This window comes from Brachybacterium tyrofermentans, assembly GCF_014897585.1.
Taxonomy (GTDB): Bacteria; Actinomycetota; Actinomycetes; order Actinomycetales; family Dermabacteraceae; genus Brachybacterium; species Brachybacterium tyrofermentans.
Window position 1 is genome coordinate 57,672 of the sequence record NZ_JABUXW010000001.1, and the last position, 57,671, is coordinate 115,342.

General features: G+C 70.3%; 44 protein-coding genes (2 of these 44 cut by a window edge). 22 read left to right on the top strand and 22 right to left on the bottom strand.

Going from position 1 to position 57,671, the window contains the following annotated elements; translation table 11 throughout:
- A protein-coding gene (locus tag INT49_RS00230) for an MFS transporter (protein WP_193115729.1) crosses the window boundary here: on the bottom strand, positions 1-761 show its 5' portion. 451 nt of this gene lie to the left of the window's left edge; 761 of the gene's 1,212 nt are visible here — the first part of the coding sequence; it begins with the start codon at positions 759-761; the stop codon falls past the left edge of the window.
- A 209-nt stretch (positions 762-970) separates the two neighbouring features.
- On the opposite strand from INT49_RS00230, the gene INT49_RS00235 reads away from it, so the two are divergent.
- A complete protein-coding gene (locus INT49_RS00235) occupies positions 971-1,432 on the top strand; it encodes a MarR family winged helix-turn-helix transcriptional regulator (RefSeq protein WP_193115730.1) in 462 nt (153 codons plus the stop codon).
- Between the two features lie 61 nt (positions 1,433-1,493).
- Here INT49_RS00235 and INT49_RS00240 read toward each other — a convergent pair whose 3' ends face one another.
- On the bottom strand, positions 1,494-2,306 hold the full coding sequence (locus INT49_RS00240; RefSeq protein ID WP_193115731.1) for an alpha/beta hydrolase: 813 nt from the start codon (positions 2,304-2,306) through the stop codon (positions 1,494-1,496).
- 59 nt (positions 2,307-2,365) lie between these two features.
- A complete protein-coding gene (locus INT49_RS00245) occupies positions 2,366-3,673 on the bottom strand; it encodes an MFS transporter (RefSeq protein WP_319021453.1) in 1,308 nt (435 codons plus the stop codon).
- A gap of 242 nt (positions 3,674-3,915) precedes the next feature.
- On the opposite strand from INT49_RS00245, the gene INT49_RS00250 reads away from it, so the two are divergent.
- From INT49_RS00250 to INT49_RS00260, 3 genes are all read left to right on the top strand, one after another.
- Positions 3,916-5,847 carry a solute carrier family 23 protein gene (locus tag INT49_RS00250; RefSeq protein ID WP_193115732.1) on the top strand — a complete coding sequence of 644 codons (1,932 nt, stop codon included), beginning with the start codon at positions 3,916-3,918 and terminating at the stop codon, positions 5,845-5,847.
- 517 nt (positions 5,848-6,364) lie between these two features.
- The gene (locus tag INT49_RS00255; RefSeq protein WP_193115733.1) at positions 6,365-6,802 is read left to right on the top strand and encodes an OsmC family peroxiredoxin; all 438 of its coding nucleotides are present in this window, start codon (positions 6,365-6,367) and stop codon (positions 6,800-6,802) included.
- An 88-nt stretch (positions 6,803-6,890) separates the two neighbouring features.
- Positions 6,891-7,820 carry a hypothetical protein gene (locus tag INT49_RS00260; protein ID WP_193115734.1) on the top strand — a complete coding sequence of 310 codons (930 nt, stop codon included), beginning with the start codon at positions 6,891-6,893 and terminating at the stop codon, positions 7,818-7,820.
- Between the two features lie 20 nt (positions 7,821-7,840).
- Here the strand turns inward: INT49_RS00260 and INT49_RS00265 are convergent, their stop codons facing one another.
- Positions 7,841-9,427 (bottom strand): solute symporter family protein, encoded by a 1,587-nt coding sequence (locus INT49_RS00265; RefSeq protein WP_193115735.1) that lies wholly within the window; start codon positions 9,425-9,427, stop codon positions 7,841-7,843.
- Positions 9,427-9,801 carry a DUF485 domain-containing protein gene (locus INT49_RS00270; protein ID WP_319021454.1) on the bottom strand — a complete coding sequence of 125 codons (375 nt, stop codon included), beginning with the start codon at positions 9,799-9,801 and terminating at the stop codon, positions 9,427-9,429. The genes INT49_RS00265 and INT49_RS00270 overlap by 1 nt, the downstream gene beginning before the upstream one ends.
- A 210-nt stretch (positions 9,802-10,011) precedes the next feature.
- On the opposite strand from INT49_RS00270, the gene INT49_RS00275 reads away from it, so the two are divergent.
- Both INT49_RS00275 and INT49_RS00280 read left to right on the top strand, forming a co-directional pair.
- The gene (locus INT49_RS00275) at positions 10,012-12,630 is read left to right on the top strand and encodes an excinuclease ABC subunit UvrA (protein ID WP_193115737.1); all 2,619 of its coding nucleotides are present in this window, start codon (positions 10,012-10,014) and stop codon (positions 12,628-12,630) included.
- Positions 12,631-12,806: 176 nt separating this feature from the next.
- On the top strand, positions 12,807-14,543 hold the full coding sequence (locus tag INT49_RS00280) for an HNH endonuclease signature motif containing protein (RefSeq protein ID WP_193115738.1): 1,737 nt from the start codon (positions 12,807-12,809) through the stop codon (positions 14,541-14,543).
- A gap of 60 nt (positions 14,544-14,603) precedes the next feature.
- Here INT49_RS00280 and dnaB read toward each other — a convergent pair whose 3' ends face one another.
- A complete protein-coding gene (gene dnaB, locus INT49_RS00285; RefSeq protein ID WP_193115739.1) occupies positions 14,604-15,983 on the bottom strand; it encodes a replicative DNA helicase in 1,380 nt (459 codons plus the stop codon).
- A 139-nt stretch (positions 15,984-16,122) separates the two neighbouring features.
- On the opposite strand from dnaB, the gene INT49_RS00290 reads away from it, so the two are divergent.
- From INT49_RS00290 to INT49_RS00300, 3 genes are all read left to right on the top strand, one after another.
- Complete coding sequence (locus INT49_RS00290) at positions 16,123-16,518, top strand: VOC family protein (RefSeq protein WP_193115740.1); 396 nt, start codon at positions 16,123-16,125, stop codon at positions 16,516-16,518.
- 150 nt (positions 16,519-16,668) lie between these two features.
- Positions 16,669-17,139, top strand: coding sequence for a hypothetical protein (locus INT49_RS00295; protein WP_193115741.1), 471 nt, complete (start codon positions 16,669-16,671; stop codon positions 17,137-17,139).
- Positions 17,136-17,501 carry a helix-turn-helix transcriptional regulator gene (locus INT49_RS00300; protein WP_193115742.1) on the top strand — a complete coding sequence of 122 codons (366 nt, stop codon included), beginning with the start codon at positions 17,136-17,138 and terminating at the stop codon, positions 17,499-17,501. Before INT49_RS00295 ends, INT49_RS00300 begins: the two co-directional genes overlap by 4 nt.
- A gap of 66 nt (positions 17,502-17,567) precedes the next feature.
- Here the strand turns inward: INT49_RS00300 and INT49_RS00305 are convergent, their stop codons facing one another.
- Together INT49_RS00305 and INT49_RS00310 are read right to left on the bottom strand one after the other, a co-directional pair.
- Entirely contained in the window at positions 17,568-18,077 is a 510-nt protein-coding gene (locus tag INT49_RS00305; protein WP_193115743.1) for a mycothiol transferase, read from the bottom strand.
- Between the two features lie 67 nt (positions 18,078-18,144).
- Positions 18,145-18,492: a GNAT family N-acetyltransferase gene (locus tag INT49_RS00310; RefSeq protein WP_193115744.1), complete on the bottom strand. Its 348-nt coding sequence runs from the start codon at positions 18,490-18,492 to the stop codon at positions 18,145-18,147.
- Positions 18,493-18,601: 109 nt separating this feature from the next.
- Between INT49_RS00310 and INT49_RS00315 the strand changes: the two genes are divergently transcribed.
- Positions 18,602-20,185, top strand: a complete 1,584-nt coding sequence (locus INT49_RS00315) for a pyridoxal phosphate-dependent decarboxylase family protein (RefSeq protein ID WP_319021455.1) — start codon at positions 18,602-18,604, stop codon at positions 20,183-20,185.
- A 6-nt stretch (positions 20,186-20,191) separates the two neighbouring features.
- On the opposite strand, the gene INT49_RS00320 is transcribed toward INT49_RS00315, so the two are convergent.
- Positions 20,192-21,967: a hypothetical protein gene (locus tag INT49_RS00320; protein WP_193115745.1), complete on the bottom strand. Its 1,776-nt coding sequence runs from the start codon at positions 21,965-21,967 to the stop codon at positions 20,192-20,194.
- Between the two features lie 149 nt (positions 21,968-22,116).
- On the opposite strand from INT49_RS00320, the gene INT49_RS00325 reads away from it, so the two are divergent.
- The 5 genes from INT49_RS00325 (at position 22,117) to INT49_RS00345 (ending at position 27,885) form a co-directional block, all read left to right on the top strand.
- The gene (locus INT49_RS00325; RefSeq protein WP_319021456.1) at positions 22,117-23,055 is read left to right on the top strand and encodes a hypothetical protein; all 939 of its coding nucleotides are present in this window, start codon (positions 22,117-22,119) and stop codon (positions 23,053-23,055) included.
- Between the two features lies 1 nt (position 23,056).
- Positions 23,057-23,842, top strand: coding sequence for a ferritin-like domain-containing protein (locus INT49_RS00330; protein ID WP_193115746.1), 786 nt, complete (start codon positions 23,057-23,059; stop codon positions 23,840-23,842).
- Positions 23,843-23,962: 120 nt separating this feature from the next.
- Positions 23,963-25,147, top strand: coding sequence for a DUF1611 domain-containing protein (locus tag INT49_RS00335; RefSeq protein WP_193115747.1), 1,185 nt, complete (start codon positions 23,963-23,965; stop codon positions 25,145-25,147).
- Entirely contained in the window at positions 25,137-26,939 is a 1,803-nt protein-coding gene (locus INT49_RS00340; RefSeq protein WP_193115748.1) for an ABC transporter transmembrane domain-containing protein, read from the top strand. Before INT49_RS00335 ends, INT49_RS00340 begins: the two co-directional genes overlap by 11 nt.
- Before the next feature lie 106 nt (positions 26,940-27,045).
- Positions 27,046-27,885: an alpha/beta fold hydrolase gene (locus INT49_RS00345; protein WP_193115749.1), complete on the top strand. Its 840-nt coding sequence runs from the start codon at positions 27,046-27,048 to the stop codon at positions 27,883-27,885.
- Between the two features lie 86 nt (positions 27,886-27,971).
- Here the strand turns inward: INT49_RS00345 and INT49_RS00350 are convergent, their stop codons facing one another.
- From INT49_RS00350 to INT49_RS00360, 3 genes are all read right to left on the bottom strand, one after another.
- Positions 27,972-28,562: a hypothetical protein gene (locus INT49_RS00350; RefSeq protein WP_193115750.1), complete on the bottom strand. Its 591-nt coding sequence runs from the start codon at positions 28,560-28,562 to the stop codon at positions 27,972-27,974.
- A gap of 114 nt (positions 28,563-28,676) precedes the next feature.
- Positions 28,677-29,393 (bottom strand): response regulator transcription factor, encoded by a 717-nt coding sequence (locus tag INT49_RS00355; RefSeq protein WP_193115751.1) that lies wholly within the window; start codon positions 29,391-29,393, stop codon positions 28,677-28,679.
- Positions 29,390-30,955: a sensor histidine kinase gene (locus INT49_RS00360; RefSeq protein WP_193115752.1), complete on the bottom strand. Its 1,566-nt coding sequence runs from the start codon at positions 30,953-30,955 to the stop codon at positions 29,390-29,392. Before INT49_RS00360 ends, INT49_RS00355 begins: the two co-directional genes overlap by 4 nt.
- 176 nt (positions 30,956-31,131) lie before the next feature.
- On the opposite strand from INT49_RS00360, the gene INT49_RS00365 reads away from it, so the two are divergent.
- The 4 genes from INT49_RS00365 (at position 31,132) to INT49_RS00380 (ending at position 36,121) form a co-directional block, all read left to right on the top strand.
- Positions 31,132-32,328: a glycosyltransferase gene (locus tag INT49_RS00365; RefSeq protein ID WP_226849559.1), complete on the top strand. Its 1,197-nt coding sequence runs from the start codon at positions 31,132-31,134 to the stop codon at positions 32,326-32,328.
- 107 nt (positions 32,329-32,435) lie between these two features.
- Positions 32,436-33,530, top strand: a complete 1,095-nt coding sequence (locus INT49_RS00370; protein ID WP_319021457.1) for a glycosyltransferase — start codon at positions 32,436-32,438, stop codon at positions 33,528-33,530.
- Positions 33,527-35,035 carry a lipopolysaccharide biosynthesis protein gene (locus INT49_RS00375; protein ID WP_193115754.1) on the top strand — a complete coding sequence of 503 codons (1,509 nt, stop codon included), beginning with the start codon at positions 33,527-33,529 and terminating at the stop codon, positions 35,033-35,035. The genes INT49_RS00370 and INT49_RS00375 overlap by 4 nt, the downstream gene beginning before the upstream one ends.
- A 3-nt stretch (positions 35,036-35,038) precedes the next feature.
- The gene (locus INT49_RS00380) at positions 35,039-36,121 is read left to right on the top strand and encodes an acyltransferase family protein (RefSeq protein WP_193115755.1); all 1,083 of its coding nucleotides are present in this window, start codon (positions 35,039-35,041) and stop codon (positions 36,119-36,121) included.
- Here INT49_RS00380 and INT49_RS00385 read toward each other — a convergent pair.
- From INT49_RS00385 to INT49_RS00410, 6 genes are all read right to left on the bottom strand, one after another.
- On the bottom strand, positions 36,106-37,461 hold the full coding sequence (locus tag INT49_RS00385; RefSeq protein ID WP_193115756.1) for a polysaccharide biosynthesis tyrosine autokinase: 1,356 nt from the start codon (positions 37,459-37,461) through the stop codon (positions 36,106-36,108). The two genes, INT49_RS00380 and INT49_RS00385, sit on opposite strands and share 16 nt — an antisense overlap.
- 42 nt (positions 37,462-37,503) lie before the next feature.
- Complete coding sequence (locus tag INT49_RS00390; protein WP_193115757.1) at positions 37,504-38,793, bottom strand: hypothetical protein; 1,290 nt, start codon at positions 38,791-38,793, stop codon at positions 37,504-37,506.
- Positions 38,794-38,804: 11 nt separating this feature from the next.
- Positions 38,805-43,913: a PKD domain-containing protein gene (locus INT49_RS00395; RefSeq protein ID WP_226849560.1), complete on the bottom strand. Its 5,109-nt coding sequence runs from the start codon at positions 43,911-43,913 to the stop codon at positions 38,805-38,807.
- Positions 43,914-43,960: 47 nt separating this feature from the next.
- Positions 43,961-44,728 carry a hypothetical protein gene (locus tag INT49_RS00400; protein WP_226849561.1) on the bottom strand — a complete coding sequence of 256 codons (768 nt, stop codon included), beginning with the start codon at positions 44,726-44,728 and terminating at the stop codon, positions 43,961-43,963.
- A gap of 119 nt (positions 44,729-44,847) precedes the next feature.
- Positions 44,848-45,525, bottom strand: coding sequence for an arsenate reductase/protein-tyrosine-phosphatase family protein (locus tag INT49_RS00405; protein WP_226849562.1), 678 nt, complete (start codon positions 45,523-45,525; stop codon positions 44,848-44,850).
- Positions 45,486-46,208: a CDP-alcohol phosphatidyltransferase family protein gene (locus INT49_RS00410; protein WP_193115759.1), complete on the bottom strand. Its 723-nt coding sequence runs from the start codon at positions 46,206-46,208 to the stop codon at positions 45,486-45,488. The genes INT49_RS00405 and INT49_RS00410 overlap by 40 nt, the downstream gene beginning before the upstream one ends.
- Before the next feature lie 204 nt (positions 46,209-46,412).
- On the opposite strand from INT49_RS00410, the gene INT49_RS00415 reads away from it, so the two are divergent.
- Together INT49_RS00415 and INT49_RS00420 are read left to right on the top strand one after the other, a co-directional pair.
- On the top strand, positions 46,413-48,299 hold the full coding sequence (locus INT49_RS00415; protein WP_193115760.1) for a glycosyltransferase family 2 protein: 1,887 nt from the start codon (positions 46,413-46,415) through the stop codon (positions 48,297-48,299).
- Positions 48,300-48,369: 70 nt separating this feature from the next.
- A complete protein-coding gene (locus INT49_RS00420) occupies positions 48,370-49,701 on the top strand; it encodes a phenylacetate--CoA ligase family protein (RefSeq protein ID WP_193115761.1) in 1,332 nt (443 codons plus the stop codon).
- A gap of 61 nt (positions 49,702-49,762) precedes the next feature.
- Here the strand turns inward: INT49_RS00420 and INT49_RS00425 are convergent, their stop codons facing one another.
- Both INT49_RS00425 and INT49_RS00430 read right to left on the bottom strand, forming a co-directional pair.
- Positions 49,763-50,737 (bottom strand): glycosyltransferase family 2 protein, encoded by a 975-nt coding sequence (locus INT49_RS00425; protein WP_193115762.1) that lies wholly within the window; start codon positions 50,735-50,737, stop codon positions 49,763-49,765.
- 210 nt (positions 50,738-50,947) lie between these two features.
- Positions 50,948-54,385, bottom strand: a complete 3,438-nt coding sequence (locus tag INT49_RS00430) for an efflux RND transporter permease subunit (RefSeq protein ID WP_193115763.1) — start codon at positions 54,383-54,385, stop codon at positions 50,948-50,950.
- A 329-nt stretch (positions 54,386-54,714) separates the two neighbouring features.
- On the opposite strand from INT49_RS00430, the gene INT49_RS00435 reads away from it, so the two are divergent.
- The gene (locus INT49_RS00435) at positions 54,715-56,019 is read left to right on the top strand and encodes an MATE family efflux transporter (protein ID WP_193115891.1); all 1,305 of its coding nucleotides are present in this window, start codon (positions 54,715-54,717) and stop codon (positions 56,017-56,019) included.
- Between the two features lie 39 nt (positions 56,020-56,058).
- Here INT49_RS00435 and INT49_RS00440 read toward each other — a convergent pair whose 3' ends face one another.
- Positions 56,059-57,147, bottom strand: coding sequence for a hypothetical protein (locus INT49_RS00440; RefSeq protein ID WP_193115764.1), 1,089 nt, complete (start codon positions 57,145-57,147; stop codon positions 56,059-56,061).
- Positions 57,148-57,204: 57 nt separating this feature from the next.
- Positions 57,205-57,671, bottom strand: partial view of a PHP domain-containing protein gene (locus INT49_RS00445; RefSeq protein ID WP_193115765.1) — the 3' portion only. Its footprint extends 385 nt past the window's final position; only the last 467 of its 852 coding nucleotides appear in the window; its start codon lies off the right edge, out of view; it ends in the stop codon at positions 57,205-57,207.

Sequence of the window (57,671 nt, forward strand, 5' to 3'; positions counted from 1 at the left end):
AGGTTGCCGGCGAACATGCCCAGGCCGAAGAGGATCAGCAGGCCCGGCACCCAGCTCGAGGCGAAGCCGGAGACCCCGGTCAGGGTGAAGGCGATGTAGGTGAAGGCACCGAACATGCCGCCGAAGCCGAGCACGGTGACGCCGAGCGAGAACCACACCTGCCGGTCGCGGAAGGCCGTGACCTCGTGGCGGAGCCCGGGGGCGTCCTTGTCGACGGGGCGGTCCGGCAGCAGCACGAGCATGCCGATCAGCGCGAGGACACCGATCACGGTGATGGCCCAGAAGGTGGAGCGCCAGCCGAGCTGCTGGCCGAGCAGGGTGCCCAGCGGGACGCCGAGCACGTTGGCCGTGGTGAGCCCACCGAACATGAGGGCGATCGCTCCGGCCTGCTTCGACCGCTCGACGAGGGACGCGGCGACGACCGCCCCGATCCCGAAGAAGGCGCCGTGGGTGAGGGCGGAGAGGATCCGCCCCAGCAGGAGCAGCTCGTAGCTGGGGGCGAGCGCGGAGACGAGGTTGCCGGCGATGAACAGGATCATGAGCCCGGACAGGACGTGCTTGCGGTTCAGGCGGTTCACGAGCGCGGTGAGGCCCAGGGCGCCGACGGCCACGGAGAGCGCGTAGCCGGAGATGAGCATGCCGGCGGCGGCCTCGCTGACCTGGAGGTCCTGGGCGACCTCGGGCAGCAGGCCGGCGATGACGAATTCGGTGAGGCCGATCCCGAAGCCTCCGAGGGCGAGGGCGAGCAGTGCGAGGGGCATCGCGATCCTTTCGTGGTGGCCGGGCGGCGGGCCATGTGGCGCGCAGCATCCGGAGGAGACTCAACGTCGCGCACGCCGTCATGCCGCGCATGCAACTATGTGATGACGAGAGGACAGTAGTTGCATGCGCGGGCTATTGCAAGAGCGTCTATCCTGAAGGGGTCGTTCTACCGCTCCCCCACCAGACTGCTCACACCTCAGGAGGCCCCATGGGCATCGCCGATGACTCCCTCGAGATCCGCGCCCGGGGCTGGCGCACGCTCGCCTCGCTGCACGGCCTGATCGAGACCCGCTTGGAGAAGGCGCTCGGCGAGAGGCACACCCTGTCGGTCGTCGAGTTCACCGTGCTGGACGCCCTCAGCCGTCAGCACGGCTGGCACATGCGGATGAGCCAGCTCGCGAGAGCCGCAGCACTCTCCGCCAGCGCGGCGACGCGCCTGGTCAACCGCCTGGAGGATCGCGGCCTGCTGGCCCGGGTGCTGTGCGCGGACGACCGCCGCGGCATCTACACCGAGCTCACCCCTGCGGGCGTCGCCCTGCTGGACGAGGCTCGCCCCACCTACGACCGCATCCTCGAGGAGACCCTCCAGGAGGCTCGCGACATCCCGGAGCTCTCACCCCTGGTCGAGGCGCTCGACCGCCTGCCGAGGAGCGTTCCCGCCGGCGCGTGACCCGTGAGGACTCCGCCACGGGGCCCGAACAGGTCGCTCAGGCCATGGCTCAGGCTGTCGCTCAGACGGCCGCGCGGAGACCCAGACCAGCGCGGACGGCCTCGATCTGCGAGCGGCGCGCGGCCTGCCCGGTCGGGCCCGAGGCGAGCACTGCGGGGTCATGGCCGGCCCCGGCCACCTCGAGGTACTCGACCTCGCCGCCGGCCGCGGCGATCCCCTCGTGCAACCGGCGGGAGTCCGTGACGAACGGATCCTGGCTGCCGGTGACCAGGTGCACCGGCGGCAGGGTGCCGAGGTCGCCCAGCAGGGGGCTGATGCGCGGGTTGTCCGCCGGGACCGTGCCGGCGTAGAGGCGCGCCGCGGTGCCGTGGTCGCTCTCCTCGTCCACCTGGACGGTGAGGTCAGCCCAGGGGGACTCGAGCAGCAGCAGGGCGGGGACGTCGCCCCCGGAGTGGGCGAGGGTCTGGGCGACGGCGAGCGCGAGGCCGCCGCCGGCGCTGTCCCCGGAGAGCACCCAGCGTCCGGGACGCAGCAGGCTCTCCTCGGCCATCGCGTCGAGGGCGTGCAGGACGTCCTCGATGGCGGCCGGGAACGGATGCCGCGGGGGCATCCGGTAATGGACCATCGCGGTGGCCGCGCCGCTGCGCCGACCGACCTCCTCGATCCAGCCCCAGTGGTTCGGGCTCTCGCCGCGCACATAGCCGCCCCCGTGCAGGTGGACGATGGTGGCGGTTGCTGCGAGGGGCGCATCGATCCAGGTCACCGGGACATGCCGCGGCCGCCGACGCTCCACGCGAGCAGAGGTCGCGATGGCGCGGGACGGGAGGGACGGTCGCTGGGACGCCAGGATGCGCAGCGTGCTGACGATGCTCATGACGGCATCTTCCCACGAATCGTCGTGCGGCTCGTCGCGTCACGCGGTGCCGGGCGAGGTCAGGCGGCGATCTCGTCGTCGACCATCCGCGGCAGCGCCGCCCGATAGCCCGCGATGGCGAGGACTATGCCGGTCAGGGCGAGGAAGAGCAGCACGGCCGGCACCGAGCCGGTCGTGTCCAGCAGGGCGCCGGCGGCGATCGGGCCGATCGCCGCGAACACATAGCCCAGGGGCTGAGCCATCCCGGCCAGCCGGGCGGTCACCCGGGCGGATCGGGTGCGGGCGGGCAGCAGGGCGATCGCGGTGGGGAAGGCGAAGCCGCCGATCCCCAGCACGCACGCCCACAGCAGCGGGCTCGCGGCCGGCGCCAGCCAGAAGCCGAGGTAGCCGATCGTGGTGAGCACGCCGAAACCCGCGACCAGCCAGGGGAGCTGACGGAAGCGGGCGATGACGGTGGGCATGACGAGCCCGCCCACGATCCCCCAGCCGGAGATCACCGCGATGATCAGCCCCGCCCGCGTGGGCGTGAGGCCGGAGGCGGTGAGGATCTGGGGCAGCATCCCGAACTGGGTGTAGGCGTTCGTGGACTGCACCCCGAACATGACGGTCAGCGCGATCGCCGTCGGCGAGCGCAGCAGCGAGCCGGGCAGGTCGCCGCTCGGCGGGGCGGGCGGGAAGTCGTGCCCGGTGCGCGTGAGCGCAACGGCCCAGACCACCACGGGGACGACGGCGACCATCCCCCAGAACTGGAGCGAGTCGCGCCACCCGTCGGCCGCACCGCCTGCCAGCGGCACGGCGAACGCGGCCCCCGCGGAGCCGCCGATCGCGAGGGTCACGCTGTACAGCGTCATCAGGCCCACGGTGCGCAGCCCGCCGTGCTGCTTGATCCAGGCGGGCACCACCACGTTGCCGAGCGCCGGCCCGATGAGCACCAGCAGCGACAGGGCGAGGAACATGCCGAAGCTGCTGGCGGCGGGCCGCAGCAGGAGCCCGAGCGCCACCAGCACGAAGGAGGCGACGATGGTGCCGGTCAGGCCCAGCCGGCGGGAGATCGGGACGGCCAGGAAGCCGAAGACGCCGAAGGCGATGCAGGGCAGGGCGGTGAGCAGGCCCGAGGCGATCGCGCCCTGACCGAACGCGCCGACGATGTCCTCCATGAGCGGCCCGATGCTGGTCGCCCCGGGACGCAGGTTCACGGCGATGACGCCGACGGCCAGCACCGCGAGCACACCGCCGACAGCGGCGGCACGGGCGGGCGCAGCAGGGGCTGGGGTCGACGGCTGGTTCGAGGGCTGGGCCGACGGCGGCGTCGAGGGCGGAGTCGAGGGCGGGGTCGACGACGGGGTCGACGACGGGGAGGTGCTCACGCCTCCCTTCTACACCGCGACGCGCAGAAGGGCCATCTGTTGCCCCTGATGTCACGCGTCACGCCCGTCCGGCCGCCGGTTCCGCAGAGCGCGTGGGGTGCCTCTCGTTCGGGGGCGTCCAGCGGCCGAGGCGTGATCCTGGGCGGCCTCGAGAACCCTCCGGGCCCTACCCTGATGCGCGGGGCCTCCCCTGCTCTCCCGGCTCCCCCTCCCTTCACCCGCTGGATCCCCAAGGACGGCCCATGACCACCGCCTCACCCGCGCTCGAGACGCCCCGCACGCATCCCGTGGACCAGGTGCCTCCTCCTGCCCGGCTCGGCGTGCTGTCCCTCCAGCACGTGCTGGCCTTCTACGCCGGCGCGGTCATCGTGCCGCTGCTGATCGCCTCGGGCCTGGGCCTGACGGCGGAGCAGACCATCCACCTGATCAACGCGGACCTGTTCACCTGCGGCATCGCGACGCTGATCCAGTCGGTGGGCTTCTGGAAGGTGGGCGTGCGCCTGCCGATCATCCAGGGCGTGACCACCACCGCGGTGAGCCCGATCATCGCGATCGGCCTGGCCGCGACCGGTGGTGAGGGCGGCGTCGAGGGTCTGCCGATGATCTACGGCTCGATCATCGTGGCGGGCCTGTTCACCTTCCTGGTGGCCCCGTACTTCGCGAAGATCCTGCGGTTCTTCCCGCCGGTGGTGATCGGCACCGTGCTGACCACGATGGGCATCACGCTGCTGGGCGTCTCCGCCGGGGACATCACCAACTACGCCGAGGGCGTCCCGGCCGGCCGCGACATCGCCTACGCCCTGGGCACGCTGGGGATCATCGTGCTGGTGCAGCGGTTCTTCCGCGGCTTCCTCGGCACGATCGCGGTGCTGCTGGGCCTCGTGATCGGCACCGCCGTCGCGGTGATCCTGGGCGACACCTCCTTCGGCGGCGTCACCGAGGCCTCCGCCTTCGGCGTCACCACACCGTTCTACTTCGGCATCCCCACCTTCTCGCTCACCGCGATCGTCTCGATGATCATCGTCATGCTGATCACCATGGTCGAGACCACCGGCGACGTCTTCGCCGCGGGCGAGATCGTCGGCAAGCGGATCCGGCCCAAGAACATCTCCGAGGCGATCCGGGCCGACGGTCTCTCCACGCTGCTGGGCGGCGTGCTGAACTCCTTCCCGTACACCTGCTTCGCCCAGAACATCGGCCTGGTGCGCCTGACCCGGGTGAAGTCCCGCTGGGTGGTGGCCGGGGCCGGCGTGATCATGATCGTGCTCGGTGTGCTGCCCAAGGCCGGCGCCGTCGTGGAGGCGATCCCCTCCCCCGTGCTGGGCGGCGCCTCCCTCGCCCTCTTCGCCTCGGTGGCGCTCGTGGGCGTCCAGACCCTGTCCAAGGTCGATCTCACCGACAACCGCAACTCGGTCATCGTGGGCACCTCGCTGGGCCTGGCGATGCTGGTCAGCTTCAAGCCCGACATCGCGGGCGTGTTCCCCGCCTGGGCACAGGTGTTCGTCTCCTCGGGCGTGACCGTCGGCGCAATCACCGCGATCGTGCTCAACGTGCTCTTCTTCCACATCGGCGGCCAGCAGGGCTCCAAGGTCACCACCACCGCCGCCGGCGAGCGCATCGGCATCTCCGAGGTCAACGACATGGCTCGCGAGACCTTCGTGAGCACCTTCGGGTCGCTGTTCAACGGGGCGACCTGGCCGCTCGAGCAGGCCTGGGAGTCGCGCCCCTTCGCCGACGCCCCCGCTCTGCGCGCGGCCATCGAGGACGAGGTGCTCTCCGCGGACCGCGCCGAGCAGGACTCCCTGGTGGCGAGCTACCCCGACATGGCCACCCTGGTGACCGCCGACGAGGAGCAGGCCGGCGTGATCAGCCAGGACGTGGGCTCCTTCGCGCTGGAGAACCTGTCGGACGAGGACATCCTGGCGGTGCGCGACCTCTCCGCCCGCTATTCCGAGAAGTTCGACATGCCCTTCGTGGCGTTCCTGGGCCGCACCGACACCTTCGCGAAGGTGATCGCCGACGGGGTGCGCCGCCTGGACCATTCCCTCGAGCACGAGCGCCGCGTGGCGCTGACCGAGGTCGCCGAGATCGCCGGGGACCGCTTCGTGATCATGATGGCCGACGCCAACCCCATCGGCTCGGCCTGGATCCGCAAGTTCGAGTCCCTGCAGTAACCCCCGCCCACGCCCGCACCCCGCACCCCGCACCCCCGCGAATTTCCCTACCCAACCCGCGCCCCCGCACCTTTCCCCCACCCAACCCGCGCCCCCGCACCTTTCCCCCACCCAACCCGCACCCCCGCACCTTTCCCCCACCCAACCCGCACCCATTCCTCACCGTGAGCGAGGCAAAGTTGGGGGAATCGCCCGGCTATTCACCCCTCTTTGCCTCGCTGGTCGCCGATCCGCTCTGATCGCCGACCCCTGCTGGTCGCTGCTCCTCGCTGATCGCCGACCCCCGATCGCAGCTGAAGGCTGAGGGCTGGCGGCTCACAGCTCACAGCTCACAGCTCACGGCTCACGGCTCACGGCTCACGGCTCACGGCTCACGGCTCACGGCTCACGGCTCACGGCTCACGGCTCACGGCTCACGGGACCATCGGCCCCTCCCGTCGGCCGTTGGGCGGGGCTACGGTGGACAGCGAGCGCCCTTCGCGACAGCGCAGGGCGACCGCCGATCGAAGGAGTCACCATGCCCCGCACCGTCACCTCCACCGCCTCCACCGCCTGGAAGGGCGATCTGATCTCGGGCTCCGGGACCACCACCCTGGAGACCTCCGAGCTCGGCACCTTCGACCTGAGCTGGAAGGCTCGCGCCGAGGAGTCCGCGCAGGGAACCACCTCCCCCGAGGAGCTGCTGGGCGCCGCGCACGCCGCCTGCTACTCGATGCAGTTCTCCAACATGCTGGCCGAGAACGGCACCCCGCCCACCTCGGTCGACACCTCCGCCGACGTCAGCTTCAACATCGGCGAGGGCGGCATCACCGGCATCGCGCTGAGCGTCACGGCGTCGATCGACGGGATCGAGGACGCCGACTTCCAGCGTCTCGCCGACGAGGCCAAGTCCTCCTGCCCGGTCTCCAAGGCTCTGACCGGCGTGGACATCACCCTCACCGCCACCCTGGGCTGATATCGCCGCGCTGGGCTGACCGCCCCTGCGCCGCCCCCTGCGCCGCCCCCGCCCGGCTGATCCCCTCCGGGCGCGGTACGGTCGAGGGATGAAGCCGATCCCCCGTCATTGGGCGTCCGTCCGCGAGACCCGGACCCTCGCGGACGGACGCGAGCTCGACCTCACCGTCCACGGCTCCTCGGACGAGTCACCGCAGGTCGCCGAACACGACGCCCGCGACCGCCTGGAGCGCCTCGTGGCCTCCGGCGGTCCGGGGCGCCGGAACGACCCCGACCGCGAGTACTATCCCGACCGTCGGCTTCCCGAGGAGCTGCTGGAGGAGCTCCACGGGCCGGACGGCGAGCTGATCGCCGCGATCACCCGCAATCGGTACGGCGCCGCCGTGCTGAACACGGACGCCGTGCTGATCACCGACATCGACCTCGTCAAACCCTCCGAGCTGGACCGCGCGCAGGATCCGAGCGGCAGCTTCCTCTCGCGCCTGTTCGGCAGCGCCCCGGTGCCGCTGACCGAGGAAGAGGCCGATCCGGATGCCTTCGGTCTGCCGGGCCTCCACCGGCGCGGAGAGAGCCATGCCCGCTCGCTGGCGCTGATCGAGACCTTCCGCGCGCAGCATCCGGAGCTCGGCGTGCGCACCTACCGCACCCGCAACGGCTTCCGGCTCCTGGTCACGGGCAGCGGCCTCGCACCACGCAGCGACCGTGCCCGGGAGTTCATGGAGCAGGTGTGGAGCGACAAGCTCTACATGATCCTGTGCCGCGTCCACGACACCTACCGGGCCCGCCTGACCCCGAAGCCCTGGCGGATCGACGTGGACCGCTTCGAATCCCTCGGCACCCGTCGGGCGGATGACCAGGAGCATCAGGACTGGGTGGCGCGGTATCGCGCGGCGTCCCAGGATGTCGCCGTGTGCCGCCTGCTGGACGTATCCGGCCCGGCGCCGCCGGCCGTGGAGCAGCAGATCATCGACCTCCACGACCGGGCGACCCGCCCGGAGTCGGGGCTGCGCCTGGCCTGAGCAGCACGCAGCACCCGAACTCAGTGCTCGATGGTCGCCTTCTCGGAGCCGGCCCCGGTCATGGAGCGCACCTCCATCTCGGCCTGCTTGAGCTCGTTGCTCTCCGAGGAGGTCACCGAGCCCAGCCAGCCGAGGAAGAAGCCCAGCGGCACCGAGATGAGCGCGGGGTTCGTGAGCGGGAACCAGGCGAAGTCCGCACCCGGGATCATCGCCGTCTCGCTGCCGGAGACCACCGGCGAGAACGCGATGAGGAACAGGGCGCTGAACAGGCCGCCGTAGATGCTCCACAGGGAGCCGCGGGTGTTGAACCGCTTCCAGTACAGCGAGTACAGGATCGAGGGCAGGTTCGCGCTCGCGGCGATCGCGAAGGCGAGCGAGACCAGGAACGCCACGTTCTGCTCGGCGGCGAGGATGCCGCCGAGGATGGAGATCGCACCGATCACCACGGCGGTGCGTCGGGCGACGGCGACCTCCTTCTTCGGGTCGGCCTCGCCATGCTTGATGACACCGTTGTAGATGTCGTGCGCGAACGAGGCCGAGGCGGTGATCGTCAGCCCAGCCACCACCGCGAGGATGGTCGCGAAGGCGACCGCGGAGATGATGGCCATCAGCACGGTGCCGCCCACGGCATAGGCGAGCGCCGGTGCCGCGGAGTTCGAGCCACCCGGGAGATCGCCGATGACGTCGACGCCCACCATGTACGCGGCGGCGAAGCCGAGCACCAGGGTGCACAGGTAGAAGAAGCCGATCAGGGCGATCGCCCAGACCACCGAGCGCCGCGCCTCCTTCGCGGTGGGCACCGTGTAGAAGCGCATCAGCACGTGCGGGAGGCCGGCCGCGCCGAACACGAGCGCGATCGCGAGGGAGATGAAGCCGAGCTTCGAGGTGCCGGAGCCACCGTAGTTGAGCATCGGCTCGAGGATCGCCGTGCCGTCCGGGTGCGACTCGACGGCGTTGCCGAGCACCGCGGAGAGGTTGAAGCCGTTCAGGGCCAGGATCCACACCGTGGTGATGCCGACCGCGGTGATCAGCAGCACCGCCTTGATGATCTGCACCCAGGTGGTGCCCTTCATGCCGCCGATCATCACGTAGGCGATCATCACGAAGCCGACCACGGCGATCACGATCGACTGACCCACCTTGCCCTCGATGCCGATGAGCAGGGACACCAGGGCCCCGGCGCCGGCCATCTGGGCGAGCAGGTAGAAGAAGGTGACGGCGAGGGTGGAGGTCGCCGCGGCGGTGCGCACGGGGCGCTGGCGCATGCGGAAGCTCAGCACGTCCGCCATCGTGTACTTGCCGGTGTTGCGCAGCGGCTCGGCGACCAGCAGCAGAGCCACCAGCCAGGCCACGAGGAAGCCGACGGAGTACAGCAGGCCGTCGTAGCCGTACAGGGCCACGGAGCCCACGATGCCGAGGAACGACGCCGCCGAGAGATAGTCGCCGGCGATGGCGATGCCGTTCTGACGACCGGAGAAGCTGCGGCCGCCGTGGTAGAAGTCGCTGGCCTTGGTGGTGGTCTTGGAGACCTTGATGACGACCACCAGGGTCACCACCACGAAGACCAGGAAGATCGCGATGTTCAGGACCGGATTGCCGAATTCCATCAGTGGGTCCCCTCGAGCTCGTCACGGATCCGGCTGGAGACCGGATCGAGGTTCTTGTTCGCGTGGCGGATGTACAGCCAGGTGATCAGGAAGGTCATGACGAACTGGCTCAGACCCAGGATGATCCCGAGGTTCAGGTTGCCGATCACCTGGATCGACATGAAGCCCTCGGCGTAGGTCGACAGCAGCACGTACGCCAGGTACCAGACCAGGAAGGCGATGGTCATCGGGATCGCGAAGCCGCGGAAGCTGCGCCGCAGGCCGATGAACTCCTCGGACTGCTGGACCGCGAGGAACTGCTCGGGGGTGGGCTCGGGGGCGGGGCCGACGGGACCCGGGGCGGGTCCGGAAGATCCCTGGGGTGGGGAGGTCACGGGCACAACTCCTTCGTTCTGCTCTGGGCCCGGGCGGGGAGGGTCAGATCGGGTCAGATCGGATCAGGGGTTCCCGGGCTCCCGCAGACCGTAGCAGTCGTGATGGCCACCACAGGCATATTCGCCCCGACCCCGGGGCGGCGGCAGACCTCCTGGTCGGGCACCCGACGCGTCGGGCCCTGCCCACCTCGTTCTTGCTACGTTGTCGAGATGGCCACCCCCGCACTCCCCCCGTTCGGTGCCGATGACGGCTTCGTGCATGTGCGCGGCGCGCGCCTGCACAATCTGCGCGATGTCGCCGTCGATCTGCCCCGCGGCCGCCTCGTCGCGTTCACCGGCGTCTCCGGTTCCGGGAAATCGTCGCTCGCCTTCGGCACGATCCATGGCGAGTCCCAGCGCCGCTACCTCGAATCGGTCGCGCCCTTCGCCCGTCGGCTGATCGGCAGCGCCGTGGACCCGCGCGTGGAGTCCGTGACCGGGATGCCGCCCACGGTCGCCCTCGAACAGCGCTCCACCGTCGGCGGAGCCCGCTCCACCGTCGGCACCACCACGAACCTCTCCAACGCGATCCGCCTGCTGTACTCGCGAGCCGGGGAGCATCCGGCCGACATCCTCGAGCAGGGCCACGCATCACCCAGCGGCCTCCCCAGCGGGCGCCTGACCTCGGACTTCTTCTCGCCAAACACGCCCGACGGCGCGTGCCCGCGCTGCCACGGGGCGGGCGTGCTGCGGGAGCCGACCCAGTCCTCGATGGTCCCCGACGACTCGCTCTCGATCGCCGACGGCGCGATCGCCGCCTGGCCCGGGGCGTGGCTGGGCAAGAACTTCCGCGACATCCTCGCCACGCTCGGCGTCGACATCCACGCCCCCTGGCGCGAGCTGCCGGAGGCGACCCGCGACTGGATCCTCCACACCGAGGAGCAGCCGGTCGTGACCGTCGAACCGGTGCGGGAGCCCGGCCAGGCCCACGGCACCTACCGCGGCCAGTGGCGCAGCGTCGAGCGGTACCTGCGCGACACCGTCTCCCACTCCGCCGCGGAGTCCACGCGCCGACGGGCGCTGACGCACTTCGAGATGTCGGTCTGCCCTCTGTGCGAGGGGCACCGCCTGGGGCCCGACGCCCTGCGCGTCACCTACGTCGGCCTGCCGATCTGGCAGCTCACGCAGCAGCCCTTGGATGAGCTCCTGACCAGCTTGAGCACACGGTTCGAGGCGCTGCCGGAGGTCGAGGGCACCCCCGAGGACGAGGCGGAGCGGATCCTCCTGCCCACCGTGCTGCCGGTGCTGCGCACCATCGTGGGCCTCGGGCTCGGGCACCTGGCGCTGGATCGTCCGGCACGCACCCTCTCCACCGGCGAGCTGCAGCGGCTGCGGCTCGCGGCGCAGCTGCGCTCGGGCCTGTTCGGCGTCGCCTATGTGCTCGACGAGCCGTCGGCCGGACTGCACCCGAGCGAGAAGGACGTGCTGCGCCATCTGCTGGACTCCTTCCTCGCCGAGGGCAACTCGGTGCTGCTGGTCGAGCACGACATGACGCTGGTGGCCGACGCCGACTGGGTGATCGATGTGGGCCCCGGGGCGGGGACCGACGGCGGCGAGGTGCTGTACTCCGGCGTGGTCGAGGGCCTCTCCGAGGCGGAGGATTCCGTGACCGCGCGCTACCTCGACCCGGGACCTCTGGCACTGCGAGGTCCCGGGGAGGTGCGCACCGCTCGCGGACTGCTCGAGATCGACGCCCTGACCGCCCGCACCCTGCGCGATGTCGACCTGCGCCTCCCGCTCGGCACGTTCACCGCGGTCACGGGCGTCTCCGGCGCCGGCAAGTCCACCCTGGTCACGCACTGCCTGGGCACGATCCTCGGCGAGCGCGTGCGCACCACGGTGGCCGACGAGCCCGACCCGTCGGCCGACGCCGGCACCGCGGACGATCTCGGGGCCGCTCTCGGGGCGGGTCCTGGTGCAGGTCTTGGTGCCGGACCGGGTCAGGATGGGGCCGGTGAGCAGGTGCGCCACGGCGACGTCCGCGGCGCCGAGGGCATCGACCGCCTGGTGCACATCACACAGAAGCCCATCGGTCGCACGCCGCGCTCGTGCCTGGCGACCTACACGGGCTTCTTCGACCGGGTGCGTCGGCTCTTCGCGGACACCCCGGAGGCCCGTCGGCGCGGCTGGGGCGTGGGCCGCTTCTCGTACAACGTCGCGGAGGGGCGCTGCCCTGAGTGCAGCGGCACGGGCCAGATCGAGGTGGAGCTGGTGTTCCTGCCCGGCTCGTACGCCACCTGCCCGCTCTGCCACGGCCGCCGCTACGCCGACGAGACGCTCGAGGTGCGCTGGGAGGGCCTGACCATCGCCGAGGTGCTCGAGCTGTCCGTCGCCCGAGCCCGCGAGGTGTTCGCCGGTGATCCCCGCATCACGCGGGCCCTGGATGCCCTCGCCGCGATCGGGCTCGGCTATCTCACCCTCGGCCAGAGCGCCACGGAGCTCTCCGGCGGCGAGGCGCAGCGGATCAAGCTGGCCACCGAACTGCAGCGCACCGTGCGCGGGCACAGCGTGTACCTGCTGGACGAACCCACCTCGGGCCTGCATCCGGCAGACGTGGATCTGCTGGTGAGCGAGCTGAACCGGCTCGTCGACGGCGGGCAGAGCGTGGTGGTGGTCGAGCACGACCAGCGCGTGATCGCCCAGAGCGACCACGTGATCGACATGGGGCCCGGCGCCGGGGACAAGGGCGGGTGGATCATCGCCCAGGGCGCCCCGACGGAGATCCTCGAGGCCACCGACAGCGCGACCGGCGCCGAGCTGCGGAAGGTCGCGCGCCCCGAGCGCTCCTGACTCGACGCACCACGCACCACGCACCACGCACCACGCACCACGCACCACGCACCACGCACCAGCGGAGCCCATCACGGCACCCCGTCTCCGTACCCTGTGGGCGGTGCGGCTCGTCTGTCACACCCCTCTGGTGGACTGGCATCGACGATCAGAGTCGACGTCCCTTGGAGAGTGCCATGACCACCAGCCCGCCGTCCCAGCGACCCCGAAGCCCCCGTGGGCCGGAAGGGTCCGACAGTCCCGAGAGCTTCGAGGTCCCGTCAAGCTCTCCCGCCCCTCCAGCGCCTGGGTCCGAGCCCGAGCCCGGATCCGAGCTTGAGTCCGCACCCGCTGCTCCCGCCCGGCTCACGCGCACCGATGCCGAAGAGCTCGGGACCCGGATCCAGCAGCAGGCGGCGGTGATCGCCGAGGCCACGTGCGAGCTGCTCCTCATGGTCGGCGAGTTCGACGCCCGCGACGGGCTCGGCTGGTTCGGAGGCCTGAAGTCCACGGCGCACTGGCTGTCCTGGTCCTGCTCGATGTCGCCGGGAACCGCCCGCGAGCACGTCCGCGTGGCCCGCGCGCTGCCGACGATGCCGCTGACCGTCGCCGAGTTCCGCGCCGGGCGCCTCTCCTACTCGAAGGTCCGCGAGATCACCCGCGTCGTCGACCGCATCGACGAGGCGCTCCTCGTGGACTTCGCGCGCTCCATGACGGCGTCGCAGCTCGCCAGCACCATCGCCTCCTTCCGTGCGGTCGATGGCAGCCGGCTCGGCCAGGACGCCGTGCGCCAGGCCCGCTGGCAGGTCCGCGACGACGGGATGGTCGAGATCCGCGCACTGCTCCCCGCCGAGATGGGCGCCGAGGTGGTCACCGCTCTCAACCTCGCACTGGACCGCGACGGGACCCAGCCGCAGGCCGTCGATCCCGGAGCCGTCGATCCCAGGGTCGGTGTGTCCGGGGCCGATGAGTCCGGGGCCGATGCACCGTCGCTGGACGGCTCCGGGAACCGTGTCACCCCGCGGGCCGTCTCCCGTGCGGATCAACTCTCGGAGGCGGAGGCCACGCAGAGCGCCGCCGAGGTCACCACGGACCCGACCCTTGATCAGCGCAAGGCCGATGCCGTGCTGCAGCTCGCCCGCACCTTCCTCGATGCGGAGCCCGATGATCGCTCCGGCGAGGACCGCCACCTGGTGGTCGTCCAGGTCAGCGCCGAGTCACTCATCCAGAACGTTCCCGCGGGAACGTTTGCCGGCGAGAGAACCACCGCCGACGCACCGTCACCGGACGTTCCCGCGGGAACGCCTGAGCTCTGCAGGGCGCTCGGGGCGGGACCACTGGAGGCACGTACCGCCGAACGGCTCGCCTGCACCGGTAAGGTCGCGATCACGATCACCGATACCGGGGGCGAGATCCTCCATCTGGGCAGGTCACGGCGCTTGGCATCGCGGGCTCAGCGTCGCGCGCTGCGCCTGCGGGACACGACCTGCAGCTTTCCAGGCTGCCACCAGTCCCAGCACCTCGACGCCCACCATGTGGTCCCGTGGTCCGAAGGCGGACCCACCGATATCGACGGTCTGGCGCTGCTGTGCCGCCGTCATCACGTGATAGTCCATGAAGGGGGCCTGCGGTTGATGCCCCGAGACCCCGCCGCCGAAACCCTGGGCCAGCGCTTCACCGTGGTCGACGCCGACGGTCGCCCCGTCCAGGCACGCTGGCCCGCCATGCTCGAGCACCTTTCGATCCGGCGTAGCCCCGCCACGACCAGCACGTCCGAGGCTCCCAGCACCAGCACCAGCACCAACACCAACACCAACACCAACGGCATCCGACCGGACCCGGAGCGCATCGCCGCGACCACCGGAGGGGAAGGCTTCCGCCTCGCGGACTGCGTGGCCGCCCTCTGCGACAACGCCGTGGAGCTCGCCGCCTGACGAGCCACCCGCAACGTCGCCGGACGATTCAGGAGGTCAGCAGGTCAGCAGGTCAGCAGGTCAGCCGCTGAAGCCGCCCCCGCCGTGCGCCATGTCCTTGAAGCGGGAGTAGTGGCCCTCGAAGGCGACAGGGATCGTCTTGGTGGCGCCGTTACGGTGCTTGGCGATGATGAGGTCCGCTTCGCCGGCGCGGGCGGACTCCTTCTCGTAGTAGTCCTCGCGGTGGATCAGGAGGATGAGGTCGGCGTCCTGCTCGATCGAGCCCGACTCACGCAGGTCGCTCATCATCGGGGTCTTGTCGGTGCGCTGCTCGCTGCCACGGTTCAGCTGCGAGATCGCGATGACCGGCACCTGGATCTCCTTGGCCAGCAGCTTCAGCGCACGCGAGAACTCCGAGACCTCCTGCTGACGGGACTCGACCTTCTTGCCCGAGCTCATCAGCTGCAGGTAGTCGATGACTACGAGCGAGAGGTCGTGCTTCTGCTTCAGACGACGGCACTTCGCACGGATCTCCATCAGCGACATGTTCGCCGAGTCGTCCATGAACAGCGGGGCATCGGCGATGCGGCTCATGGCGCGCGCCATCGCCTGCCAGTCGCGGTCGTCCATCGAGCCGTCACGCATGCGGTTCATCGGCACCTGCGCCTCGGCGCTGAGCAGACGCATCGTGATCTCGGTCTTGTCCATCTCCAGAGAGAAGATGACGCTGGCCTTGCCGTTGTGGATCGAGGCCGAGCGCAGCACGTCCATGCCGAGGGTCGTCTTACCCATGGCGGGACGGCCGGCGAAGATGATCATCTGGCCGCCGTGGAGTCCCTGGGTGAGCTCGTCGAACTCCGCGAAGCCGGTGGGAACGCCGGTGACCTGGCCGCCGCGGTTCTGGGTGGCCTCGATCGTGTTGAGGGTCTCGTCGATGACCTCGCCCAGCGGCAGGAAGTCCTCCGAGGCGCCGCGCTCGGTGACCGCGTACACCTGCGCCTGCGCCTCGTTGATGGCCTCGTCGACCTCGCCGCCGTCGGCCGCGTAGCCGAGCTGGACGATGCGGGTCCCGGCCTCCACCAGACGACGGAGCTGCGCGCGCTCGACGACGATCTCGGCGTAGAACCCGGCGTTCGCCGCGGTGGGGACCATGTCGATGAGGTCGGCGAGGTAGGCACCGCCGCCCACCCGCGCGAGCTCGCCGCGCTTGGAGAGCTCATCGGAGACGGTGACCAGGTCAGCGGGCTCCCCGCGGCCGTACAAGTCGATGATCGCCTCGAAGACCATCTCGTGCGCGGGGCGGTAGAAGTCATTGCCCTGCAGGGTCTCCACGACGTCGGCGATCGCGTCCTTGGACAGCATCATGCCGCCCAGCACGCCGCGCTCCGCCGGGAGATCCTGGGGCGGGGTGCGCTCCAGGGCGCGATCGGGTCCAGCTTCGAAGGCCTCGGTAGATGTCACCGCTCCAGTGTAGGAACCTCGGCTGACCGTCGGGACGTGATCCTTGTCCGGGCTGGGGACGACGGGACGATGTGGAGGAGAGAACGGACCGGCGGGACGGCGCCGCTCCATTGTCGGACCGAGTCCCTAGAGTGGCGCGATGCCTCAGAACTCGCCCCCGACCGCCATCGCCCCGCTCGCCTCCGTCTCGATCGACTGCCCCCGGCCGGATGATCTGGCCCCCTTCTACTGCGCGCTGCTCGGCCTCACCGAGGCCTTCGCCGCCGAGGACCGCAGCGTGGTGTGCCTCGCCGGCGCGGGTCCGATGATCACGCTGATGCGGGCCGACGAGTACGTCGCTCCGCAGTGGCCGCACGGTCCGCAGCGTGCGCAGATGCACCTGGACCTGGCCGCCGACGACCTCGAGATCGCGGTCGACGCGGCACGCCGGATCGGGGCGCAGGAGGCCGATGTGCAGCCCGACCCGTCGGCCTGGCGGGTGATGCTCGACCCCGTCGGGCACCCGTTCTGCCTGAGCGCGGTGCGGCCGGACTGATCCTCGGTGCTGGCTCCGGCTCCAGCTCCAGCTCCAGCTCCAGCTCCAGCTCCGCCGAGACCTTGACACGACGCGGTGTACCAGAGGTACAGTTCCCATATTCGTTGCACCAGTGGTACACAGCCGCTGGGCACTCTGGAGGGACACCTCATGACCGCCTCATCCGCGTCGCCCCGAGCCGGGATCCCGTCCAGCGCTTCCCGCGCCCACGCCAGCCTGTTCCTCTACGCCCTCGCCGTGCTCGTGGCCACGGCGGTCGTACATCTGCTCATTGTGCTGGCAGGCAACCGCATCACGGTGCTGACCACGCTCCCGCTGGTCGTGATCGCCCTGGGCTACGCGATCTACCTGGTGATCTACGGCCGCTCGCTGGGCAGGGTCCGCTATGGGCGCCTGGTCGCACACGCCCTCACCTACGCGATCGTCAACACCGGCTATCTGCTGCACGCCTATGCGCTGATCGCGTCGGCCGCGCCCGCCATCCAGGGAGACGGCTATCTCGCCCTGGACGCCGGGTGGTTCGGGGCCACCTTCGGCATGGCCGGGTTCTGGGGGCTCGGGCTGATCGCGCACGGCCTGGCCGCGCTGCGCGAACGCGGCTTCGAGGCGCCGCGCGCATGACCGAGCACCCTGCCCCCGCCCTGCAGGCGGCCACCTCCCCGGAGGACGTCGAATGGGCCGACGAGCTGGCCCGGTCGTGGGTCGAGGTCTACAAGAAATCGGCGACCACGCTCACCCTGCTGCGGATCATCCGCGACCACGGCCCGATCCCCGCCGCGGATATCGCGCCTCGCTTCGCGACGGCGACCGGATGGACGATCACCGATCGCGGCCTCTACCGCACGCTGCGGCGCCTCGCCGACTCGGGAGTGCTCAGCCTGGAGAAGGTCGATGTGGCCCGGACCGGGGCGAAGCGGCAGGATTTCGCACTCACCCCCGTGGGCCGGGAGTATCTCGGGCGCATCGAGGGCGAGCTGGTCTGAGCAGGCGGACAGGCAGGAGAGCACTCAGGCAGGTGGGCGCCTGGCGGATGGGCTCAGAGGATGGGCTCAGTCGCCCACCGGCATGCCGAGCGCGTAGGCGGCCTGGGCGAGGTGCTGGATGGCGTCGTCGACGACGCTGATCAGGCGGGCGCCGCGCGTGACCGGCGGATCCCACTCCTCGTCGATCACGTCGTCCAGCTCGGCCTCGGTGAGTCGATCGAGGTAGGTGACCACCGCGTCGAGGGTCGCCTCGAGGTACTCCAGCAGCAGGTCCGCGTCGTCGACGAGGATGCGTCGGGCCTGCTCCGGCGTGTGGCCGTAGCCGACGCCGTCCCCCTCGGTGCCGAGGTCGAAGCGCTCGGCGAAGCCGCGGGCGGTCCACAGCTCGTCCTCGCCGGTGAGGCCGGCGAGCTGCACGTCGATCTCGCGGCCGGAGTGCCACAGCAGCCAGGCCACGGAGTTGTCGTGGCCGCCGGGTCGGGCGTTGAGCGTCACGGGGTTGAGGTCCGGGCGCAGCCGCTCGGCGGCGTCGCGGGGGCGGGAGGTGAGGTCACGGAGGAGATCGAGAGCGTCCATGGGGCCGACGCTACGCCGTCGGGCCGACCGGCGGGAGCCCAGCGCGGGAGCCGGGGCGCGGGGCAGGTCAGTCGTCGACGATGACTCCGCCGGCCTGCTCGGGGTGCCGCTGCAGCCAGCTCTCGATGAACGGGCAGATCACGAGCACACCCAGGCCGCTCGCGCGGGCTTCCGCCAGTGTGGTGCGCACCAGGACCGAGGCCACGCCCTCGCCGCGATGCGCGGGGTCGGTGACGGTGTGGATCAGCTCGATGCGCGAGCGGGTGCGCTCGTAGATCATGATGCCGACGACAGCGCCGCTGCGCACCGCCTCATAGCGACCGGCGACGGTGTTGTCGCGCACGTCGATGCTCTCATCGGGACCGTGGCTGTGGTCCTCGGGGTCCGGGGTGTCGTCGTCGGCGTCGATCACCATGGCGCGGCGGCTCCTTCCAGCAGGTGCTCCCACGGTACGGCAGGGAGGCCCGCGTGGACAGGACTCGTTCCGTCCCGTCCGGGATCGCCGACGTGCGACCATGCAGGACGTGACTGACGAATCCGCCGACCATCTGCCCGCCCGCATCGACGCCGCAGCCTCCGCCTCCGCCTCCGCTGCCGCGGCTGCTGCGGCCGGCGGATCAGGCTGGTCCGGTGAGAACGCCGAGGGGAACACCCGCAGACGCACCGGTGACCAGGCAGCCCAGGTGGATCAGGCCGAGCGCACCGCGTTCTCCCGCGCCTCCGACGCCCTGCAGCGCCACCGCGAGCCCTCCGAGATCTGGGGCGACGAGCGCGAGGCCGTGAACATCGCCCTGCACTGGGCGGCCGCCCGCACCACCGTCGCCTCCGACCCCAAGACCACCGCCCGCAGCGCCGCCGAGCTGCACGAGGCGGCGGGCGAGACGATCACCGCCGGCGGCATCGGGGCGCGGCGCGCCATGGACCTGTTCGACGAGGTGCTGCTGCCGGCCACGCGCGCCTCCGAGGATCCGATGAACCTCGCCTACATCCCGGCCGCGCCCACGCGGGCCGCCGTCGCCTTCGACACCGTGGTCTCCGCCGCGAACGTGTTCGGCGGGATGTGGGAGAACGGCGCCGGGGCGATCTTCGCCGAGAACCAGGTGCTGCGCTGGCTGAGCGACCTGCTGGGCTGGCCGGCCGATTCCGCCGGGGTGTTCGTCTCCGGCGGCACCACCGGCAACCTCTCGGCGCTCGCGACCGCCCGGGACCACGCCCTGCGCACGCGGGGGCATCGGCCCGAGGGCGGCTGGGCCCTGGCCTGCGCGTCGACCGCGCACTCCTCGATCGCCTCCGCCGCCCGGCTGCTGGACATGGACCTGGTGAAGGTGCCGATCGACGACCGCGGCCACCTCACCGGCGACGTCCTGGAGAGCACGCTGGCCGCCGACCCGCGGATCTGCGCCGTGGTCGCCTCCGGCGGCACCACCAACGCCGGGATCGTCGATGACATCGCCTCGGTGGTCGAGGTCGCGCACCGCCACGACGTGTGGGTGCACGTGGACGGCGCCTACGGCGGCGCGGCCCTCGCGGCCCCCAGCGCGCGAGGACGCTTCGCGGGCATCGACCAGGCGGACTCCTTCATCGTGGACCCGCACAAGTGGCTGTTCGCACCGTACGACTGCTGCGCGCTGCTGTACCGCGACGCGCGGCCGGCCGCCGCCGCCCACTCCCAGCACGCCGCCTATCTCGACTCGATCGACCGCGGAGAGTCCAATCCGGCGGACCTCGCCGCGCACCTGTCCCGGCGCACCCGCGGCCTGCCCCTGTGGTATTCGCTGGCCACGCACGGCACCGACGCCTACCGGGACGCGGTCGAGCGGTGCCTGGCCTCCGCCCGCACGGTGGCCCGCGCGATCGCCACGACCGAGCACCTCGAGCTGCTGCTCGAGCCGGAGCTGTCCGTGGTGGTGTTCCGCCGCCCCGGCTGGACCCCGGAGGCGTATCGACGCTGGTCGCAGCGCCTCGCGAAGGACGGGACGATCCTCTGCGTGCCGACGGCCTTCCGCGGCGAGATCGCCCTGCGGCTCGCCTTCGTGAACCCCTCGACGGACCCGCAGGCCGTAATCGACGTGCTGCGCACGACGATGCTCGAGGCCGACGGGCACTGACCCGGCTCAGGCCTCGTCGAGCTGCGCGATGAGCGCCTCGGTGCGGGTGACGTCGTCGGCCCGGCCGAGGTGCTCCCAGCCGTCGCGGGCGCGGCGGGCGGCGCGCAGGGCGGCAGTCCGCTTCCCGCGGTCGGCGAGCATCTGGGCGTGGCGGTCGTCGACGTACGCCGCCCAGTAGCGGGCGCGCGCGTCGTGCCCGGCAGGGACCTCGTCGATGAGCTGCAGGGCCTCGCGGCGTCGGCGGTCGCAGTCGGCGAGGGTCGCGCCCTCCTCCTGCCGTCCGAGCGCCTCCACGGCCGCGATGAACCGTGCCACGCGGGCGTCGACCCGGTGGTCCCAGAGCAGCTCGGGCGGCAGCAGGGGCCGTCCGCCCTCGGGGCGGGCGCGGTGCTCGATCGCCGCGGCGGCCTCGTGGACCATCGCGGTATGACCGAGGTCCAGGGCCCTGCGCAGCACCAGTGCCTGGGCGCTGAGCTCCGTGCTCACGAGCTGGGCGCGCTCGGGGCGGGCGGTGGCGAGGTCATCGGCCAGCCACCGGGCCTCGGCGGCGAGCAGTCCCAGCTCGTGCAGCGCCCCGGGATGATCGCCGACGCGCTCATGGATGCTGGCCGCGAGCCGCGCCGCCTCCAGGCAGGAGCGGTGGTCGCGGTGGTCACGGGCGATGCGTCGGGCGCGCCCCAGAGGCACCCAGGCGGCGTCGTAGCGCTCGGCCTGCACGCGCTGGGCGGCGACCGCGAGCAGCGGGCCGGTGCGCAGCGACTCCCGCTGCACGGTGCGCTGGAGGGAGGCGAGCCTCCCGGCGGTGAGGGACGCGTGGTCGATCGCGCCGGCGGCCATGAACGCCTGCAGCAGGTGCGTGATCAGGCCGACGCGAAGCGGCGGGTCGTCGACCTCATGGAGGGCGTCGAGGGCGTCCAGGGCGTGCCGGGCCGCCTGCAGCGGTCGCTCGGTGCCCAGGGTGCGCGCGAGGACCGTGCGAGCTGCGGTCGCGAGGCGCAGGGGGTCCGGTCGGGCTCCTCCGGCGTCGGCGTCGGCCTGCTCGATCCGTTCGAGCGCGTCGAGGGCCTGGGAGGTGGCGGATGCCCGGTCCCCCATCAGCTCGAGGGCCTGCGCGAGGCCGACCCGGAGCTGCGTCTCGGGATCGCCGGGCAGCTGCTCGCGCACCACCGGCACGGCGTCGAGCGCGGCGCGCAGCTGGGCGACGGCGCGCCGCGGGTCGACCTCGGCGCCGCGGATCTCCCCGGGGCCGGGGAGGGCGGTCCGGGCCAGTCCGCGCACGAGGGCCTTCATCTCGGGGCGGGGCTGCAACTGCTCGCCGCGCCGACGGCCGCGCGGCTCGGACGGGCCGTGACCGGAGGGGCCGGCAGGTGGGGTCCGACCCTGCCGGGGGCCGCGGGCCAGCAGTTCCGCGACCAGGGCCCCGGCGAGCTCGCGGTGGCCGGATCGCTTCAGGATCGTCACGATGTCGCCGGTGTCGCGGTCGATCTGCTCGCCGTCCGCCGTCAGCACCGCGCCGCGCAGGGCGGCGCCCAGCAGGGCGAGGCGGTGCGCCGGGTCGGCCGGGCGGTCGCGGAAGGCCTCGGCGAGCCGACGGGCGTCGCCATACCGCTCGGCATGGATGAGATCGCTCACGCGACCGGCCGCGGCCAGCACATCGCGCGGGTAGGGCAGAGGGAGCTCCGGAGGCCGCAGCGCGCCGCGCAGGTCGTGCAAATCCGGCAATTCGCCCAGTTCGGGGCGTTCCTCCGACTCCGGGAGGGAGGAAGCGCCGGAAATGGTCACGGCAGAGAACCTACCAACCCGCGCCTGGGCGACACAGCGGACCAGGTCGACTCCTGCACAGATCAGATCCACTCCATACACTGTTCACCGGCCCTGCGGGCGTGGACGCACCGTCCACACCACAGTCATGGGCCGAGGAGAGGTGGAGCGTGGCCATCGGTTCGGCAGTGGGCACAGGGCGACGTGCCGCTCCCGAGACAGCTCCAGGAGCCCAGCAGACCGGTCAGTTCGTCGGCCATCTGCACCTCGACGAGACCATCTCGCCGGTGGTGCGCACCGACTTCGATGTCGCCGCCTATGCGAAGCGCGGCACCGAGCGCATCGTCGTGGACTCCTCACAGCGTGCGGCCGACGGCCCCCTGCCCGCCGAGCTGCGCACCACGCTCGGCGTGCTGCACCGCCTCGAGGCCTCCGCCCTGGCCGAGTCCCGGGCGATGCTCGCGACCTCCACCGGCCACGAGGCCCGGATCACCGCGTTCTTCGCGACCTGGCTCGTGGAACGGTTCTGGCAGTCCCGCGCCCTGCGCGACGTGCTCGCCGGCGGCGACCCTGCGAGCGTCACCGATGCCGCCGACACCTCCGAGCATCGCTCCGCCCTGCACCCGCTGCACGCCCTGCGCCGCGTCCACGTGGACCGGGTGCAGCCCCTGCTGTCCCCGCTGTGGGGGATCGTCACCGGCGAGGGCGTCACCGCCGGGCACATGGCCCGCATGGCGATCCAGGAAGCGTCCCTGCAGGCTGCGCTCGTCGCGGTGTCGCGGCAGCTCGACGGCGAGGCGCAGCGGGTCGTCGATCGCGTCGCCGAGCGGCACGACGCCGCCGTCGGGTTCTTCACCGCGGAGGCGATCACCCGCATCACCCGCTCCCGCGGCGAGGCGATCAGCGCCCGCGCCGTGCTGGCCCTGTCCTCCCCGCTCCACGGCGGCGGCCTCGCCGATGCCCAGCTGATCACCGCCCTGCGGGTGATCGGCGCCGACACCCGCGACCGCGCCGCCCTGAGGAGGGCCCGGTTCGAGATCACACGGCTGCTGCCCGGCCCGGATCTCGCCGGCGGCCTCCCCTTCCCCCGTCCCCTGAAGGGAGCGTGACATGGCCTTCGACCTCGACCACTTCGCCGAGACCTCCATCCCCGTCAAGTACGAGGACCTCGACTTCGACACCTTCGAGTCCCAGCCGCTGGATGACCAGACCCTGCGCTCTCTGCGCTATATGTGCGACGTCGAGTTCCACACCTCCTGCTTCCTGCGGGACATGCTGGTCACCCCCTCGCACCGCGAGGAGGACACCGGCGGCTTCATGACCATGTGGAACCGTGAGGAGTTCTGGCACGGCGAGGCCCTCTCGATGGTGCTCGCCCGGCACGGCATCGTCGTGGACTACGACGAGCTCAAGGCCAAGCGGGTCAAGCTGGGCTGGAGCAACGCCCTGGGCCCGCTCAAGCAGTCCGTGATGAGCAACCTCGCCGGCACCGACTTCGTCGCGGTGCACATGGTGTGGGGCGCGGCCAACGAGCTCTCCGCCGTGGCCGCCTACCGTCGGCTCTCCGCGCTCACCGACCACCCGGCGCTGTCCCCGCTGCTGAAGCGGATCGCGCAGCAGGAGACCCGGCACGTCGCCTTCTACACCACCCAGGGCCGCGACCGCCTCGAGGCCTCCCCCACCGCGCAGAAGATCGTGCGCCTGGTGATGTCCCGCGCCTGGAAGCCCGTGGGCAGCGGCATGATGGAGGAGTCCGAGGTCAAGCACGTGATGGGCCACCTCTTCGGCGGCCAGCCGCGCGAGCTCGACAAGCTCGACAAGCGCGTCCAGAAGCTGCCCGGGCTGGACGACCTCACGATCTTCCGCAACGCCTTCGCGCGCCTCGGCATCGCCTGACCTGCACAGACTCTGCTCGAGGGGCTCGCTGAGAGTCCTCTCATCGTCGCCTCATCGACGGCTCATCGCTCGCCCGTTCACTGGTCCTCGTCAGCCAGAGAACTTCCGAGGAGCCCCACGATGACGATCCTGAACCACGAGAGCGCCCCCGAGACCACGTCGGCCCCCGCACCGCGCACCAGCACCAGCACCAGCACCAGCACCAGCACCAGCGAGAGCGTCCGCACCCGGATCGAGCGGGCCAAGCACGCCTTCTCCACCCGCAACGTCGGCGCCTTCCTGCGCCGCGCCCAGGGCATCGACCTCCTCACCGAGGGCCACACCCCGCAGGCCGGCGAGGTCGTGCTGGCCCGGGTCACGTCGATCGGTCATCACAAGCGCCTGGAGAGCCCCGTCTCCCGCCGCCAGATCCTGTTCCCCGGCGACGAGATCGTGGTCGCCTACGGCAGCCGGTATGCCGCCGACCAGTTCCTCGCGCTGGTCCCCGAGGATCTCGGCCCGCTGCACCTCGCCGCGGCCGGCGGCCTCGCCTCCCGCGTCATCGAGCAGCACGCCGGCGTCGGCACCGCCACGCAGATCGAACCGATCGGCGTGCTGCGCGACGAGCACGGCCCCGTCACCCTCGCCCGCGCCGCGGCGCACCATCCGGTGCCCCGCATCACCGAGCGCCGCCATCGCCCCGCGCACGAGGTGCCCGTCATCGCCGTGCTGGGCACCTCGATGAACTCCGGCAAGTCGACCGTGCTGGCCCAGCTGGCCCACGGACTGGCCGCCGCAGGACTGCGCGTCGCCGCGGGCAAGACCACCGGGACCGGCGCCGGGAACGACTACAACCTCTTCCTCGACGCCGGGGCGCATCGCGTCCTGGACTTCACCGACTTCGGGTACGCCTCGACCTTCCAGGTGGGCGTCGACGAGGTGCGCGATCTGTTCCTGTCCATGGCCGACGAGCTCGCGGGCGGGGCGGAGAAGCCCGACGTGGTGCTGCTGGAGATCGCCGACGGCGTCTACCAGGGCGAGACCACCCGCCTGCTGGCCGACGACGAGTTCCGCCGGGTGGTGGACCAGGTCGCCTTCGCGGCCGGGGACGCCCTCGGGGCAGCCGGCGGCGTGGCGGCGCTCGGCGCCCTCGGCCACACCCCGGCCTTCGTCTCCGGCGTCGTGACCAGCTCGCCGCTGGCGACCGCCGAGGCCCGTCGCGCGGTCGACATGGCCGTCGTGCCGACCTTCGACCTCGGCACCGCCGACGTCGCCCGGGAGCTGGTCGCCGACCTGATCGGAGGGCGCGAGACCGATGCCGCGTGAGCGCGAACCGGTCCAGCTCGCCAACGGCCTGCTGAAGAACGCGCCGCCGCTCCCCGCGCTGCTGTGGGGCGCGCGGCGGCGCTGGATCAGCGTGCTGATCCTGCTCGGCCTCGGGCAGGCCGCCCTCGGCGCGGTCTCCGCGTGGGCCCTGGTGCAGCTGCAGGGCGCGCCGACCGGGTCCTCGGCGCTGCTGCTGCGAGCGCTGCTGCTGCTGGTGCTGACCGCCTTCGCCGTGGGCGCCCTCAAGATCCATGAACGGGTGGTCGCCGAGAAGCTGGGCCAGGACTATGTCCATCAGCTGCGCCTGACCCTGCTGGGCGATGCCCTCACCCCCGGGCACACCACTTCCCTCGGGGTCACCGTGGCCCGCACCACCAATGACCTCTCCGGGGTGCGGAACTGGGTCTCCCAGGGCATCGCGCCACTCGTGGTCGCAGTGCCGCTGATCGGCGGCTCGCTGATCACGCTCGCCGTGCTGCACCCATTGCTGGCTCTCGCGATGGCCGCGCCGCTGCTGGGCCTCGGGCTGTGCCTGCTGTTCTGGGCGCGCACCGCACTGGTGAAGACCCGGCAGATGCGCCGCACCCGCGGCAGGCTCGCCTCCCGCATCGCCGACACCGTCACCGCGGCGGACGGGATCCTCGCCTCCGGCGGCACCAAGCGCGAGCTGCGGAACATCCGCGACGCCTCCGGGAACCTGGTCGAGATCGCCGTGGACCGCGCCGAGACCGTCGGCGCCATCCGCGCCGGCGGCATCGTCGCCTCGACCCTGACCACGCTGCTGGTGGCCGCAACCGGCACCTACCTGGGGCTCCCGCCCGGGGTCACCATGGCCGCGATGGCCGTGGGCGGCATCGCCTCCACCCCCGTGCTGGAGATCGGCCGGATCGTCGAGTACCGCCAGACCTACCGCTCCGCGCGCATGGTGCTCGGCCCTGCCCTCGCCGCGGCCGAGGCGCGGCGCGCGCACTCGCGCACCCGTCGACGCGCCTCCGCCGCCGTCGAGGCGCCCGCCCTCGGGGCCGAGGGCACCGCGCCCGAAGGCACGATTCCGGGCGGCACCATGCAGGACGACTCCGTGCTCGTGCACCTCGCCCTGCCCGGTCTGACCGGGCAGGGCGATCCGGTGCGCGGCCGGCCCGGGGAGACAGTGCGCCTGGTCAGCGACGATCCCGCTGTGCCGCACGAGCTCGTCCGGCGGCTCCTCGAGCTCTCGCCCGGTCCGGATGTCTCCGAGCCCGATTCGGTGTGGGTCGGCGGGGAGAACCTGCGTGCGGTCTCCACCAAGCGCGGTCGTGTGCTGGTGGGGGCGGCGAGCGCCGGTGCGGTGTTCGAGCGCAGCACCGTGGCGCGTGCCCTGCACTACCGTCGGCCCGATCTCGACGCGAGCGACGACCACGACGTGCTGGAGCTCGTGGGCCTGGACCTGTCCCACCTGCCCGACGGCGCCCGCACCCGGCTGCGACGCGGCGGCGAGCCGCTGGGCCGTGCGGACCGGGCCCGCCTGGCGCTGGCCCGCGCTGTCTACGGCTCGCCGCCGCTGCTGGTCATCGACTCCCTCGAGGGCGATCTGGACGACGCCGGCCGCCGCATGCTGGAGCGCGTGCTGACCGCGTACCGCGGCACGGTGGTGATGGTCGGATCCGACGATCTCTCTGCCCGCCTGGGGGCGCGCGAGCACCGGCTCCCGGTGCCCGCCGACGCCGAGGCCGACGACGGCAGCGCCGGTGTGACGATCGGCAGCGGAGGACGTTCCCGCGGGAACGCCTACGAGGACGCCGACGACGAGTGAACCGGCCGCGGGTGAGCCGGGTGCAGGTGAGCCGGGTGCGGGTGAGCCGGCCGCGGATGAGTCAGCAGGGAGTGCCCCGGCCGCGGATCCCGCCTAGGGTCGTGCCATGGCCCCGCTCCCCGGCACGCTCCTGCGCCCCGGCGCCGCCCTGCGCTACGCCGATTCCGGGAGCGACGGTCCGCCGGTGGTCCTCAGCCATGGCGCCGGGATGAACCACCACGCCTTCGACCCGCAGGTCCCGCCCCTGATCCGTGCCGGGTACCGGGTCATCACCTGGGACCTGCGCGGCCACGGCGACTCGCTGCTGGCCCGTCCCGTCCGGTTCACGGCGGCCGACGCCCTCGCCGATCTCAAGGCGCTGCTGGACGAGCTGCACATCGTGTCACCCGTGCTGGTGGGGCATTCGCTGGGCGGCGGGCTCTCCCAGGCGTTCGTGCGCGAGCATCCGGCGCGGGCCGCGGGGCTGGTGGTGCTCGACGCGACGTGGAACGCGGGGCCGCTGACCCGGTTCGAGAGCGTCGTGCTGCCGCTGGCCGCGCCGCTCCTCGCCCTGATCCCGGCGTCCCGGCTGCCCCGGCTGATGGCGGAGGCGTCGGCCGTGACGCCCGCTGCGATCGCCTCGACCGAGGACGTTTTTGCCGCCATGCCGAAGCGGCGCTTCCTCGACGTCTGGAGGGCGACGGTCTCGCTCGTCGACCCGGATCCCGGCTATCGCACCCCGGTGCCGCTCGGGCTGATCCGCGGGGAGCAGGACGCCACGGGGAACATCGCCACCGCCATGCCCCGGTGGGCGCGGGCCGAGGGCGTGGAGGAGCATGCGATCCCGAGGGCCGGCCACGTGGTCACGCTCGACGCCCCGGAGATGACCACCGCCGCGCTGCTCGACGTGCTCGCCGCGATGACGCCGACTCCACCGACGGCACCGGCGGCGCCGACGGCACCGTGACTGGCCACTGACCTGGCACGCAGCACAGGTCCTGGCGCGATGCGGGCCCCGCAGAGAACGTCAGCCGAGACCGTCAGTCGGGAACGTCAGTCGTCGTCCTCGTCGTCCTCGTCCTCATCTGCTTCGTCCTCATCCGCTTCGTCCTCGTCGCACTCCCAGCCGTCGTCGTCCCACTCGCAGGTCTCCGCGGGGGGTGCCGGGGCGGCGGGCTTCGTCGGGGCGGCGGGCTTCGTCGGGGCGGCGGGCTTCGTCGGAGCCGCGGGAGCTGTCCGGGACGAGGATCCGTCGGCGCCGGAGGTGGAGGACGAGCTGCCCCGCGACTCGTCGGCGCCGGACGATCCCGCTGAGCGGTCCGGAGCAGCGGTCGGCTGCGGGGACGGCTCGTACTCCATCGCGCCCGGATCCCCATCGGGGTGCGTGCCGCCGGCCGATCCGTCGGCATCGTCGGACCGCGGGAGCGTGACCGCTCCGGACGCGTCGAGGGATTCCGGGACGTCGCCGGGCAGCACGGCGCCGTCGCCGTCCACGTCGCCGCCCCCGTCGGACGCCCCGGCCTGCTCGCCCACGACGATCCCGGGCCGGGCCGACGGGGCCTCCTCGATCGAGGGCACCACCGCGAGGCCGATCGCCGCGAGGGCGACGGCCAGGATGATGCCTGCGGTCCGGAGCGATCTCATGGCGTCCATCATGGGCCATGCGGGTGAGACGGCGGTGAAGTCGTCATGAGAGGACTCTCATCGGGCAGGCGGTCCGGCTCGGGCAGACGGTCCGGCTCAGCACGGGAGTTCGTCTCAGGCAGAGGGATCGACCATCTTGTAGCCCGCGCCGCGCACCGTGACCAGGCGTCGGGCGCCGATCTTGCCACGCAGGTAGCCGATGTACACGTCGACCACGTTCGACGCCCCGTCGTAGTCGTAGCCCCACACCTTCGACAGCAGCAGGTCGCGCGTGAGCACCTGGTTCGGGTTCTCGAGGAACACCCGCGCCATCGTGAACTCGCGGGAGGACAGCTCCACGGATCGCTCGGCGCCGGGCGAACCGGCCCCCTCCCCCGCATCGTCCGTACGGAACGTCGCGATGCGGGTGCGCAGGTCCAGACGCAGGTCGCCGAGCTCGCGCACGTCCGAATCCACCGAGCCCGCCCCGTTGGTCGCCTCCCGGGCGCGCAGCTTCACCCGGGCCAGCAGCTCCTCGAAGCGGAACGGCTTGGCGATGTAGTCGTTCGCGCCGCCCTCGAGCCCCTGCACGGTGTCGTCGACGCCCGTGCGCGCGGTGACCATGAGGATCGGGATCTGCACGTCCATCGCGCGCAGCGCCTTGAGCACCTGGAAGCCGTCCATGCGAGGCAGCCCCACGTCGAGGATCAGCAGGTCGAAGTCACCGCTGGAGGCGAGATCGAGCGCGCTGATGCCGTCCTCGACCACGGTCGAGGCGTAGCCGTTGGCCTTCAGGCCCCGCTCGACGAACCGCGCGATCCGCGCCTCGTCCTCGGCGATCAGGATCCTCATGTGCTGCTCCCCTTCGTCGTCGTCGAAATGGTGCGGCCGACGGGATGTCCGCCGTCCGCGGGGTCGTCGTCCGTGGCAGGTCCCGGCAGGTGGGATGCCGCGACCTGCGGGATCACGAGGGTGAAGGTCGAGCCGCGCCCGGGCCGGGACAGCAGCCGCACCACGCCCCCGTGCCCCTCGGCGATCGCCAGCACGATCGGCAGGCCCAGGCCGGAGCCCGATCCGCGCGCCCCCTCCACACGGGTGAAGCGCTCGAAGATGCGCAGCTGGTCGTCCGGGGCGATGCCGACCCCCTCGTCCTGCATGCTCACATGGATCTCGGGGCCGTCCGGACCCAGCACCTGGTCCACGCCGAACAGCACCCGGCTGCCCTCGCCGCTGTAGCGCACCGCGTTGGCGGCCAGCTGCACGACGGCCTGCGTCAGACGCTGCTCGTCGGCGTCGGCGACCACGTCGACCGTGCGCGTCAGCACCCAGTCCCGCTCGGCGATGTGCGCGATGCGCGCGAAGGCGGAGCGGGTGAACTCCGCCAGGTCCACCGGGCGGAGCTTCACGTAGTCCGGCCGCTTGGAGGCCGCCAGCTCGGAGAGGTCCTCGACGACGCGGCCCATGCGGTCCAGCTCATCCATCGCGATGTGGTGCGCCTCGCGCACGTCGGCCGGGTCCTCGACGTCGGTGGTCTCCAAGGTGCCGCGCACGATCGTCAGCGGGGTGCGCAGCTCATGGCCGACGTCGCTCATGAATCGGCGCTGCTCGGCAAAACCGGCCTGGATGCGCTCCAGCATACGGTTGAAGTTCCGTGCGAGCGCGGCGATGTCGTCCCTCCCGTCGGGGACGACGATGCGGTGCTCGAGGTCGTCGACCGTGATCTGCTCGGTCGCCGAGCGCAGGGAGCCCAGCGGCCTGAGCAGTCGCCCGGTGACCACGTAGCCCACCCAGCCGGCGACGAGGAGCGTGACGACCGAGAGCGCCGCGAAGGTGAGGACGGACTGCCACAGGTCGGCCTTCTGCACGCCGATGTCGTTCGCGACCACGAAGATGCCCTCGGTGTCGTCGCCGGCGACGGACACGGAGGCGACGAGCACTCGCAGCTCCCGATCATCCACGGTCATCGTGGTGGTCACCGTGCGCCCGGGCTCGTGGGCGGCGGTGATCTGCGAGAGCACCTGACGGGAGGTCGCGGAATCGTCCGGGACCAGCTCGAAGTCCTGGGTGACCGGTTTGTGGGCGGGGGCGCCGTCCACGAGCGCCACGACGGATTCGTTGTCCGAGGGCGCCGCGGAACCGGTGGCCGCCTTCAGCACGGCATCGACCGTGGTGTGCATCCGGCGGCCGTCGTCGCCCACCTCCTGCGCGATCAGGTCCAGCTCGCGGTACTCCTGGTCTAGCTCCGCCTCGACCCGCTCGTCCAGCAGTCGGAACTGCGCGGCATAGGTGAGCACGCCGGTGAGGGCGAGGCCGCCGACCATGAAGGCGAGCATCGTGGTCAGCACGCGCGTGCGCACGGTCCAGCTGCGCGTCGCGGCGCTGGTCACACCGTCACGGGTTCTGAGCAGGGGCATCGATGAACCATACGAGGTGTGGGTGAACGGCGGGTGACGGGCCGTGGGCAGACGGTCGGATCCCTGGCCGACATGGCGCTCTCTTCCGAGGGGCCCAGAGTGGTCGTAGCACCCCGCACGGAGCGGCTGACGCGAGCCGCCTGGACGGACACCCGAAACCGTACTAAATTAGGAAAATGCGACACAAATCGACCATCGACCGCTCGGGAGTCGGCCCGCTCTCGATCGCGATGGTGGGGACCCGAGGCGTGCCGGCCGCCTATGGCGGTTTCGAGACCGCGGTCGAGGAGATCGGCCGCCGCCTCGTGGGGAAGGGTCACGAGGTCGTCGTGTACACCCGGGGGTCGCAGAGCCGTGGACGCGAGTACCTGGGGATGCGCACCATCCATCTTCCGGCGGTCCCGCAGAAGCAGCTCGAGACGCTCAGCCACACGGGGCTGTCGACCCTCCACGCGATCACCCGTCACCGACCCGACGTCGCCTTCGTGTTCAACGCGGCGAACTCCCCGTTCCTGCCGCCGTTGCGCGCCCGCCGCATTCCTTCGGCGCTGCACATGGACGGTCTCGAGTGGCGGCGCTCGAAGTGGGGCCGACGCGGCAAGGCGTACTACCGCTGGGCCGAGGAGTTCGGCGTGCGCCAGGGCGACGCCCTCATCGCCGACGCCCCCGGCATCGCGGACTACTACCGCCACCAGTTCGGCGTCCCGACCGAGATGATCCGCTACGGGGCACCCCTCTTGGAGGACGCACCGACGGGTGGCGTGCAGGGCCTTGACCTGCAGCCCGACGGCTACCACCTCGTCGTCGCCCGGTTCGAACCGGAGAACCACGTGCTGGAGATCGTCCGGGGCTATCGCGACAGCGACGCCACCCTGCCCCTCGCCGTGGTGGGGTCGGCGCCGTACAGCGCCGGATACACACGAGAGATCGCCGAGATCGCCGAGGCCGACCCGCGGATCCGGCTGCTCGGCGCGATCTACGACCAGGACCTGCTCGACGCGCTGTACGTCCACGCCTACACCTACGCGCACGGGCATTCCGTGGGCGGCACGAACCCCTCCCTGCTGCGCGCGATCGGAGCCGGCACCCCGGTGATCGCCTACGACGTGGGCTTCAACCGCGACGTGCTGGACGACGAGGGCTGGTTCTTCACCACCGCAGCCGACGTGGCCTCGCAGCTCCTGCTGACCGAGGCGGACCCGGCCGCCGTGGCCGCCCGCGGACGCAGGAATCGCGAGCACGCCGCCACGGCGTTCAGCTGGGACGACGTCGCCGACGCCTACGAAGATCTCGCCCGCCGACTCGCTCGGGGCGAATCGGTCCATCCCCAGGCGCGCAGGGCGCGCCGGCGCGACGAGGAGTGGTCAGGATGAGCGGTCACGGACGCACGGTGCTGGCCGTCCATCCCGGCGCGGAGATGTTCGGTTCGGATCGGATGTTCCTCGAGAGCGTCATCGGCCTGCGAGAGGCCGGAAGCACCGTGGTCGCCGCCCTCCCGTCGGACGGTCCGCTGGTCGCGGAGCTGGTGAAGGCCGGGGCGATCGTGAGGATCGTGCCGATGCTCGTGCTGCGCAAGAAGCTCCTGAAACCCCGAGGGTGGCCCACGCTCCTCGGGTCTGCCATGCGAGGACTGATCCGGGGCTGGCGGCTGCTCGGCGAGGTGCGCCCGGATGCCGTGTACGTCTCCACGATCATCATCCCGCAGTGGCCGCTGCTCGCTCGCCTGCGGCGCACGACGGCCATCAGCCACGTGCACGAGGCCGAGGCTGCGGGGAGCCGGCTCCTCAACATGGCTCTCTACCTGCCTCATCTCGCCTCGACGCGCTGCATCGTCAACAGCGAGTTCACGCAAGAAGCGATCGGCGGTGCTTCAGCACCTTTGGCCCGCCGATCAGAAATCGTCTACAACGGGGTGATCTCGACGGATTCGCCCACGCCGCCGCGCGAGCATCTCGAGGGCGCGTTGCGCCTCCTCTACCTAGGGCGGCTCTCGCCACGCAAGGGTCCGGATCTCGTGATCGACGCTGCCGCACGCCTGGGGGCGAGGGGACGGCCCACCGCAGTCACCCTGCTCGGCACCGTTTTCGAGGGCTATGAATGGTATGAGGAGCAGTTGCGCGATCAAGCTGCCGCCCGCGGTATCGACGTCGAATTCGCTGGGTTCCACCACGACATCTGGCCCTTCCTCGCCGCGTCAGACGTGCTGATCGTCCCGTCCCGCGTAGAGGAGTCCTTCGGGAACACCGCCGTCGAAGGGGTACTCGCGCTGAGGCCCGTCATCGCCAGCGACAGCGGAGGGCTGCGGGAGGCCGTCGAGGGATACAGTGCTGCGCGACTCGTCGCGCCCGACGACGCCGTAGCCATTGCGCTCGAACTGGAATCGCTCGCCGAAGGTTGGGCGGAGGTCGTCGGCACGATGGAGACCGGACGGCAGAAGGCACTTCTGCGCCACGCTCCCGAGGAATACCGAGCCCGGGTGGCTGCAACTGTGACCGACGGAGCCCTGCAAGGCACCGGGGGCTCCGAGCACACGGCTGGTTCTGGCCGTCGCCAGCGGACGGATTCCATGCGGTGAAGCTCTCGGAGAAGTCCCCCAGGGTAACGACGTCAGCCTCCGAGACAGCCCACAACCTCGGTTCGACGGCGGCTCGCGGCGCCCTGATAACTCTGTCTGGCCAGGGCATCCGCATTCTGCTGCAAATTGCGGGAGTGGTCGTCCTTGCTCGCCTGCTGTCCCCCCATGACTACGGCCTGCTCGCGATTGTTGTCGTCATCATCGGGATCGGCGAAATCTTCCGAGACTTCGGCCTGTCGTCCGCCGCAGTCAGAGCCCCCGAGCTGACTGGCGGTCAGCGCACGAATCTGTTCTGGATAAATGCTGCGATCGGAGTCTCACTCGGAGGCGTCCTCTTCGCCATCTCCGGACCACTCGCCACCGCAGCCGGACAGATCGAGGTGCAGTCGATCGCGAGAGCGATGACGGTGATCTTCATCCTGAACGGGCTGACTACGCAGTTCCGCGCCCACCTGATGCGTGACCTCCAGTTCCGCCGACTGGCAATCATCGATGTGATTGCTCCCGCGTTCGCGCTGGCGGTCGCGATCAGCGCTGCACTCCTCGGCTGGGGGTACTGGTCGCTGGTCGCTCAGCAGATCACCCAAGCACTCGCCATCCTCGTCGGCACCGCAGTCGGTGCACGATGGCTGCCCGGGCTGCCGAATCAAAACGTCTCCGTCCGACCATTCCTCCGATTCGGCGCCAATCTCGTGCTCTCACAGATCGTCAATTATGGGGCGAACAACGTCGACACAGCTGTCGTCGGGTTTGTCTACGGGCCCACGTCCCTGGGCCTGTACAACCGGGCGTACCAACTCGTGGTCACCCCTCTCAGCCAGATTCAGTCCCCGGTCACCTCAGTCGCCATTCCGGTGCTCGCGAAGATCCAGGAGGATCAGCGGAGGTTCTCGGCGTACATCGTGCGTGGTCAGCTGGCCTTGGGCTACCCGATCTCACTGGGACTCGTGGGGGTGGCCGTCGCCGCTGAGCCGATCACCAGGCTGATGCTCGGAGAGCAATGGCTCGCCGCCGTGCCCTTCCTCCAGCTGTTCGCAGTTGCGGGAATCGCTCGAAATCTGGCCTTCGTCGGGTACTGGGTGTACGTCGTGCGGGGCCTGAGCGGAGATCTCTTCCGATTCTCGCTGTCCACCGGACTGGTCCCCGTGATCTGCGTCGTGGTCGGCACGCAATGGGGAGTGCTCGGGGTCGCCGCGGGCTTCGCCATCGCCCCGTGGCTGACCTGGCCGGTCTCTCTGCTCTGGCTTTCTCGCGTCACCGCCGTCCCCACCCGGGCCCTGTTCACCGGAGCCCTGCGCATCATCGGCGTCGCCGGAGTGTCTGCAGGCGCGGCCTTCAGCGTCACGATCGCGCTGCCCGCGATGCCAGCGCTCCTGTCGATCGCGGTGACCGCCGTTGCCATCGGCGGCACGGTCGGCCTGCTCTGTCTGATCCCGACGATCAGAAGGGACGCGAAGTCACTTCTCGAGGTCGGGGTTCTCGTGAAGAGGCGGAAGGGGTTGTAATCGATGTCGCACAGTACGGTTCCGGTCGATAGTCACGTGCTCGCGACCGGGCGGCGCCTGGGCTGGATGGACACGGTGCGCGGAACCGCGATCCTCCTCCTGCTCCTGTGGCACGCGAACGCCGTGCCCGAGTTCTTCGGGACGCCGATGCCGGACATCGTCCGTTCCGCCAATGCGTTCTTCTTCCCCTACCGCATGCCCACGCTGATGCTGCTGTCGGGCATGCTGCTGACCCGGTCCCTGCAGAAACCCCTTCCGGTGTACTACGCCGGCAAGCTCGCCATGGTGCTGTGGCCCTACCTGGTCTGGGTCATCATCGCCAAGATCGTCTTCCTCGAGCAGCCCGGGGTGCCGTGGTGGCATTGGCACGCCTGGTACGCGACGTCGTACCTGTGGTTCCTGTTCTTCATCGGCGTCTACTACGCGGCGGCGCCGCTCCTGAAGCGCCTCCCACCCTGGGCGCCCATAGCCCTCGGCGCCGCGGCCAGCGTGCTCCTGGAGCAGGGATCGATGGAACAGCGCATGGGGTACTTCGCCGTCTTCTTCTTCGCCGGCAGCTGGATCGCGAGCTCTCCAGGGTTGATCGACAAGCTCGCCCGCCCTCGAGCAGCGATCCTTCTCGGCATCCCGGCACTCGCGTTCGGTGCCGCGTCGATCATCTGGACGGAATCCCTGCACTACTCGGTGTGGGGCGCGCCGCTGAGCATCGCGGGGGCACTCGCACTCGTCGCAGTATTTGCACGACCCCACGTCGACGGGCCGGTCGCCCAGGGCCTGCAGTTCCTCGGCCGGTCCTCGATCGTCTTCTACGTCAGCCATTTCCCGATCATGGCGATGCTCTCGCGATCCTTGCTCGCAGAGGGAAGCTTCCTGCTGCTGGCTTCGCTCAACCTCGCGGCCGCGATCCTGCTCGGCGGCCTGCTCGCCATGTACAAGTCGACACGCCCGGTGGCCTGGCTCTTCCGAGCACCGCACTGGATCACCGGTGCCACCAGGTCGGCCGTCGGCTTCGTGACCACGAGATTCGAGAGCCCCGCGCAGCGGGACCGCGCGCCTGGGGAACAACTCCCTCAGGTCTCGGAGTAGTACTTCTCGCGACGACTGCCGGCGCGGGCACGGTTCAGCACGGTCCCGAGGATCCGAGCACCACCGCTCTCGAGAGTCTTCATGCTGCGCACCAGGTTCGCCCGGCGAGTCTTCGACGCGTCGACGGCGAGCACGACTCCGTCGACCACCGGCGCGAGCAGGTTGGCGTCGGCGACGCTGAGGACCGGAGGCGTGTCGATGACGATGTAGGTGTAGTCATCCGACATGGCGGCGATCAGGTCCGCCATCCGCTGCGAGGTGAGCATCTCCGCGGGATTGGGCGGGATCTTCCCCGCAGGGAGGATGTCCAGGCCGGTTCCACGGATCCGATGCTTGGCGATATCGACGTCGACCTCCTGGAGCAGGACGTTCGTGAGACCGACGGAACCGTCGATACCTGCGTACTCATGGGCACGAGGACGCCGCAGGTCCGCGTCGATGAGCAGCACGGAGTCCTGTTTCCCGGCGAGCGCCATGGCCAGGTTGACGGAGACGGTCGACTTTCCCTCCCCGGGCATGCACGCGGTCACCAGCAGCACCTTGACCCGTGAGTTCACGCTCGCGTAGGTGAGCGCAGAACGGATGCGGAGGAACTCCTCTGCCGTGTGGCTGAGCGGCTGCTGCGCCATCGCGATCGTGCGTCCCGACAGCAGCGGCGACTTCGAGACGACACCGAGCACGGGATGCCGGGAAGCCTCGGCGAGCGTCTCCTCGCTGCGGATCCGGGTGTCGAGCAGGGCGATGAGCAAAGCCGCGGCGGCACCCACGACGCCCCCGAGCAGACCACCGAGGAGAGCGTCCTTCTTCTTGTCCGGCGACGACTGGTAGGTCGGCGGTACCGCGTCGTCGTAGATCACCGCGGTGATCGTCGAGGTGCCGTCCGGATTCTTCGGCGCGACGCCCTGCACCTCGTCGATGAGGTGCTCGCCCACGGAGGTGGCGAGTTCGGCAGATCCCTCAGGATCCGGCGTCGTCGCGGTGATCCGCATCGTCACCGTGTCCTGCGGGATCGAGACCTCGAGCTCCGTGCCGAGCTCCTGGGGCGTCGTCTCCAGATCGAGCTCCTGGATCACCGGTTCCAGGACGCTGGACCCCTGTACCAGCTGGGCGAAGGAGAGCATCTGGCTCTGCGTGTACGCGGACCCCTGGTTGAGATCCGTCGCCGATAGTCCCTGGTTCAGGGCGAAGTGGAGCGAGGTGGTCGCCTTGTACAACGGGGTCTGCGTCGAGGAGTAGCCGAACATCCCTACGGCGCCGATGACGGCCGTGAGCACCACGAGCCACCAGAACTTCCGGGCCGCGGCGATCAGGAATCGCAGGTTCACTCTCGGTTCGTACATTCCCCCACCTCTTCCTTGCTGATGATCCCACGCATTACTCCCCTAACCATGAAGAGTTCGAGGTCGCTCCATGTCGTAGCCTGCTTCTGTCCGAGTTCTAGATGTCCCCGTATCGCCCGCTGCGCGATGGACCGGTCCCCAGCCGATGGCCAGCCCCACGCAGAACCATAAGAACGTGCCGTACTGCGTGATCAAAGCGACGACGACGAGGCTCGGGAGCTGACCGACGACGGCGAGCGCCGCGGGGTTCCGCCCCACCTGCCGGGCCACGAGGAGCACGACGCAGGTGATGGTCGCGAGCAGCAGGAGGGTCGGGATGGCGCCGTATCTCAGCAACATCAGCATCAGGGCGTTGTCGATGGATCGGGCGAAGTACCCGAGGTAGTAATCGCCCGCCACCAAAGAGGTCCAGTCTCCGGACGAGCCGAAGGGCCTCACCTGTTGGATCAGCACGAGGAGGTCCGTCCGGTATCCAGCGCTGCCGGCGGCTTCCGCGCCGGCAGCCCCGAGGACGCTGTCGACCACCGGGACGATCACGATTGCGCCGATAGCGCCGACAGCTGCCACTGTTGCACGGAGCCGGGCGGAGACCCCCGGGAGCAGGCAGATCGAGAGGACGAGGGTGATCAGGAGGGTGATCAGTCCGGCGCGGCTGAACGTCACGACGGTGCCCGAGACGATGAGTGCGATGGACATGATCGTGGGGATCAGACGCCACCGTGCTGCGACCACGAAGGCCGAGGACATCGCCAGAACCGCCCCTAGCGCGATGGAGTGCCCGAACGCCCCTTCGGCGCGCAGGAACCCGCCCCGCGGCTGCAGGTCGTCCCACGCCGAGTACAGCGGATCCGGCCCGGGGATGAGCACGAAGGGGTTGAACGAGGTGGCGAACTCGAGCAGGGCCAGCCCCGCAGCGACGGTCGCCGTGAGCGCGATGGCGCGAGTGATCCACATGGTGCTGATCCGGGAGCAGGCGATCCGGCCCCACGTATAGGGGATGACCCATTCGAGCACTGCGGTGAGCAGCGACGGATAGGTGATCCCCCGCAGCAGGAAGAGCCCGATGAGGAGTGCGGTGAAGACCGCCATCCAGCCGTCGGCGGCGTGCAGAGGGACCCGCGTCCAGTGCGCAGCGAGGAGCAGGACGGTGAGAGCCGTGATGGCTGACCAGAACACCCCGGCGTTCGCACCGACCCAGATGGGGACGAAGAACAGCACCAGGGTCCAGGCGATGAAGGCGGTGCGCGGGAGGGCTCGCAGAAGGAAGGCGGCGACGACCACCGAGGCGAGCGCGCCCAGGGCGAGCAGCGCAGTTGGCGCGACGGTGGTCATACTTGGAGATCCTAGTCGCCAGAGACCACCACAAACTCCTCAAACCGGACGTTGAGCTGTTCCGCTCCGCCCATCTCCTCCGCCACGAGGCCGACGGCGCCTTCCCCTTGCAGGGAGGAGGTGCCATCCGTGGTGGTCAGCTGCCAGTCCTCGGGTTCATCCGTCCCGATCTCCCACAGCTTCGCCGAGATCGTCGTCGGCGATGAGCCCGTCACCGACACGCGCAGCGTGTACGACGCATCCGGTGAGAAGGCCATTCCGTCCAGCATCTGCGTCGCCACGATCTCCTCCCCGCTCACAACGATCAACTCCACCGTGCCGTCGGGCAGGAACGCTGCCCGGACCGAGTACTGCGAGTCCTCTGTCGTTCGGGCGACCACACCGACCTGGCCGTCCACGGCATCCGCCGCAGCGTCGACGTGGAAGGTCAGGTCGACGGTGCTCTGAGAGAGCGACGTCCCGTCGAGCAGCGCATCTACGGATTCTCCGGCGGGGAGATCCAACGCGCCCTCTCCATCGGCGGTTCTGGTCGCCGGCTCGAGCGCCTCAGCGAGCGTCCATGTGCCGCCGCGCTCTGCGTCGCCCCATCCTGTGTCCGAGCTCCGGTCGAAGTCGTCCTGCACGACCGGTGTCCCGGACGGCATCGTCGAGTCCTCCGTGGGGGCCGCGTCGGCAGGTGCCGAAGCCTCCTCCTCGTCAGTCGTGTCCGTCGCGTCAGCTGTGTCCTCGGTATCGTTCGCCGGAGCCGCATCCCCCGCATCGGCCCCGCCGCTCGCGGCCGGGTCCTCTGTGTCGTCGTCCGAGGCGGCCACATCTTCGGCATCGTCCTCCTCCGCCACGTCCGTCGACTCCTCAGCGGCGGCCTTCTCCTCCGAGTCCTGGTCGTCCTCTGCGGCGCCCTCTGCGTCCGTGCTGCCCGCCGCTTCATCGGCCTCGGGCGAGTCTCCGGCGTCCTGAACCTCCTCGGACTCGCCTGCCTGGTCTCCGTCCTCGGAGCTGCTCTCGTCGGTCGGGCCAGATTCGGCCTCCGAGGCGTTCTCCGCCTCCTTCGCCGGGCCCTCGGCAGGCTCGGTGTCCGCCGCCGGATCTGCAACAGGATCAGCGTCCTGTGCCGCATCCGCCTCGGCCCCGGCCTCGGCCGTCGGATCATCAGCGGGTCCGGGTTCCGGCCCTGCGTCCGAGTCCCGATCGGGTGCCGGCTCGCTGTCCTTCTCCGGCCCGTCGTCCGTCGTCGGGGGCTGCTCGGCGTCGGGAAGGACGTCCTTCTCGATGACCGGTTCCCTTTCGGGAGCCAGCTCCGCGGGCGGCGCGAGGGCTGCCTTCCGGGCAGCAGGTGCTTGCCCGCTACCGTCCTGAAGCCGGTAGTCATCGACGCTGATCACGTTCTGGCCCGTGGCCGAACCCGAGCGGTACAGATACACGGCCGAAGAACCCGGCCCCGCCAGAGCCGAAGCACTCGTGTCCTTGGTCTCCAACTGCCATCCGCTCGGCTCAGCCAGACCGTCAGCCCACACCTTCACCCTGATCGTCGGAGACGAGTCCCCGACCACCTCAGTCCGCAGATGGAACACATCCCCGGCAGCCCATTGCTGACCCGACAAAGGAAGAGACGCAAGAACCGCATCGTCACGCTGAACCAGCAACCACATCGTGCCATCGGCGCGATGCCAGACCGCCGAACGATACGCGGAGCCGTCGCCGTATCGGGACTTCAGACCGACGTATAACGATCCTGTCGAGGGACCGGAACCCACCGAGTACGTCATCGCCGAACCGCTCTCGGACAGCGACGTCCCGCCCAGCACCAGATCCCTCCCGGCACCCGGTGACAGCGCCAGCCTCCCGGCACCGTCGTCAACCGACACCGTCCCAGAATTCCAGCCCGACGATGTCCACGCGCCGCCCACATCCGCCGCACCCCAACCGTTGGAGACCGTCCGCTCGAACGCATCCGACCCCACGAAGACCTGCTCGGTCACCGAGACCGACTGGGTCGTGCTGTGGGTGGAACCGAGGCTGTCGGTCACCGTCAAGGTGATCTCGTAGCTCCCGTCCTCCGTGTAGACGTGGGAGGCGTTCTGTCCGGCGGATGTCGCCGTCCCATCGCCCCAGTCCCACTCGTAGGAGAGGGTTGCGCCGTCCACAGCGACGGAGCCACCGGCGTCCACATCGACCGTGCGTGCGGAACTCGAGGCGTCGAACTGCGCGGTCGGATCGGCATGCACGACACTGACCAGCTTCGTGACCTCCGCAGTTCCGTCCTGATCGTCGGTGACTGTAAGGGTCACGGTGTAGTCCCCGGCCTCGGCATAGGCATGGGAGACGATCTGCCCGGCCGAAGTCTCGCCATCACCCCAGTCCCACGCGTATCCGGCGATCTCGCCGTCGGGATCGGAGGAGCCTGACCCGTCTGCGGTAACCGTCAGTCCGTTGGCCGTCGTCGAAGCAACGGCGATCGGCGCGGAGTTCGGCCCGGTCACATCAATCCGCTGAGTCGTCGTCGACGACAGGCCGTTGCTGTCGAGAACGGTGAGGGACACGTCGTACGATCCAGCCGCCGCGTAGTCATGGGTGGCCATCTCACCGCTGCCGACGGAAGTCTTATCCCCGAAATCCCAGGTGTACTGGACAATCGTCGCTCCCGAGGCCGCCGTCGACGCACCGGCATCGACGCTCACTCCGAGCTCACTCGCCGTGGCGTCGAAGGCAGCTGACGGCGCCTCGAGCCCGTTGCCGATACCGAAATGGGTGTTCACCTGGTTGGCGTCGAGCGCATAGCCGTAGACGGCGACCTCGTCGAGGTCACCGTTGAAGTAGTTCGATGACGGCGCATTCGGCCATCCATTGAGGTTATCGCCGCCGATCCGCCAGTACCCCTGGTATGCCTGGGCTGACGTCACCGACGAGTTCGCATCAACGACAGCCCCATCGACATAGAGCGTGATGCCATCTGCGCCCTGGGACGCCACCACGTGGTGCCACTGACCGTCGTTGTACGAGGCGGGGCTCTGCACCGTCTGCGCGCTCCCGGGGTAGACGCCGAACACGATCCGGCCGTCATCGCGCATGTAGACGTGCCGGTCGTAGCTACTCGAGCTTCCGGAGGCCGCATCGCCGTAGCCCATCAGCTTTCCGCCTCTGGTGCTGGTGGTGCGCACCCACAGCTCGGTGGAGAATGCCGTCGAGACCGTGGCCCTCGCGCTCGAGACGACCCTCCCTGACGTGGTCCCGTCGAAGGTCGAGTACCCGGTGGAGGAGTTGTCGATGCCAGGCTGCTCAGCGTCGACGCCGCCGCCGAACACCGGCGGGTTCGAGCCGGCCCAGTCCTGGCGGGTGTCGCCGAGCGGGTAGTACAGCTGAGGCGAGTCGTCGAGCACAGCCGAGACATAGTCCGATGCGACCCCGGCCGCGGCCGTCACCGTGACGGGGGCACTGGTCGCCGCGTTGCCATCGCCGTCCCTCGCCACGACCGTGTAGGTGTACTGCGTACCTGGGGTCGCGGTGGTGTCCTCGAGGGTCATGCTCGGCTGGTTCCACCAGGTCGACGAAGCCTCCAGCGTGGCGACCGGTGCGCTCGTGCCGGAACGCCTCAGCTCGTAGGTGAGGTCCATGTCGTCGCGGTCCCAGTTGGCCGCGAAGGAGACCCGCGCTCGACCGGAGACGACGGAGTTCCCGACCGGCTGCCATGCCGATCCGGAGAGCCGGGGCCCGTTCTTCGCCCCCGCGGGAGGGCTCTTCGCGAACCGGACGATCCCTTCGAACTGCGCATTATTGACGCTGACGAACTCGCCGGCGATCGAGATGGTGTCCCCGACGCCGGTGATGGACAGGCCCGCTTGCCCCAGCCCGGAGGTGGTCCCGACCAGGAAGTCCGGGTACCAGGCATAGGCCGACGGGCCCGGGGTGCCTTCCCAGTTCTGGTAGGTGCCCCCTGCGTGGGGGTTCCGGCCCAGAAGGCCTCGGGCATCTGCCGTGTACGCCTCGGCGTACCGGTACTGGCGCGTGCTCTGCTCCGGGTGCAGCCCCATGGTCGAGCAGGCATGCGTGTGGCTGGTGGTGTAGACGGTCTCCCCGGTCGAGTAGACGCCGTAGTGGTCGCCGAGGCAGTCGGCGATCCAGCGCACGGCCCCGGTCTCAGCCTCCGCGGCGAAAGTACCCTCCAAATTGCCGGTGGTCACGCCGGCGAACACCCATCCTGTTCCATAGACGCCGCTGTCGTCCGCAGCGAGCGCGAAAATTCCTGCCTTACCGGCATCTCCACCTGAACTGGACCCGTTCTTCACGGTCTGCGTGAGCGCCCAGTTCGCATCTACAGCGCCGGTCAGTTCATTGACAGCGGCGGCACCGCGCATCGCCGTGTTCCCGTTCACGCTGGCAAAACGCCCGGCGACGATGATCTTCTGACCACCAGGGTCTGCAACCATGGCGTCAATCTGCCGATCCGACTGGGGCGCCCATGGCATGAGAGCACCATTGCCGGCACTGAATGCCGCCGCGTTCGTCCGCGGCGTCCCATTGGCCTGTGTGAACAGACCGCCGGCGTACACGGTCGCGCCCTTGGCGACGAGGGCATAGACCCCGCTGCCCCCGACTGAAGGCTTGAAGCTCGTGATCAGCTGTCCGGTCGTGGCGTCGAGCGCGGCGATGCTGTAGCGGACCTGGCCGTTGACCGAGCTGAACGAGCCACCGATGTAGATCCGGCTGCCGTCGGGCGACGCCGCCACGGCCTTGATGACCCCGTTGACCTGGGGCGCGAAGGGAAGCAGGTCACCGGTGTTGATGTCATAGGCGAGGACGTTCGAGCGGGCGGTGAGCTGTGTGCCGGGCGCCGCCAGCGGAGCGCGCGCATTGTCGAAGTCCCCGACGGCGTAGACGGTGGAACCGATCGTCGCCTGCGCCCAGACGTACCCGTTGTCGATCTGGACCGTCGGGATCGGGTCTGCGGTGACGACGTTGTCATCGCGCTGCAGCAGGGGTGGTGGGGACGGCAGCTCGACAGCGTCAGCCGCGAGGTCGGGGGTGAGGGCGAACGCTGCCGTGAGCCCTCCGATGACCAGTGTCAGCGCAGTCAGGAGGCCGAAGCCCCGCCGCATCATGTCGCGCCTGTGCGAAGTGCTCATCGTGGTCCCCTGTCGGGTGGTCCTGGAGGTCGAGCTGCGAGGAATGCTCACGGGGTGCCGCCGGTGAATACGGCGACGGGTTCGCCGGCGGAGTAGTTGACGCTCACCGTGACGGACCGTTCGTCCGCCGGGTCGAGCATGAAGACGTAGGTGCCCACTGCCGTGGATCCGGCCGGCACCTCGCCGTACAACGGATCGTGCGGGGCCGCCCAGGTGGGGATGCCCATCTCGCCGTCGTCGGCGATCAGCGAGACGACGGCGGAGCTGACGGGCAGCGGGGCCTTCGTGTCATTGGCGATCGTCACGCTGACGACGACGGCGCTCCCCGAGTACTCACCGGGGGTGGAGGCCTTGATGGAGGTGGTCTCGACCGAGGACAGGGAGACCACCACATCCGTCGGGAGCGCGATGGCGTCGTCGAGGGAGCCGTCGACCTCCGGCAGCTCGGGCGCCGCGGTCGGCCCCTCCTCGGTCGGGTCCTCGGGCGCCTGCCAGGTGCTCGACGGAGGCTCCGTCGGATCTGCGGGCTGTTCGTCGGCCGTGGGATCACCCTGGTCCGATGGGTCCCCACCCCCTGTCGGGGAATCCGTGCCGGGAGTCCCGCCACCGGCGGTCGGAGACTCGTCGGTGCTCGGGGTCTCCTCCTGGGGTGCAGACGTCCCGCCCTCACGCTGCGAAGGCGGCTCATCGGCCTCTGGAGGCGCCGGGGTGCATCCGGCGAGCGTCAGGGACAGGAGGAGCGCGGGCGTCGCGAGGACAGCGGCCACCTTCCGGTGCCGGGCCCCGGAGGGCCGATGGCAGAACGTGCTGAGCATCCCCAGCCCCCAGTCTCCCGCAGATCCACGGACCGCCACAGTGCGGCCATACCGCGAAGATGCGGCTCAGTTGACATCGTAAGTGTTCGGACATACTTCGCGCAACGGGCATATCGGACTTACGGGCGCACTGTCACACCTCCACGGATCGCCCGCCCTCCCAGCTGTCCGAGGATCGCCGTCGACGCCTCGGCGACATCGTGCAGGGTCCGTCGATGCTCTCGCGGTCCATGAATGTGCCCATCGACGATGTCGCGTCCGTCAGCACCCCGCGCCCGCCACCATCCCGAGCGCCGCGCGGGCACCGGACCCTTGGCGGTTCGCGCACCGTCGAGATACATGGCATACAAGGACACGGCCCCGACGCGCCGAGCGGAGGACTCCGGCGTGAAGCCCTCCCCGAGATAGGCGGCCTCCCGCATCGTGTAGACACGGTCCCGCACCTGGGGCGCCATGCCGACGATCTCCGAGCGCACATCCCTGGCCATCGCCAGGATCAGGGTCGCCTCGTCCAGCAGCCCCCTGGTGAGCGGCCGCGAGCGATGGGACGCCGCACCGTCCGGCCGCCGGCCGCCGGCCGCCAGCTGCTCGGCGGCGAGAGCGCACATCGCGGACCCCGTGCGGGCATGGACTCCTGCACTCTCGATCCGAACGCCTGGGCTATCGCCCAGCCCACGGCGCAGAAGGAGCTCCGCCAGAGGGGATCGACAGATATTGGCCGAACAGACGAGCAGGATCAGTTCCGACCCGGAGGTGCTCACCGCACTGTCCCGAGTTCGCCCATCTCGCGGAACCATTTCACGGCGGCAAGCGCCAGGAACGCGATGGACACCAGGGCGAGCGCCCCGTATCCGACGAGGAATGCCGGCGCCCACCCCCAGAGCACGAACACCAGGCAGACGAGCCCGAAGTCGGTGGGCAGCACGAGGAGCGAACGACGCAGCGTCCCCCCGCCGCGTTCATGAGTAGAGGCGACCGCATGCTTACCCTTGAGCAGGTCGTTCAACAGCATCGCCGTAAAGGTCGTGGAGGCGACGACGGCGAAGGCCAGAGGGACCACCAGGGCCCACACCCACCCCTCGGGCAGGCTGCGATAGAGACCGACGAGCACCGCGAGATGCAGCGAGGAGATCTTCAGGGTGTCGATGAAGTGGTCCAGCCACTCCCCCTGCGGGCTCCCGCCGCCTCGGAGCCGCGCGACCTGACCATCGGCCGAGTCCCAGGCGTACCCGAGGACCAGCAGCAGCGCGACCACGAACCCTGTCACCGGGATGACCGGAGCAACCACGATCAGAGCAATCGCCGCGAAGGAATGCGCAGCACTGATCGCCGAGACCTGATTGGGCGTGAGCCCCAGCCGGTGCCCTACGGCGGCGAGCGCGCGCCCGAGCTTTCGGTTCACGTAGACCGAGTAGGCGGGAGCCCCACGCGCGTGACCCTTCTGCGCGCTCTCGAGACTTCGATACGCCGCGATGGTCACGGGGGCTCCTCCCTGCCGTGCAGTCACACTGGCAGCTCACCGCCCGGGAAATCCGGGGGATATCGTGACATGATACGCATCTAGGGCAAAATGGACATGGGTCTCGTCGATGGCGCCTGACGAGCCAGTAAATCCCCGTCGACGAGGGCGCCCCCTACGGACGGACAGGCCGGGATCGTGACCGGCGAAAGAGGTGACGCGAACATGTCTGCACTGACCACGACCGCGTATGCGGTGATCATCGTCAACTATGGCGATCCCGCGCTGATCGCGGCGAACATCGGGGCCGATGTGGATGCGGACGAGCACGCCCTGGTCGTGGTCGTCGACAACTACTCGTCCGACCACGCTCGAACTCAGGCCCGGTCCCTCGCGCACGAGCGCGGATGGGCATTCGTCGCCTCGCCGAACGATGGCTTCGGCGCCGGAGTCAATCGTGGTGTCGTTGCCGCCCGCGCCCAGGGACACACCGCACTCATCACCCTGAACCCCGACGCGGTCGCCTCGGCCGACGTGCTCCGAGAGCTCGGCCGTCATGTCGCTGCAGATCCGCTCGCACTGGTCTCCCCGTTCATGGACTCCGGGGACGGACGCCCCCATTTCCGCGGCGCGCGGGTGAACCGGCGCACCGGGCAGATGCGGTCCGGCTGGTCGGAGGGCGACCAGGACCCCGAGTGGGCGAACTGGCTCAGCGGGGCGTGCCTGGCGTTCAGCGCCGAGGCCTTCGACGCGCTCGGCGGGTTCAGCGAGGACTTCTTCCTCTACTGGGAGGACGTCGACATCTCCCGCCGAGCGGCAGAGCAGGGGATGCGGCTCGAGATCCGCCCCGATCTCCTCGTCGTGCACGATGAAGGCGGCACACAGGACGCCGGGAGCGCCCGGACGAAGTCGCCGACCTACTACCGATACAACATCCGCAATCGGATGCTGTTCGGGAGGCGGCACGCGCGAGGGCGGGACTGGGCGCGGTGGGTGCTCGCCTCCCCTCGCCAGTCCGCCCTGATCTGGATGCGTGGAGGCCGGAAACAGGCAATCACCGAGCCACGCGGTCTCGTCGCGGCACTGCAAGGATTCGGCGACGGGACGGCCCACCTGCTTCGTCGTCCGCGATCACTGCCCACCCCCGCTGTGCATACGGGCGCTCCGCCGGAGCGCAGCCCGGAGCCCACCAGCCTTTTGCGTATCACGATCGCCATCCCGTCGTACAAGCGCCCGGAGCGATTGGCAGAGCTGTTGTCGGCACTCCCGGACCGCATGGCGGAGACCTCGGGCGCCCACGTAGATGTTCTCGTCGTCGACAACGACCCCGAGGGCTCGGCTCTCGACGTCACCCGGGTAGCAGCGACAGATGTGAAGTATGCCCACGAAACGACACCAGGTATATCTGCGGCACGGAACCGGGCCCTCGCCGAGTGTCGCGACAGTGATCTGATCGCTTTTCTCGACGATGACGAGATCCCCCGAACTGGATGGCTCGCAACCCTGGTAGAAGTCTGGCGCGAACATCGTGCCGCAGCCGTCGCCGGCCGGCTCATCTCCGTCTTCGAGGAGGGCACGGATCCCTGGATGATCGCCTCAGGGACCTTCTACCGCCGCCAACGTCCTACCGGGACCCATCTGCCGACTGCTTCGACCGCCAACCTGCTCCTGGACAGGAGACAGATCCAGGAGCTCGGGCTTCGTTTCGATGAAGCGCTCGGACTCAGCGGCGGGGAGGACACGATGTTCACTCGACAGCTCGTCGAACGCGGCGGCGCCATCGTGTGGTGCAACGAGTCCGAGGTCGAGGACACCGTCGCTCCGAGCCGCCTTACACGGGAGTGGGCCGCTCAGCGGGCCTACAGCGCCGCCAACGGCCTGGTCCATGTGACCCTTCGCCTCACGCCGAGCCCAGCTCGCCGCATGGCTCTTCGGAGTCGATTCCTCCTGGGCGGGACTGCCCGCGTCGCCGCCGGGTTGGCGCGGCACCGGTATGGTCGCGCCTCCCGTCGCCTCGTGCACGATGCACAGGGCTACCGAACGTTCCACCGCGGGCGAGGAATGCTCGCCGGCGCCAGAGGGCATCTCTATCAGGAGTACTCCCGGCCGTGAGATCGCTTCCCCAGCCGTTCAGTCGCCCCACCCCGATCCATCGTCTAGCGCCAGAACGGATACTCCCCTCATGACCTTCAAGACAAAGGTCTTCGCCGCCAAGGCCGCGACGATAAAAGCCGATGCGGGCGCTTTCCACCGACATCTCCTCGCGAACGAGCGACTCTCACCCGCAGCTCTCGGTGACCTGCACGATGGACTGGCACAAGAGACCGTCCGTGCGGCGATGCAAGACTCCCCGTACTATCGCCGCACCTATGGGGCCCTGGGAATCGATGCCAGAGACCTCACAGATCCCGGAACCTGGGCGTCTCTCCCCATCCTCGACCGTGCGACCGTCAAGACACATACCTCCGAGTTCCCGACCCCTGACGCCGTGGGCTGGAATGTGCGAGAGGCGCGCACCGGAGGCAGCACCGGCGAACCGCTCCGCACGATGCACGATGCTCGGGTCCCCTCCCTCGCGCTGAGCTGGCGCATGTACTCCTGGTGGGGCGTGCAGCCTTGCGACGATCTGGCACGGATCGGGCGATGGAACTTCGGCCGCCGAGCTACCGTGAAGAACACCGTGTCCTGGTGGCCCACCCGGCAGGTCTATCTCGACGCGAGCGAGATCACCACCGAGTCGATGACCGCTTTCCACGGATCACTCAATCGGATCCGACCTCGACTGCTCGAGGGGTATGTGGGTGCTCTGCTCGAGTTCGTCGACTTCCTGGAGCGGAAGGGGCTCAGCGTGCCGGCACCTCTCGCGGTCGCCACGACTGCCGCTCCGCTGACATCTTCGGCGGGCCTGCGTCTAGAATCCGTACTCGGTGCCCCGGTGTACGACGAGTACCGCGGCTCGGAGTTCGGATGGATGGCCGGGGAGTGCGAGCAGCGCGACGGGTTGCACATCTTCTCGGACGTGCGGCGCATAGAGGTCGTGGACGAGAACGGCCACCCAACTACCCCCGGGGAACTGGGAGACCTGGTCATCACCGATCTTCGCAACCGCGTTTTCCCGATGATCCGCTATCGCACCGGTGATCGCGGGATCCTGCGGGCCGAGCCGTGCGCCTGTGGCCGCTCTCTCCCGCTCATGGAACAGCCGCAGGGACGCACGATCGACATGATCCGCCTGCCGAGCGGGACTGTCCTCGCTCATCGCGTCACCGGCATGTTCGGAGCACACCCCGAGGCGGTCAGGCTCTTCCAGATCCACCAGCAGGCGGACCATTCGATCACCATCCGCGTGGTTCCCGGCGACGGCGCGCACGCTCGCACGCTCATCGAGTCCACGGTCCAGGACCTGCGCGACCGGATCCACCACGAGGTCCCGGTACGGATCGACTACGTCGACTCGCTGCCCTACACCGGCGGCAAGACGAAGTACATCATCAGCGACGTCACCGCCTCCTGACCATCCCTGCCAATCAGCGGGCCGACGTCGGACGGCCGCATGAGGACTGCTCGCTCACGATCTATCTCCGGCCCCACTTCCGACGGGGGCGCCCGTAGGACATGGACCGGATCCCCAGGCATCCCGCGAGGACGCCCAGCCCGCTGGCCACCCTGCTCTCCCCCGGTGCCCGTCGGCCCAGATCGCGGGTGGCGCGACCGAACCCGGCGAGCATCAGACCCTTGAGGATCTGCCCTGCCCCGATCGCGGCCCAGCGCGCCGTGACTCCGAGGCGGCTGCGCAGCGACCCGGCGAGCTCGCGGTCGACCCGCACATGGGATGAGGCCTGTGCGAAACGCCGCGACAGATTGAAGCGGCGGGTGTTCCTCGCCGCCGGGACGAGATCGTCCACGACCGCCTCCGCGCACACGACGATCCTCCCACCCGCGGCGGTCAGCTGCCCGGTGAACAGGGAGTCCTCACCCCCGGTCAGGCCGAAGCGAGCATCGAAGCGCAGCCCGAGCTCCCGCACCCGGCGCATGTCCAGCAGCAGGTTGTTCGTCGCGGCCCGCCGGATCACGGTGCCCGTGCCCACACCGGTGCGGCGCTGCCCGAGGTAGTACCCGCTCGCCGCGATCCACGGGTCCTCCCCACCCTCGAAGACGGCGTGCACAGGCCCGCAGACGGCATCGGCGTCATGCTCGCGGTAGGTGCTCAGGTGGTGGACGAGCCAGCCCTCGTGCGGAGTCTCGTCGTCATCGAGCAGGATCAGCACATCGCTGCCTGCGGCTTCGTCGAGGAGCCGGTTCCGGGCACTGCTGATCCCTGGCTGCGGCTCCACCACGTACGTGATCCGTGGATCGTCGAGTGCGGCTGCCGTACTTCTCCCGCTGGCGTCGGGATCGTTGTCCACCACGAGGACCCTGAATCGGGGTGCCGGGTCGAGGACCGCGGAGGCGTGCTCGATCTGATCGATCACCCGCGGCAGGAGCGCCGCCAGGAGATCGGGGCGCCGGAAGGTGGCCATCCCGACCACGACGCTCTCCACAGCTCGCACCGAGGCCTCCTCCGCCGCAGGGAGATGACCCGTCGAGACCCGACGCGACCCCTGCTCGTCACTCCACGTAGCTTAGGCGGGCCCGGGCATTTCGGACAATCGAATCGACGCCGGCGGCCCCCAGCCCGGGGGCGCACCGGCCCGACGCGGACGACCACGCCCTCGGGTGAGGACGTGGTCGTCGAGACGTGCAGGCGGGGACGGGGAGGGTCAGCCCCGACCGAACCGTCGGCGGATGATGCCGACGATGCCTCCACGCTCCTTGAGGGATCCGCCGCGGCCGCGCCCTGCCTGCTCGCCCGCGCCGGGGGTCGACCCCGAAGTGGTCGACGGCGAAGACGTCGACGACGAGCGGGTCAGCGACGTGCCGGCCGGGGTCGCAGCGCGACGGCTCTGCTCCTCCGCAGCTCGCTGCTGGCGCTCCTGCTCGGCGCGGCTCGCCTCGCGCTTCTGCGCAGCAGCCCTCTCCCGGGCATCGCGCAGCTCGGCGTCACGGGCCTCGTGGCGCAGCCGGCGCCGCTCCCCCGGGCCCTCGGCGATGCGGTAGAGCACCGGCACGATGAGCAGGGTCAGCAGCGTCGAGGAGATCAGACCGCCGATGACCACCACGGCCAGCGGCTGGGCGATGAACCCGCCGTTGCCGGTGATGCCCAGGGCCATCGGGAGCAGCGCGAAGATCGTCGCGGCGGCGGTCATGAGGATCGGCCGCAGACGCTTGGCGGCGCCCGCATGGATGGCCTCGTCCAGGCCCATCCCGTGGCGTCGGTACTGGTTGACCAGGTCGATCAGCACGATCGCGTTGGTGACCACGATGCCCACCAGCATGAGCAGACCGATCATCGAGGGCAGGCCCAGCGGCACGCCCGTGATGATCAGCAGGCCCAGCGCGCCGGTCGCCGCGAACGGGATCGACACCAGCAGGATCAGCGGCTGGACGAGGGACTTGAAGATCCACACCAGCAGCACGTACACCAGCAGGATCGCGGCGAGCATCGCGATGCCGAGCTGGCCGAAGGTCTCGTCGATGTCCGCGGCGGTGCCGCCCACGGTCGCCTCGACGCCCTCGGGCAGGTCCGCGTCCTCGATCGCGGCGTTCGCGGCCTCGGTCGCGGGGCCCAGGTCGTCGCCGTCCGGCGCGATGGAGACGGTGACCGTCTCCAGGCCGTCCTGGGTAGCGATCGAGGGGCGCGAGGCCACCTCGTCAATGGAGGCGACGTCGGTCAGCGGGATGCCGCCGGCGAGCTCGATGCCCTTGAGCTGGTCGAAGGTATCGATGCCCTCGCCCTTCTCGACGTAGATGTCGAGCTCGGAGTCACCCAGGGTGACCGTGCCGATCGCGCCGGGGTACATCTGCCCGGCGACCATGCCGATCACGGCCTCCTCGGTGAGCCCGAGCGCGGCCGCCTTCTCGCGGTCGACGGTGACGACCGCGGTGGGCTGATCGGCCTGCAGGTCGCTGGTGACCTCGGTGGCGCCGTCCGGCACCGGGTCGAGCTCCGCGAGGATCGCGTCGTTCGCGGCCTGGCGGTCCTCGGCGGTGGGGCCGGTGATAAGGATGTCGATCGAGCTGGAGCCCGTCGGCGAGGCGACGTCGGCCGCCTCGATGGTGCCGCCGTCCGGGATCTCCTCGAGCGCGGCGACCATGTCGTCCTGGAGGGCGGTCTGGTCGGCGTCGGGGTCGGTGGTGATCGAGAAGCTGACCTCGTTCGAGGCTCCGCCTCCGCCCATGCCGAACTGACTGCCGCCGATGGTGGTCTGCACGGTCTCGACGCCCTCGAGATCCATGAGGGCCTTCTCGCTCTCCTCCGCCTTGTCGGCGGACTGCTGAAGGCTGGTGCCGGCCGGCAGCGACTGGGTGAGCGAGGCGATGTTCTGCCCGGTGTCGCCGAGGAAGTTGACGTTCACCAGCGGGTACAGGAAGGCGGTGCCCACCAGGACGAGGATCGCGGCGCCGACGGTGAGCAGGCGGCGCGGCAGCGAATCGGTGACCAGGTGCAGCAGCGGCGCGTAGATCCGGTGCAGCCAGCTGCGCTCCTCCGTCGCCTCGGCCTCCTCGCGGATCCGGGCCACCTGCTCGGCATCGTCGGGATCCACGATCCCCTGGCTCTTGGGGGCGCGCAGGAACCAGTAGGCGAGCACCGGGACGATCGTGAGCGCCACCAGCAGCGAGCTGAGCATCGCGATGCCGACAGTGAGGGCGAAGGGCCGGAACAGCTCTCCCGCCATGCCGGAGACGATCGCGATCGGCAGGAACACCACCACGGTGGCCAGCGTCGACGCGGTGATCGCGCCGGCGACCTCCCCCACGGCATCGAGGATCGCGCGCATCCTCGTCTTGCCGTAGGCGAGGTGGCGCATGATGTTCTCGATGACCACGATCGAGTCGTCGACCACGCGGCCGATCGAGATCGTGAGCGCCGCGAGGGTGAGCATGTTCAGCGTGTAGCCGGTGACCAGCATGCCGATGAAGGCGATCAGCAGCGAGGTCGGGATCGAGATCGCGGTGACGATCGTGGGCCGCACGCGACGCAGGAACAGCAGGATCACACCGACGGCGAAGACCAGGCCCAGCAGGCCCTCTTCGGCGAGCGCGAGGATCGAGTCCTGGATGAAGGGCGCCTGGTCGAAGACGATGGCGCTCTCGGCGTCGCCGCCCACACCGGACAGGGTGTCCGCCAGGACGCCCTCGACGCCGTCGGAGATGTCCACGACGTTGCCGTCGGCGGTGGCGGTCACCATGACCACGAGGGACTCGCGGCCGTCGGTGCGGGAGATCGAGGTGGGGTCCTGGGTGGTGCGCTCGACGGTCGCGACCTCGGAGAGGGCGACGGGCTGGGGGGCCTGCTGGGCCTCCTGGCCGGGCTGGCCCTGCTGAGCCTGGTCGGCGTCGCCGCCGGAGGCGCCGTCGGCCGGCATCAGCATGATCGACTCGAGGCTCTCGATGCTGTCGATCGACTGGCCGAGCACCACATCCATGGTGCGGTCACCGTCGGTGACGGAGCCGCCGGGCAGCGACAGCCCGTTGGCATCCAGCGCGGTGGAGATGTCGTCCTCGGTGAGGCCGTTCTCCGCGAGGGCGTCCGCGTCCGGGGTGATCTGCACGATCTCCTCGGGAGCGCCGATGACGGCCACGGAGGAGACCCCGTCGACGCGCTCCAGCTCCGGCTTCACGGCGGAGTCCAGGCGGGCACCCAGCTCGGAGGGATCGAGATCGGAGGAGATCGAGAGCACCACGGCCGGCAGGTCGCTCGTGCCGCCGGCGATGACCTGCGGGTCCGCGTCCTCGGGGAGCTGGTCCTCGATGCGCGTCAGCGCGGCGTCCACCTGGTTGGAGGAGCGCGCGGTGTCGGTGCCGTAGGTGAGCTCCACGGTGACCATGGAGACGCCCGCCTCGGAGGACGAGGAGGTGCTCTCGACGTTCTCGAGCCCGCTGAGGGACTGCTCGACGGGGCGGGTGATCCGCTCCTGCACCTGCTCCGACGACGAGCCGGGGGCGCTGGTGACGACCTGGATCTGCGGCAGCGAGACCGAGGGGATGAGCTCCTGGCGCATCGTCGTCATGGCGAAGGCGCCGATGATCGACACCGCGATGCACACGAGTGCGATGAAGGACCTGTTGGTCAGGCTGAGTCGGGCCAGGCGGTTCATCCTGCTCCTCGGGAGACGCTGCGAATAAGGCGGTCGACACGGCGACATCCCGCGTCCGAGGGCTCATCGTCGGACCCTGACTGGAACTGTTCCATACGGACCTGTATCGAGATATACGACCTCCGTAGGAGATTGACCCTGCCGCCTGGGAAGGGGCCGATCAGCACGTGGGATTCGACCGGGAAACTGCAGCCGATGTGGCGCGGAGCACGCCGGCCGCAGGGTCCGGACCATCGCCGCGTCGGCCGACGGACAATGGAGCGGTGTCCGATCCCGTTCCCGCTCCGAGCCCCAGCACCCCTGCCTCCCCTCGGGCGGCCCGCCGCATCGTGGATCGCGACATCCTGCGCCTCGCCATTCCCAGCCTTGGCGCCCTGATCGCCGAGCCGCTGTTCCTGCTGGCGGACTCCGCCTTCATCGCCCGCGTCAGCACCGCCTCCCTGGCCGGGCTCGGGCTCGCCTCGGCGATCCTCACCACGGTGATCGGGCTGTCGGTGTTCCTGGCCTACTCCACCACCGCCTCGGTCGCGCGGGCCTTCGGCGCCGGCCGACGCCGCGAGGCGATCGCCCGCGGCGTCGACGCCTGCTGGCTGGCGCTGATGATCGGGGCGGGCGCCGTGCTCGTGCTGCTGCTCGGCGGCGAATGGATCCTCTCCCTGTTCGGCCCCTCCCCCGAGGTGCTCGCCGAGGCGACCACCTACCTGCGGCTGAGCGCGCTGGGCGTTCCGGCGATGCTCGCGGTGCAATCGGCGACCGGGCTGCTGCGCGGCCTGCAGAACGCGCGGGTGCCGCTGGTGATCGCAGTCTCCGGGGCGGCTGTGAACATCCCGTTGAACTGGCTGCTGATCTTCGGGCTCGACCTCGGGATCGCCGGCAGCGCGATCGGCACGGTCATCGCCCAGTGGGGCATGGCGATCGTGCTGCTGCTCCTGGTGGCCCGGGCGGCCCGGCGCAGCGACGTGCCGCTGCGCCCGCACCTGGGACAGGTGGCCTCCGCGGGGCGCGAGTCGGTGCCGATGTTCGTGCGCACGATCTCCCTGCGGGTGGTGCTGCTGGCCGGGACCCTCGTGGCGACGAAGCTCGGCGACGTGCAGCTGGGCGCCCATCAGATCGCCCTGACCGTCTTCAACCTGCTCGCCCTCGCCCTGGATGCCCTCGCGATCGCCGGCCAGGCCCTCACCGGGCGGTTCCTGGGGGCGGACGACCCCGTCTCCGTGCGCGCGGTGACCCGTCGGCTGATGGTGTGGGGCGTGGGCGGAGGGGTCCTCACCGGCGCTCTGCTGCTCGCCGCGAGCTATGTGATCCCGGGGCTGTTCACCCCGGACGTCGCGGTGCAGGAGAACCTGCGGGCGGCCCTCTGGGTGCTCATGGTGGCCCAGCCCGTGGCCGGCTACGTGTTCGTGCTGGACGGGGTGCTGATGGGTGCCGGAGACGCGCCGTACCTCGCGAAGGCGGGCGTGATCAACGCAGTGGTCACCCTGCCGTTCGCGGCGCTGGTGTACTACTCGGGCTGGCAGGGGCCGTGGGCCCTGGCCGCGCTGTGGGTGGCATGCACGCTGATCTTCCTGGTCGCTCGCGCCGTGACCCTGGGGCTGCGGGTGCGGGGGGATGCGTGGATGCGGCTGGGGCGGTAGGGGCAGCGGGGCGAAGGGGCAGCGGGGCGCAGCGGAGCCTCAGGACCCGGCGCGTCGCGCCTCCATGAAGAGCTGCATGGTCAGCTCGCCGTCGTCGTCGATGTCCACGTCCCCGGCGACCACGTACTCGACGTCCATCGTCAGCTCCTCGCCGGGATTCTCATCTCGTGAGTCGGTGCGATAGGTGACCGTGGCGGTGGGTCCGCCACCCTCCTCGTAGCCCTCCGCGGCGGCGCTCCCGTCGAGGTGCCCGCGGTAGGTCAGCTCCGCGACAGGCTGGTCATGGAACTCCCACCGACCGCTGCCGAACGCCGCATCGGCATCGGGCACGCGCATGTCGCACAGCGAGAGCCCGTCGTCGTCGACCTCCCCGCACTCCTCGACGAGGGCCTCCATCTCCTTCTGCACCGAGGCCACGGCGGCCGGGGAGAACTCGAGCTGCGGATCCGCTCTCACCTCATCGGTCGAGTGGTCTCCGAGCGTCGGACGGAGCATCACCGTCTCCGGCACCGACTGGAGGTGGTCACCGGGCGGGACCACCTCGATCGTGTACCTGCCGGGGAGCGCGGAGAGCCTGATTCGAGAGTCTCCCTTCGCCAGGTCGTCCGCAGCGAACTCGACGCCGTTGAGGCGGACGCTCTCGGCCTCCTCGGGCACATCCACGGAGAGCCTGCCCAGCGTCGCCTCGGACAGGCTCCAGCGGGCATCGCCGCGTTCCGGGTCCTCGACCGGCTGGACCGAGAGCGTCCCGGTGAGGGTCTCGCCGTCCTGCACGGCCTCCACCTCGTAGGCGTACCCGTCGTCGCTCTCCGACCGGCCGACGATCTCCGCGTCGCTGACGGCGCCGTCCACAGGGGCCGCCTCCTCGGCGTCGAGCAGGAGCGTCGCATGCCCGCGCACGGGCCCCACGAGCGTGCGCAGCGTTGCCGCGTCGCCCTCCTCGAGAGCGCTCAGGTACTGCTCGACGAGCCGATCCGGGGAGGCGCGATGATGCCGCACGACGAGAAGGGCGATGAGCAGCGCGAGGACCAGTGCCCCCGCGACGGCGACCACGATCAGCGGGCGACGTCTCCGGCCGGACTCCGATGACCGGACGTCACCGACCTCGTCGACTCGGCCGACTCTCATCGCATCCCACCCCCGTGCCGCGCACGGTGCACGACTGACGGCAGAGTATCGCGCGGCTCAGCGCCGCCAGAGATCGCGAGGATCGGAGCCGGCGCGGAACCCGAGGCTCTCGACCATGGCCATGGCCTCCGGGAATCCGTGCGCGAGGGAGTGCGGGGCGTGGGAGTCGCTGCCGAAGCTGATCGACCGGCCACCCTCCTCGCTCCACCACTGCGCCATCCACGGCCACAGCCTGCGCGTGTTCATCTCCAGTGCGCGGCCGCTCCGGGCGATCGCGCGCATCGCGGCGCGGAACTCCTCCTCGACGGCCCGTGGATCGACGGGCCCCTCCTGCTCCTCGGGCCAGTACCGCAGGGCGTAGTCGAGGTGGGTGACGACCTCGAAGGGCTCATCGCCGGCCACCAGCGCGGGGACCTCCGCGAGATAGCGGCGGATCACCTCATCGGCCGGCAGGCGGCGGAACAGGGTGTTGGGCTCGGCCCGACGGCCCTCGAACTCGAGGGTGTGCAGGGAGCCGATGATCC

Coding starts and splice junctions, on each gene's coding strand:
- INT49_RS00395 (WP_226849560.1), bottom strand. CDS start 43,913: ATGAGCACTTCGCACAGGCGCGACATGATGCGGCGGGGCTTCGGCCTC.
- INT49_RS00260 (WP_193115734.1), top strand. CDS start 6,891: ATGAAGCCGATCCCCCGTCATTGGGCGTCCGTCCGCGAGACCCGGACC.
- INT49_RS00310 (WP_193115744.1), bottom strand. CDS start 18,492: ATGGTGATCGACGCCGACGACGACACCCCGGACCCCGAGGACCACAGC.
- INT49_RS00355 (WP_193115751.1), bottom strand. CDS start 29,393: ATGAGGATCCTGATCGCCGAGGACGAGGCGCGGATCGCGCGGTTCGTC.
- INT49_RS00255 (WP_193115733.1), top strand. CDS start 6,365: ATGCCCCGCACCGTCACCTCCACCGCCTCCACCGCCTGGAAGGGCGAT.
- INT49_RS00265 (WP_193115735.1), bottom strand. CDS start 9,427: ATGGAATTCGGCAATCCGGTCCTGAACATCGCGATCTTCCTGGTCTTC.
- INT49_RS00385 (WP_193115756.1), bottom strand. CDS start 37,461: ATGTACGAACCGAGAGTGAACCTGCGATTCCTGATCGCCGCGGCCCGG.
- INT49_RS00350 (WP_193115750.1), bottom strand. CDS start 28,562: ATGAGATCGCTCCGGACCGCAGGCATCATCCTGGCCGTCGCCCTCGCG.
- INT49_RS00335 (WP_193115747.1), top strand. CDS start 23,963: ATGACGATCCTGAACCACGAGAGCGCCCCCGAGACCACGTCGGCCCCC.
- INT49_RS00405 (WP_226849562.1), bottom strand. CDS start 45,525: ATGGTTCCGCGAGATGGGCGAACTCGGGACAGTGCGGTGAGCACCTCC.
- INT49_RS00330 (WP_193115746.1), top strand. CDS start 23,057: ATGGCCTTCGACCTCGACCACTTCGCCGAGACCTCCATCCCCGTCAAG.
- INT49_RS00390 (WP_193115757.1), bottom strand. CDS start 38,793: ATGACCACCGTCGCGCCAACTGCGCTGCTCGCCCTGGGCGCGCTCGCC.
- INT49_RS00360 (WP_193115752.1), bottom strand. CDS start 30,955: ATGCCCCTGCTCAGAACCCGTGACGGTGTGACCAGCGCCGCGACGCGC.
- INT49_RS00440 (WP_193115764.1), bottom strand. CDS start 57,147: ATGAGAGTCGGCCGAGTCGACGAGGTCGGTGACGTCCGGTCATCGGAG.
- INT49_RS00430 (WP_193115763.1), bottom strand. CDS start 54,385: ATGAACCGCCTGGCCCGACTCAGCCTGACCAACAGGTCCTTCATCGCA.
- INT49_RS00280 (WP_193115738.1), top strand. CDS start 12,807: ATGACCACCAGCCCGCCGTCCCAGCGACCCCGAAGCCCCCGTGGGCCG.
- INT49_RS00235 (WP_193115730.1), top strand. CDS start 971: ATGGGCATCGCCGATGACTCCCTCGAGATCCGCGCCCGGGGCTGGCGC.
- INT49_RS00305 (WP_193115743.1), bottom strand. CDS start 18,077: ATGGACGCTCTCGATCTCCTCCGTGACCTCACCTCCCGCCCCCGCGAC.
- INT49_RS00300 (WP_193115742.1), top strand. CDS start 17,136: ATGACCGAGCACCCTGCCCCCGCCCTGCAGGCGGCCACCTCCCCGGAG.
- INT49_RS00275 (WP_193115737.1), top strand. CDS start 10,012: ATGGCCACCCCCGCACTCCCCCCGTTCGGTGCCGATGACGGCTTCGTG.
- INT49_RS00340 (WP_193115748.1), top strand. CDS start 25,137: ATGCCGCGTGAGCGCGAACCGGTCCAGCTCGCCAACGGCCTGCTGAAG.
- INT49_RS00420 (WP_193115761.1), top strand. CDS start 48,370: ATGACCTTCAAGACAAAGGTCTTCGCCGCCAAGGCCGCGACGATAAAA.
- INT49_RS00240 (WP_193115731.1), bottom strand. CDS start 2,306: ATGAGCATCGTCAGCACGCTGCGCATCCTGGCGTCCCAGCGACCGTCC.
- INT49_RS00250 (WP_193115732.1), top strand. CDS start 3,916: ATGACCACCGCCTCACCCGCGCTCGAGACGCCCCGCACGCATCCCGTG.
- INT49_RS00365 (WP_226849559.1), top strand. CDS start 31,132: ATGCGACACAAATCGACCATCGACCGCTCGGGAGTCGGCCCGCTCTCG.
- INT49_RS00295 (WP_193115741.1), top strand. CDS start 16,669: ATGACCGCCTCATCCGCGTCGCCCCGAGCCGGGATCCCGTCCAGCGCT.
- INT49_RS00400 (WP_226849561.1), bottom strand. CDS start 44,728: ATGCTCAGCACGTTCTGCCATCGGCCCTCCGGGGCCCGGCACCGGAAG.
- INT49_RS00380 (WP_193115755.1), top strand. CDS start 35,039: ATGTCGCACAGTACGGTTCCGGTCGATAGTCACGTGCTCGCGACCGGG.
- INT49_RS00290 (WP_193115740.1), top strand. CDS start 16,123: ATGCCTCAGAACTCGCCCCCGACCGCCATCGCCCCGCTCGCCTCCGTC.
- INT49_RS00345 (WP_193115749.1), top strand. CDS start 27,046: ATGGCCCCGCTCCCCGGCACGCTCCTGCGCCCCGGCGCCGCCCTGCGC.
- INT49_RS00415 (WP_193115760.1), top strand. CDS start 46,413: ATGTCTGCACTGACCACGACCGCGTATGCGGTGATCATCGTCAACTAT.